Annotated in this window: 38 protein-coding genes (2 of these 38 cut by a window edge); 15 read left to right on the top strand and 23 right to left on the bottom strand. The window is 69.6% G+C overall.

Annotated features, from left to right (window positions below; all coding sequences use genetic code 11):
- The 3 genes in view from ACGFIQ_RS27250 to ACGFIQ_RS27240 are tightly spaced (at most 5 nt apart) and all read left to right on the top strand, a layout consistent with a single transcriptional unit that may run on beyond the window.
- A protein-coding gene (locus tag ACGFIQ_RS27250; protein ID WP_393248305.1) for an amino acid adenylation domain-containing protein crosses the window boundary here: on the top strand, positions 1-5873 show its 3' portion. Its footprint begins 592 nt before the window's first position; 5873 of the gene's 6465 nt are visible here — the last part of the coding sequence; its start codon lies off the left edge, out of view; the stop codon is at positions 5871-5873.
- A complete protein-coding gene (locus ACGFIQ_RS27245) occupies positions 5870-13030 on the top strand; it encodes an amino acid adenylation domain-containing protein (protein ID WP_393248303.1) in 7161 nt (2386 codons plus the stop codon). The genes ACGFIQ_RS27250 and ACGFIQ_RS27245 overlap by 4 nt, the downstream gene beginning before the upstream one ends.
- Before the next feature lie 5 nt (positions 13031-13035).
- Entirely contained in the window at positions 13036-14322 is a 1287-nt protein-coding gene (locus tag ACGFIQ_RS27240) for an MFS transporter (RefSeq protein WP_393248301.1), read from the top strand.
- Between the two features lie 276 nt (positions 14323-14598).
- Here ACGFIQ_RS27240 and ACGFIQ_RS27235 read toward each other — a convergent pair whose 3' ends face one another.
- Genes ACGFIQ_RS27235 through ACGFIQ_RS27205 form a run of 7 tightly spaced genes read right to left on the bottom strand, consistent with a single transcriptional unit; the run spans position 14599 to position 20697 of the window.
- On the bottom strand, positions 14599-15528 hold the full coding sequence (locus tag ACGFIQ_RS27235; protein WP_393248299.1) for an LnmK family bifunctional acyltransferase/decarboxylase: 930 nt from the start codon (positions 15526-15528) through the stop codon (positions 14599-14601).
- Positions 15528-16589, bottom strand: coding sequence for a histidinol-phosphate transaminase (locus ACGFIQ_RS27230; protein ID WP_393248297.1), 1062 nt, complete (start codon positions 16587-16589; stop codon positions 15528-15530). Before ACGFIQ_RS27230 ends, ACGFIQ_RS27235 begins: the two co-directional genes overlap by 1 nt.
- On the bottom strand, positions 16582-16809 hold the full coding sequence (locus ACGFIQ_RS27225; RefSeq protein ID WP_393248295.1) for an acyl carrier protein: 228 nt from the start codon (positions 16807-16809) through the stop codon (positions 16582-16584). The genes ACGFIQ_RS27230 and ACGFIQ_RS27225 overlap by 8 nt, the downstream gene beginning before the upstream one ends.
- Positions 16802-17866 (bottom strand): 4-hydroxy-2-oxovalerate aldolase, encoded by a 1065-nt coding sequence (gene dmpG, locus ACGFIQ_RS27220; RefSeq protein WP_393248293.1) that lies wholly within the window; start codon positions 17864-17866, stop codon positions 16802-16804. Before dmpG ends, ACGFIQ_RS27225 begins: the two co-directional genes overlap by 8 nt.
- Positions 17863-18759 carry an acetaldehyde dehydrogenase (acetylating) gene (locus ACGFIQ_RS27215; protein ID WP_393248291.1) on the bottom strand — a complete coding sequence of 299 codons (897 nt, stop codon included), beginning with the start codon at positions 18757-18759 and terminating at the stop codon, positions 17863-17865. Before ACGFIQ_RS27215 ends, dmpG begins: the two co-directional genes overlap by 4 nt.
- Positions 18760-18790: 31 nt before the next feature.
- Positions 18791-19579, bottom strand: a complete 789-nt coding sequence (locus tag ACGFIQ_RS27210; protein ID WP_393248289.1) for a 2-keto-4-pentenoate hydratase — start codon at positions 19577-19579, stop codon at positions 18791-18793.
- A gap of 23 nt (positions 19580-19602) precedes the next feature.
- Positions 19603-20697 carry a class I SAM-dependent methyltransferase gene (locus tag ACGFIQ_RS27205; RefSeq protein WP_393248287.1) on the bottom strand — a complete coding sequence of 365 codons (1095 nt, stop codon included), beginning with the start codon at positions 20695-20697 and terminating at the stop codon, positions 19603-19605.
- 343 nt (positions 20698-21040) lie between these two features.
- Between ACGFIQ_RS27205 and ACGFIQ_RS27200 the strand changes: the two genes are divergently transcribed.
- Positions 21041-21643 (top strand): response regulator transcription factor, encoded by a 603-nt coding sequence (locus ACGFIQ_RS27200; RefSeq protein WP_393248285.1) that lies wholly within the window; start codon positions 21041-21043, stop codon positions 21641-21643.
- Between the two features lie 20 nt (positions 21644-21663).
- On the top strand, positions 21664-22278 hold the full coding sequence (locus ACGFIQ_RS27195; protein WP_393248283.1) for a LuxR C-terminal-related transcriptional regulator: 615 nt from the start codon (positions 21664-21666) through the stop codon (positions 22276-22278).
- A gap of 126 nt (positions 22279-22404) precedes the next feature.
- Here ACGFIQ_RS27195 and ACGFIQ_RS27190 read toward each other — a convergent pair whose 3' ends face one another.
- The 3 genes from ACGFIQ_RS27190 to ACGFIQ_RS27180 form a co-directional block, all read right to left on the bottom strand.
- Entirely contained in the window at positions 22405-23175 is a 771-nt protein-coding gene (locus ACGFIQ_RS27190; protein WP_393248281.1) for a thioesterase II family protein, read from the bottom strand.
- Positions 23176-23539: 364 nt separating this feature from the next.
- Positions 23540-24493 (bottom strand): TauD/TfdA family dioxygenase, encoded by a 954-nt coding sequence (locus ACGFIQ_RS27185; protein WP_393248431.1) that lies wholly within the window; start codon positions 24491-24493, stop codon positions 23540-23542.
- A 71-nt stretch (positions 24494-24564) separates the two neighbouring features.
- Positions 24565-26343 carry a condensation domain-containing protein gene (locus tag ACGFIQ_RS27180; protein ID WP_393248279.1) on the bottom strand — a complete coding sequence of 593 codons (1779 nt, stop codon included), beginning with the start codon at positions 26341-26343 and terminating at the stop codon, positions 24565-24567.
- A gap of 359 nt (positions 26344-26702) precedes the next feature.
- Here ACGFIQ_RS27180 and ACGFIQ_RS27175 point away from each other — a divergent pair, with 359 nt between their 5' ends.
- A complete protein-coding gene (locus tag ACGFIQ_RS27175) occupies positions 26703-28160 on the top strand; it encodes a class I adenylate-forming enzyme family protein (RefSeq protein ID WP_393248277.1) in 1458 nt (485 codons plus the stop codon).
- On the opposite strand, the gene ACGFIQ_RS27170 is transcribed toward ACGFIQ_RS27175, so the two are convergent.
- Together ACGFIQ_RS27170 and ACGFIQ_RS27165 are read right to left on the bottom strand one after the other, a co-directional pair.
- Positions 28097-31135 (bottom strand): BTAD domain-containing putative transcriptional regulator, encoded by a 3039-nt coding sequence (locus ACGFIQ_RS27170; RefSeq protein WP_393248275.1) that lies wholly within the window; start codon positions 31133-31135, stop codon positions 28097-28099. The two genes, ACGFIQ_RS27175 and ACGFIQ_RS27170, sit on opposite strands and share 64 nt — an antisense overlap.
- A gap of 324 nt (positions 31136-31459) precedes the next feature.
- On the bottom strand, positions 31460-31768 hold the full coding sequence (locus ACGFIQ_RS27165; RefSeq protein ID WP_393248273.1) for a phosphopantetheine-binding protein: 309 nt from the start codon (positions 31766-31768) through the stop codon (positions 31460-31462).
- A gap of 253 nt (positions 31769-32021) precedes the next feature.
- On the opposite strand from ACGFIQ_RS27165, the gene ACGFIQ_RS27160 reads away from it, so the two are divergent.
- The 3 genes from ACGFIQ_RS27160 to ACGFIQ_RS27150 all read left to right on the top strand — a co-directional run bounded on the left by ACGFIQ_RS27160 (position 32022) and on the right by ACGFIQ_RS27150 (position 33852).
- On the top strand, positions 32022-32555 hold the full coding sequence (locus ACGFIQ_RS27160; protein ID WP_393248271.1) for a phosphopantetheine-binding protein: 534 nt from the start codon (positions 32022-32024) through the stop codon (positions 32553-32555).
- 458 nt (positions 32556-33013) lie between these two features.
- Entirely contained in the window at positions 33014-33526 is a 513-nt protein-coding gene (locus ACGFIQ_RS27155; protein WP_393248269.1) for an ATP-binding cassette domain-containing protein, read from the top strand.
- Positions 33523-33852 carry a hypothetical protein gene (locus ACGFIQ_RS27150; protein WP_393248267.1) on the top strand — a complete coding sequence of 110 codons (330 nt, stop codon included), beginning with the start codon at positions 33523-33525 and terminating at the stop codon, positions 33850-33852. Before ACGFIQ_RS27155 ends, ACGFIQ_RS27150 begins: the two co-directional genes overlap by 4 nt.
- Before the next feature lie 143 nt (positions 33853-33995).
- On the opposite strand, the gene ACGFIQ_RS27145 is transcribed toward ACGFIQ_RS27150, so the two are convergent.
- Both ACGFIQ_RS27145 and ACGFIQ_RS27140 read right to left on the bottom strand, forming a co-directional pair.
- Positions 33996-34703, bottom strand: a complete 708-nt coding sequence (locus ACGFIQ_RS27145; RefSeq protein ID WP_393248265.1) for an SDR family oxidoreductase — start codon at positions 34701-34703, stop codon at positions 33996-33998.
- Between the two features lie 203 nt (positions 34704-34906).
- Positions 34907-36013 carry a hypothetical protein gene (locus ACGFIQ_RS27140; protein ID WP_393248263.1) on the bottom strand — a complete coding sequence of 369 codons (1107 nt, stop codon included), beginning with the start codon at positions 36011-36013 and terminating at the stop codon, positions 34907-34909.
- Between the two features lie 233 nt (positions 36014-36246).
- Between ACGFIQ_RS27140 and ACGFIQ_RS27135 the strand changes: the two genes are divergently transcribed.
- From ACGFIQ_RS27135 to ACGFIQ_RS27125, 3 genes are all read left to right on the top strand, one after another.
- Positions 36247-37422 carry a metallophosphoesterase gene (locus tag ACGFIQ_RS27135; RefSeq protein WP_393248261.1) on the top strand — a complete coding sequence of 392 codons (1176 nt, stop codon included), beginning with the start codon at positions 36247-36249 and terminating at the stop codon, positions 37420-37422.
- An 876-nt stretch (positions 37423-38298) separates the two neighbouring features.
- Entirely contained in the window at positions 38299-41070 is a 2772-nt protein-coding gene (locus ACGFIQ_RS27130) for a DNA/RNA helicase domain-containing protein (RefSeq protein ID WP_393248259.1), read from the top strand.
- Between the two features lie 576 nt (positions 41071-41646).
- The gene (locus ACGFIQ_RS27125) at positions 41647-42267 is read left to right on the top strand and encodes a DUF4241 domain-containing protein (protein WP_393248257.1); all 621 of its coding nucleotides are present in this window, start codon (positions 41647-41649) and stop codon (positions 42265-42267) included.
- A 368-nt stretch (positions 42268-42635) separates the two neighbouring features.
- Here the strand turns inward: ACGFIQ_RS27125 and ACGFIQ_RS27120 are convergent, their stop codons facing one another.
- The 3 genes from ACGFIQ_RS27120 to ACGFIQ_RS27110 all read right to left on the bottom strand — a co-directional run bounded on the left by ACGFIQ_RS27120 (position 42636) and on the right by ACGFIQ_RS27110 (position 44876).
- On the bottom strand, positions 42636-43241 hold the full coding sequence (locus tag ACGFIQ_RS27120) for an ATP-binding protein (protein ID WP_393248255.1): 606 nt from the start codon (positions 43239-43241) through the stop codon (positions 42636-42638).
- A gap of 149 nt (positions 43242-43390) precedes the next feature.
- Positions 43391-43834 carry a hypothetical protein gene (locus ACGFIQ_RS27115; protein ID WP_393248253.1) on the bottom strand — a complete coding sequence of 148 codons (444 nt, stop codon included), beginning with the start codon at positions 43832-43834 and terminating at the stop codon, positions 43391-43393.
- 241 nt (positions 43835-44075) lie between these two features.
- Positions 44076-44876 carry a helix-turn-helix transcriptional regulator gene (locus tag ACGFIQ_RS27110; RefSeq protein WP_393248251.1) on the bottom strand — a complete coding sequence of 267 codons (801 nt, stop codon included), beginning with the start codon at positions 44874-44876 and terminating at the stop codon, positions 44076-44078.
- 98 nt (positions 44877-44974) lie between these two features.
- Here ACGFIQ_RS27110 and ACGFIQ_RS27105 point away from each other — a divergent pair, with 98 nt between their 5' ends.
- Together ACGFIQ_RS27105 and ACGFIQ_RS27100 are read left to right on the top strand one after the other, a co-directional pair.
- Complete coding sequence (locus ACGFIQ_RS27105) at positions 44975-45451, top strand: VOC family protein (protein WP_393248430.1); 477 nt, start codon at positions 44975-44977, stop codon at positions 45449-45451.
- Positions 45452-45562: 111 nt separating this feature from the next.
- Positions 45563-48259 carry an AAA family ATPase gene (locus ACGFIQ_RS27100; RefSeq protein WP_393248249.1) on the top strand — a complete coding sequence of 899 codons (2697 nt, stop codon included), beginning with the start codon at positions 45563-45565 and terminating at the stop codon, positions 48257-48259.
- Between the two features lie 68 nt (positions 48260-48327).
- On the opposite strand, the gene ACGFIQ_RS27095 is transcribed toward ACGFIQ_RS27100, so the two are convergent.
- From ACGFIQ_RS27095 to ACGFIQ_RS27075, 5 genes are all read right to left on the bottom strand, one after another.
- A complete protein-coding gene (locus ACGFIQ_RS27095) occupies positions 48328-48963 on the bottom strand; it encodes an SRPBCC family protein (protein WP_393248247.1) in 636 nt (211 codons plus the stop codon).
- The gene (locus ACGFIQ_RS27090; protein WP_393248245.1) at positions 48960-49445 is read right to left on the bottom strand and encodes an SRPBCC family protein; all 486 of its coding nucleotides are present in this window, start codon (positions 49443-49445) and stop codon (positions 48960-48962) included. Before ACGFIQ_RS27090 ends, ACGFIQ_RS27095 begins: the two co-directional genes overlap by 4 nt.
- Positions 49446-50010: 565 nt before the next feature.
- Positions 50011-50739: a TIGR03943 family putative permease subunit gene (locus ACGFIQ_RS27085; protein WP_393248243.1), complete on the bottom strand. Its 729-nt coding sequence runs from the start codon at positions 50737-50739 to the stop codon at positions 50011-50013.
- The gene (locus tag ACGFIQ_RS27080; RefSeq protein WP_393248429.1) at positions 50736-51704 is read right to left on the bottom strand and encodes a permease; all 969 of its coding nucleotides are present in this window, start codon (positions 51702-51704) and stop codon (positions 50736-50738) included. The genes ACGFIQ_RS27085 and ACGFIQ_RS27080 overlap by 4 nt, the downstream gene beginning before the upstream one ends.
- 275 nt (positions 51705-51979) lie before the next feature.
- The gene (locus ACGFIQ_RS27075) at positions 51980-55291 is read right to left on the bottom strand and encodes a S8 family serine peptidase (protein ID WP_393248241.1); all 3312 of its coding nucleotides are present in this window, start codon (positions 55289-55291) and stop codon (positions 51980-51982) included.
- Between the two features lie 606 nt (positions 55292-55897).
- On the opposite strand from ACGFIQ_RS27075, the gene ACGFIQ_RS27070 reads away from it, so the two are divergent.
- Complete coding sequence (locus ACGFIQ_RS27070) at positions 55898-56314, top strand: Fur family transcriptional regulator (protein ID WP_203118058.1); 417 nt, start codon at positions 55898-55900, stop codon at positions 56312-56314.
- Between the two features lie 83 nt (positions 56315-56397).
- Here ACGFIQ_RS27070 and ACGFIQ_RS27065 read toward each other — a convergent pair whose 3' ends face one another.
- Positions 56398-57671, bottom strand: partial view of a SulP family inorganic anion transporter gene (locus ACGFIQ_RS27065; RefSeq protein WP_393248238.1) — the 3' portion only. Its footprint extends 835 nt past the window's final position; only the last 1274 of its 2109 coding nucleotides appear in the window; the start codon falls outside the window, past its right edge; the stop codon is at positions 56398-56400.

Genomic DNA, 57671 nt, shown 5'->3' with positions numbered 1-57671 from the left:
CGTTCGTCCGGCAACTGGACTACTGGCGTGAGCGACTGACCGGACTGCCGTCACTGGAACTGCCCACGGACCGGCAGCGCCCCGCCGCCTGGGAACCGGCCGGCGACGTGGTGGCGTTCGCGGTGCCGGCCCCGTTGGCGGCCCGGATCAGCGCCGTGGGACGCGCCGCCCGAGCGACTCCGTTCATGGTGTTCCTGGCCGCCTACCAGCTTCTGATCAGCCGTTACGCGGACCAGTTCGACTTCGGTGTCGGGGTGTCGACAAGCGGGCGGAACCGGGTCGAGCTGGAACCGGTGATCGGCTCGCTCGCGCAGACGGTGGTGCTGCGGACCGACCTGTCCGGCGATCCCACCTTCGTCGAGTTGCTCGGCCGGGTCCGCGAGACGGCCCTGGACGCCTTCGAACACAAGGACGTACCCCTGCAACGCCTGGCCGCCGAACTGTCGCCGGACCGCGGCCTGTCCCGCAACCCGCTCTTCCAGGTCGGGTTCGCGGTCCTGAACGGCCAGGGGGAGCCGCTGAGTCTGCCCGGCATCGAGGTCGACTGGGTACCGACCCCCGTACGCAGTGCCACCTTCGACATGTCGCTTCAGATGACCGAGGAGCCGGACGGATCCTGGGTCGCCCGGATCACCTATCCGACCGCGCTCTTCGACCGGGCCCGGATCCAGCGGATGGCCGACAACTACGTGGCGCTGCTGGAGAACCTGGCGGCGGCGCCGGAGACGCCGCTGCGCGACGTGCCGACGGTGACCGGCGCGGAACAGCGGCAGTTGCTCGGCTGGCACCCAGCACCGCGCGGAGCGACCGACGCGCTGCTGCCGGACCTGTTCCGGGCGCAGGCCGAGGCCACGCCGGACGCGGTGGCCGTGGTCTGTGGTGACACCGAGCTGACCTACGCCGAGCTGAGGTCCAGGACGGACAACCTGGCCAGCTTCCTGCGCATTCGCGGAGTCGGCGCGGAAACCGCCGTCGGCGTTGCCCTGCACCGCGGTACCGATCTCGTGGTCGCGCTGCTCGGCTCGCTCACCGCCGGCGCGGTCTACGTCCCGCTCACACCCGACCTGCCCGACGAGCGACTCGAGTTCATGATCGAGAATGCGGGCGTCGAACTGGTGCTCACCGACACGGCGCTGCGACAGCGGATCCCGCAGCAGACCCCGGTGGTGGTGCTCGACGAGCAGTGGGACGACATCGCACGCGCCACGCCACCGCCGCCGGTGGCGTGCGACGCCGCGAACGCCGCCTACGTCATGTACACGTCCGGCTCCACCGGTCGCCCCAAGGGCGTCGTGATCAGTCACGGCGGGATCCGGAACCGGGTGCTGTGGGCCGTGGACCGGTTCGGGCTCACCAGTACCGACCGGGTACTCCAGAAGACGACCATCGGGTTCGACGCGTCGATGTGGGAGTTCCTGGCGCCGCTGGTGTCCGGCGGTTCTGTGGTGATGGCGCCGCAGGACGCGCACCGCGACACCGCAGTGATGGTCGGTGCCCTCGCCGCGTACCGGATCACCGTGGTGCAACTCGTCCCGTCCGTGCTGCGCACCGTGGTCGAGGAGCCGGAACTGGCCGCCTGCGACGCGCTGAGGCTGGTCTGCTCGGCCGGCGAGCCGCTGCCGACCGAACTGTGCGAGCGACTGCTCGGCGTGCGGGAGGTGGAGCTGTACAACACCTACGGCCCGACCGAGTCCTCGATCGACGTGACCGCGTGGCGCTACGCGCGTGGCGAGAGCGACGGTACGGTACCGATCGGTGCCGCGCTGCCCGGCGTCGACCTGTACGTGGTGGACTCCGCCGGCCGGCTCGCGCCCATCGGCGTACCGGGTGAGTTGTGTATCGGCGGTGTCGGCCTCGCCCGCGGTTACGCCGGGCGCGGCGACCTCACCGCCGAACGCTTCACCCCGAACCCCTTCGCCACCCGGCCCGGCCAGCGGTGGTACCGCACCGGAGACCTCGCCAGGTGGCGTGACGACGGGGTCCTGGAGTTCGTCGGCCGCCTCGACGCGCAGGTCAAGGTGCGGGGGGTGCGTGTCGAACCCGGTGAGGTGGAAGCCGCGCTGCGGGCGCATCCGTCGGTCGCGGCGGCCGTGGTCACCTCGTACCGGTCCGTCACCGGTGACCTGGAACTCGCGGGCTACGTGGTGCCGACCGCCGGGGCGACGGTGGAGACCGACGAGTTGTCTGGATTCCTCGGCACGCGGCTGCCCGCCGCGATGGTTCCCGCCAGCATCGTCCCGCTGGCCGCGCTGCCGTCGCTGCCCAACGGAAAGGTCGACAGGTCGGCGCTGCCGCCCCCCGGCAGCCGCCCACCCGGCGACGACCCGGATCACGTCGAGCCCGATGACGTGGCCGCCGGTCACGTCGCCCCACGGACGGAGACCGAGCGGGCCGTCGCCACCCTCATGGGTGAGCTGACCGGGGTCGAGCGGGTCGGCGTCGCCGACGACTTCTTCGCGCTGGGTGGGCATTCGCTGCTGGCGATCCGGCTCGCGCACCGGTTGCGCCGCAGGTTCGGGCTGGAGCTGACGGTGGCCACCCTGTTCGAAGGACGGACCGTGGAGCGGGTCGCCGCGGCGATCGACGCGGGCACGACACCCGACGGCGAGCCGCAGATCGTGCCCGTACCCCGCGACGGCACCCTGGCGACCTCGTTCGGCCAGCAACGACTGTGGTTCCTGGACCAGCTCGAACCGGGCAGCGCGGAATACCTGATCCCGATGGTGTACCACCTCACCGGAACGCTGGACACCGCGACGCTGCGCCGCGCGGTGGAGCAGGTCAGCGCCCGGCACGAGGTGCTGCGCACCCGCTACGTCGGGGACAGCGGTGTTCCGCTGCAACTCGTGGATCCCCCCGGCCCGGTGCCCTTCGACGTGGTGGACCTGACCGGCACCGCGGAGGCCGCGAAGCACGCCAGGACGATCATCGAAGCGGTGAGCGCCCGGCCGTTCGACCTCACCCACGAGCGTCCGCTGCGGGTCACGGTCGTGCACACGGCGGCCGACGAACACCTGGTCGCGATCACCCTGCACCACATCGCCTTCGACAACTGGTCGCTGGGCATCTTCCTGCGCGAGCTGAACGATGCGTACCTGGCCGGGCTCACCGGTACCCCCTGGTCGACGCAGCCGCTTCCGGTGCAGTACGCCGACTTCGCCGCCTGGCAACGCGACCGGCAGGCCGACGGCACCATCGGCAACCAGATCGAGCACTGGCGAAACCGGCTCGCCGGGCTCGTTCCGGTCGAGCTGACCCCCGACCGGCCCCGCCAGCCTGGGCGTGACCTGCGCGGCGAACTGTTCATCGTCGACATACCGCAGGACACCGGAGCAGCAGTACGCGGGCTGGGCAACCAGACCGGCGCAACCCTGTTCATGGTGCTGCTGGCCGCGTTCGACGTGCTGCTGAGCCGCCACACCGGCCGCACCGACATCGCGATCGGCACCCCGGTCGCCGGTCGGACGCGGCCGGAGACCGAGGACCTGGTCGGCTTCTTCGTCAACAACCTCGTGGTCCGGGCCGACCTGGGCGGGAACCCGACCTTCCTCGACCTGGTCGACCGGGTCCGCCGGAGCGCCCTGGAGGCGTTCGCCAACCAGGAGGTGCCGTTCGAACACCTCGTCGACGCCCTGCAACCGGACCGCGACCTGTCCCGCAACCCGCTGTTCCAGATCATGTTCGAGGTACAGCACACCGGTGCCGGTAACGCGACGTCCACCCTCGCCGGGTGCGCCGCGACCGGCCTGGACAGCGGCCTGTCGGTGGCCAAGTTCGACCTCACCCTGTCCGTGATGGAGCAGCCGGACGGCCGGCTGGAGTGCTGGTTCGAGTACGCCACGGCGCTGTTCGACCGCTCGACGATCGAACGCCTCGCAGGCCAGTACCTGCGCCTGCTGGGCGGCGTGACCGCCGCCCCGCAGACCCGGATCAGCGAACTGGATCTGCTGTCGGCCGACGAACGCCACACGATCGTGCACCAATGGGCGGACCCCGACGCGGACCGGCTGGACCTGCTCGACCCGCCCGGCGAACGGCACCTCTCGGTACCGCAACTGTTCGAACAGTGGGCGGCCCGGACTCCGGAGGCGACCGCCGTGGTGTTCGGTGCCGAGCGGCTCGGCTACGCCGAGCTGAACGCCCGGGTCAACGAGCTGGCGCACCAGCTCCGTGCGATGGGGGTTGGTCCGGAGGTCATCGTCGGCTCGTGCCTGCAGCGCGGGATCGCACCGGTCGTGGTGCTGCTGGCGGTGCTCAAGGCCGGCGGGGTGTACGTGCCGTTCGACCCGGAACATCCGCCGGAGCGGCTGCGCTACATGCTCGCCGACGCCGGAGCGCACCTGGTGGTGACCACCGGCGCGTTCGCCGACCGGTTCGCCGGGCACGACCGGCCGGTGCTGGTCGTCGACGACGGGGACCGGGCGAGCGGCCGGCCAACGGCCGACCCGGCATCGGTCACCGTTCCGGGCAACCTCGCGTACATCATCTACACGTCCGGGTCGACCGGCCGCCCCAAGGGCGTGGAGATCTCGCACCGGGCGTACGCGCACCACTGCCGGGTGGTCGCCGACCAGTACGGCATCCGCCCGGGCGAACGGGTCGTGCTGCTCTCGGCACTCACCTTCGACGTCGCGATGGATCAGGTCGGCGCCACCCTGGCCGCCGGTGCCACGATCGTGGTGAGCGACCCGGTCTTCTGGGCGCCGAGCGAGCTGCCGGCCAAGCTGGCGCAGTACGGCGTGACGATCATGGAGATCACCCCGGCGTACTACCGGGAGATGATGGAGTCCGGCGTGGACCGGCTCACCGGGCTGAAGCTCGTCAACGTCAGCTCGGACGTGGTGACCGTCGCCGACGCCCAACGCTGGGCGGCGACCGGCCTACCCGGCCGGTTTCTCTGCACCTACGGGCCGACCGAGGCGACCGTCACCTGCATGTTCAACCCCGTGTCGGGCGATCTCGCCGACGAGCGCAGCACGGCCACCCTGCACATCGGCCGTGCGGCCGCCGGTACCCGGGTGTACGTGCTCGACGCGGAGCTGCGTCCGCTCCCGGTGGGGGTACCCGGCGAGCTGTACCTCGGCGGCGTGCGCCTGGCCCGTGGCTACCACGACCGGCCGGAGCTGACCGCGGAGCGTTTCGTGCCCGATCCGTTCGCCACCGAACCGGGAACGCGCCTCTACCGCACCGGCGACCTGGTGCGGCTCCGGCCGGACGGCGCTGTCGACTTCCTCGGCCGCCTCGACACCCAGGTGAAGATTCGGGGTTTCCGGATCGAACTCGCCGAGATCGAAGCCGTGTTGGCCAGGCACCCCGCGGTGGCCGCGGCCGCCGTCGTCGCGAAGAACGTCGGGCCCGGCGACAAGCGGCTCGTCGCCTACCTGGAGTGGCCCCACGACACCGGACCCGACCTCGACGAGCTGCGGGCGTACCTACGAGAGTCGCTGCCCTCGTACATGATCCCGTCGGCCTGGGTCACCGTCGCGGCCCTGCCGCTGTCACCGAGCAAGAAGGTCGACCGGGCGGCGCTGCCAGATCCACAACCTTCCGAACTCGACGGCGCCCGCGGGTACGTGGCACCGCGGGACCCGGCGGAGGAGACCATCACCGGGATCTGGTCGGACATTCTCGGCGTCGACCGGGTCGGCGTCGATGACGACTTCTTCGGGCTCGGTGGCCACTCGTTGCTGGCCACCCGGGTCCTGGCCCGGCTGCGGGCGGCCTTCGCCGTGGAGGTCCCGCTGCGCTGCCTGTTCGAGGCGACCACCGTGGCCGAGCTGGCGGTGGTGGTGACCGACCTGATCACGGCGGAACTCGACGAGTTGACCGACGCCCAGATGAGCGAACTGCTTTCCCAGGATGGTGCCCTGTGACTGAGACAATCGATCGAGCCGGTCTACGCGCGGAGTTGCTTCGGCGCAGGCTCGTAGGTGCCGCGAACGCCGCGCCGGACGAGGGGATCACCCGGGTCTCGCGTGAGACGCCGCCCGCGCTGTCGTTCGCGCAGCGCCGGCTGTGGATTCTCGACCAGGTCCGGCCGGGCGGTACGGAGTATCTGGCCAGCGCCGGCCTGCGCCTGTTCGGGCCGTTGGAACCCGGCGCACTGCGGGCGGCGCTGGACGCGATCGTGGCCAGGCACGAGGTGCTGCGCACCCGCTACGTGGTGGTCGACGGTGAACCGGGCCAGGTGATCGACCCTCCGCAGCCGGCCACGCTGCACGAGGTGGACCTGCGTGGCCTCGACCCCGCCGCCCAGGACGAACGGATCGCCGGCTGGATGACCCACGACCGGGCACCCGTCGACCTGGCGACCGGCCCGGTGCTGACCGGAACCCTCGCGCGGCTGGCCGACGAGGAGCACGCGCTGGTGGTGACCCTGCACCACATCGCCTTCGACGGCTGGTCCGAGCAGGTGCTGTGGCGTGAGCTCGACCGGTTGTACACCGCCGCGCTGACCGGCGGGCCGTCCCCGCTGGCGCCCCTACCGGTGCAGTACGCGGACTTCGCCGCGTGGCAGCGCGATGCGATGTCCGGTGCCAAGCTGGACCGTCAGCTCGACTACTGGCGGCAGGCGCTGGCCGGCGCCACCGCGGTGGAACTGCCGCTCGACCGGCCCCGCCCACAGGTCCGGGACAGCGCCTGCGACCTGGTCCCGATCGCGGTGTCCGCGCCGGACGCCCGAGCCCTGCACGAACTCGCCCGCCAGTCCGGCGCGACGCCGTTCATGGCGCTGATGGCCGTGTACGCGATCACGCTGGGGCGGTTCGGCCGGAGCAACACCATCACGATCGGCACCCCGGTGGCCTGTCGCGACCGGGCCGAGGTGCAGGACCTGATCGGCTTGTTCCTCAACACGCTGGTGCTGCGCACCGACCTGTCCGGCGACCCGTCCTTCCGCGAGGTGCTCCGGCGGGTCAAGGAGATGGCGCTCGGCGCCTACGCCCATCAGGAACTCCCGTTCGAACGGCTGGTGGACGAGCTGGCCCCGGTGCGCGACGCGTCCCGGACCCCGCTGTTCTCGACCATGTTCCTGTGGGCCAACGGGGACTCCACGGCCCGCCGCGTCGGCGAACTACGCGCCGAGGAACTGCCGGTCGGCGAGAGCGACGCCAAGTTCGACCTGACGCTGGTGGTCGTCGACCAGCCCGACGGCACCCTCACCGGCTTCCTGAACTACGCCACCGCGCTGTTCGACCGGGACACCGTCGAGCGGTTCGCGAGCCACTTCACCACTTTCGTCGGCAGCATCGCGGCCACGCCGGACGCACCGATCAGCCAGCTGGTCGAGTCCCCACCGGCGGAGCGGGAGCTGGTGGTGCGGACGTGGAACGAGACCGAGGTGGCGTACCCGACCGGCACCCTGCCGGAGCTGTTCGCGCGACAGGTGGCCCGGACCCCGGACGCCGTCGCCCTGCGCTTCGAGGGCGAGGACGTCTCCTACGCCGAGCTGGACCGGCGGACCGACCGACTGGCGCGGTACCTGGTCGACGCAGGCGTCGGGCCGGAGTCGATCGTCGGCGTGTGCCGCCGACGCGGTGTCGAGCTGGTGGTGGCCCTGCTGGCGATCCAGAAGGCCGGCGGCGCCTACCTGCCGCTGGACCCGGACCACCCGGCCGAGCGCCGGGACTACATGTGTGCCGACGCCGGTGTCACCATCGTGCTCACCGACGGCGAACCGGTCATCACCGGCAGCGGATCGGCATCGGCGAGCACGACCCCGGCGGGGCCGGACCACCCGGCGTACGTGATCTACACGTCCGGCTCGACCGGCCGGCCCAAGGGCGTCGTGGTCACCCACCGCGCGATCGTCAACCGGCTGCGCTGGATGCAGGACGCCTACCGGCTGGACGACTCCGACCGGGTGCTGCAGAAGACCCCGTACAGCTTCGACGTCTCGGTGTGGGAGTTCTTCTGGCCGCTGATCACCGGGGCCACGCTGGTGATCGCCCGGCCCGACGGCCACCGCGACCCGCACTACCTGGCCGACCTGATCGCCACCGAGCAGGTCACCACCCTGCATTTCGTACCGTCGATGCTGCGGGTGTTCCTGGCCGAGTCGTTCGGGCCGCTGCCGTCGGTGCGCCGAATGATCTGTAGCGGCGAGGCGCTCCCTGCCGACCTGGTCGCCGCCGTCCACGAGCGGATCGGCTGCGAGCTGCACAACCTCTACGGGCCAACCGAGGCGGCCGTCGACGTCACAGCGGTGCGGTGCGTGCCCGGGACGCCTGTCACCATCGGACGGCCGATCGCCAACACGCGCACCTACATCGTCGACGAGAACCTGCGACCGGTCCCGATCGGAGTGCCGGGTGAGCTGCTGCTGGGCGGCGTGCAGTTGGCCCGCGGATACCTCAGCCGCCCGGGGCTCACGGCACAGCGGTTCGTTCCCGACCCGTTCGAGGAGTCCGGCGGTGGAGGGCGGCTGTACCGCACCGGTGACCTCGCGAGGTACCTGCCGGACGGCCGGATCGACTACCTCGGCCGGCTCGACGACCAGGTGAAGATCCGTGGGCACCGCGTCGAACTCGGCGAGATCGAGGCGGTGGCGGCGGAGCACCCGGGAGTGTCCGCGGTCGCCGTCGCGGTGCACGACGGCCAGCTCGTCGGCTACCTCGTCGCCCGGGACACGGACGCCGGCGTCGAGGTGAGCGACGTGGCGTCGTTCCTGCGCGGTCGACTGCCCGAGGCGATGATCCCGAGCCACTGGCAGCTGCTGCCCGCGCTGCCCCTGACCACCAGCGGAAAGACCGACCGGCGCGCGCTGCCGGCCCCGACACCTGGCCGCGCCTGGGCGGCCGGAGCGTACGTCGCCCCCCGCACCGAGGCCGAAGGCGTCGTCGCCGAGGCGCTCGCGGCGGCGCTGGGCATCGAACGGATCGGTGTGCACGACCGGTTCTTCGACGTCGGGGGTGACTCGATCCGTGCCATCCGCGCGATCGGAACCCTGCGCCGGGGCGGGCTGAACCTGTCGGTGCAGGACATCTTCACGCACCAGACCGCGGCGCAGCTGGCGACGCTCGCCGACCGGCCGGCGACCGGTGCGGACGAGCTGCCGGTCGGCCCGTTCGAGCAACTCGACCCGGCCGACCGTGACCGGCTCCCCGACGGCCTGGTCGACGCCTACCCGATGGGTCAGGTGCAGGCCGGCATGGTGTACGAGATGCTGGTCAACAGCTCGCACCCGGCATACCAGAACGTCACCAGCTTCGACATCGTCGACGACGGCCCGTTCTCGCTGGCGGCGTTGCAGCAGGCCGCGCAATGGCTGGTCGACCGGCACGAGATCCTGCGCACCACGTTCGACGTGTCCGGCTACACCGAGCCGATGCAACTCGTCCACGCCGAGGCGCGGGTCGAGGTGGGCTTCGACGATCTGCGCGAGCTCCCGGAAGCTGAGCAGCAGGACATCCTGGAGCGGTACCGGGAGACGATGAAGCTGGCGATGCTGCCCATCGATCACGCGCCGCAACTGCGCTGGCACGTGCACCGCACCGGGGAGCGGACGTGGGTGCTGACCCACACCGAGTGCCACGCCATCCTGGACGGCTGGAGCCACCACTCCCTCATCGCCGAGCTGCGGGACACCTACCGGGCGATCCGGGACGCGGACCCCGATGCGCTGAAGCCCCCGCCCCCGGGGCGGTACGCCGACTTCGTCAGGTTGGAACGGCGATCGCTGTCGGCCGGGCCGGACGAACGGTTCTGGCGGAGCCGGGTCGGCGAGTACGATCGGATCGCGTTGCCAGCGGACACCGCCCCGGCCGGCCACGGCGCGGTGCCGGAGCTGCGGATGTCCTGGCGGCATCTCGAACCGGGGCTGCGTGAGCTGGCCGCGCGGACGCAGACCTCGCTCAAGGCCGTGCTGCACACCGCGCACCTCGCGATGATCGGCGTCGTCACCGGCCAGCGGCGGTTCTTCAGTGGTCTGGTCGTCAACGGCCGGCCCGAACTGCTGCGCGGCGACGAGGTGATGGGGATGTACCTCAACACGGTGCCGTTCGCGGTGGACCTGCGTACGCCCCGGTGGCGCGACCTCGTGCGCGCCGTGTTCGCCGAGGAGCTTGCCGTCTGGCCGCACCGGCGCTACCCGATCCCCGCGATGCAGCGCGCCTGGGGCACCGGTACGCCGCTGATCAGCAGCATCTTCTCCTACCTCGACTTCCACGTGCTCGACGCGCAGGAGGACGTTTTCGGCGCGGTCGTCGACGACAGCCCCAACGAGTTCACCCTGGTCACGTTGACCTTCCCGGGCGAGCTGCGACTGGAGTGCCGGGCCGGCTGGGCGACCCAGGAGCGGCTGACCGCCCTGGGCGAGACCTTCCTCGAACTGCTCACCGCGATGATCGCCGACGACGGCGCGAACCCGGTCGACCTCAGCTCGACCCCGGCGCACCGGTTCACCGAGCCGCAGCAGGACTGGCCCGCCCTGCCCGAGGCGTGCGTCACCGACCTGTTCACGACCCGGGCGCAGGCCCGGCCGGACGCCGTCGCACTCGAGTGCGGCGATTCGCGCCTGACCTACGGCGAACTCGACGCCCGGGCCAACCAGTTGGCGTGGGCGCTTCGTGAGCACGGCGTCGGCCTGGAAACGCCCGTCGCGGTCTGCATGGACCGGGGGATCGACGCGGTGGTCGCGCTGCTCGGCATCCTCAAGGCCGGCGGCTGCTACCTGCCGCTCGACCCCAAGTATCCGGACGGCCACATCGAGTACCTCCTCGACGATTCCGGCGCCCAGGTCCTGGTGAGCGGGCCGACCCACGCCCACCGTTTCGCGGCGCGTGCCGGGCTGACCACGCTGAACCTGGACTCCGGGTGGTGGTCGGACGGCAGCCGGCCGACCACCGCGCCACAGGTGACGCTGTCACCGGAGAACCTCGCCTACATCACGTACACGTCGGGGTCCACCGGACGTCCGAAGGGCGTGCTGGTCCCGCACCGCGGCGTCGTCCGGCTGGTGCACGGCCAGGACTACGCGCAGCTGGACGCCGACCAGGTCATGCTGCAAGCCGGCACGCTCGCCTTCGACGCGTCGACGTTCGAGGTCTGGGGCGCGCTGTGCAACGGGGCGCGGCTGGTCGTCTCCCCGGAAACGCCGACCGCCGACGAGCTCGACGAGCTCCTGCGCCGGCACGGGGTGACCGTGCTGTGCCTGCCCACCGGCCTCTTCACCACCATGATGGACGTGCGGCCGCAGGCGTTGGCCGGGATACGGGAAGTGGTGGTCGGTGGCGAGGTGCTGCCGCCGCTGCAGGTGCGCAAGGCGATGGAACACGGCGTGTTGGTCAGCAACGGGTACGGCCCGACCGAAAGCACCACGTTCGCCACCGTCCATCCACGGATCCCACTGCCGGCGCTCACCGACGTCATTCCGATCGGGAAGCCGATCCATCACACCTACGTGCACGTCGTCGACGAGAACCTCGACCCTGTCCCGTTCGGCGTGCCGGGGGAGCTGCTGCTGGGGGGCCCGGGCGTCGCGCGCGGATACCAGAGCCGTCCGGACCTGACCGCCGAACGCTTCGTACCGGACCCGTCCGGACACGCGCCGGGAAACCGGCTCTACCGCACCGGGGACATGGTCCGCCAGGATCCGGACGGCACGATCCACTTCATCGGGCGGCGCGACCACCAGGTGAAGATTCGTGGACACCGCGTCGAGTTGGGCGAGGTGGAGGCCGCGATCGCCGAGCTGCCCACGGTGCGGGCTGCCGCGGCGGCGGCGTACCTGGGCGTGGACGGCAGCAAGCAGCTCGTCGGGTACGTCGTGCTCGACGAGGGCGGCCCGGCCGACCCCGCCCGGCTCGGTGACGTGATGCGCAGCAGGGTGCCCGGCTTCCTGGTCCCGACGGCCTGGGTCCGCCTGGACCGGCTCCCGTTGAACAACAACGGCAAGCTCGACCGGGCCGCGCTGCCCCGGCCGGCGGCGGGAACGTCGGTACGGGAATACAGCGCGCCGCGTACGCCCACGGAAGTGGCCGTCGCCGAGGTCTGGACCGAGGTCTTCCACCTGCCCCGGGTCGGCCGTGACGACGACTTCTTCGACCTCGGCGGGCACTCGCTGCTGACGTTGCGGGCGATCGCGATGCTGCGGGACCGGCACGGCATCGAGACGACCGTGCGAACCTTCGTCGAGCACCGCACGCTCGCGGCGCTCGCCGCGTCGATCGACGGCGAGCGGCAGCCGGTCACGGCGTTGCTCTGGCTGCGCCGGACCGGCGACCAGCCGCCACTGGTGTGCGTGCACCCCGGCGGCGGCAGCGCGCACTGGTACCGGCGGCTGGCCGAGCACCTCGATCCCAGTCTGCCGGTGGTTGCCTTCGAATGGCCGGGCCGCGACCCGTCGACCGGTTCGGTGCCGTCCACTGAGGACATGGCGACCCGCTACCTCGCGGAGTTGCGGGAGGCGGTCCCGCAGGGGCCGTACCGGATCTTCAGCTGGTGTGGTGGCAGCGGGGTGAGCACCGAGATGGCCAGCCAACTGATGGCCGAAGGCGAGGAGGTCACCTTCATCCTGCTCGACCCGGGGCAGGACGCCTGGCAGAAGGAGCACCTCTGGTCGGAGTACGGGCTGATCAAGCAGTGTGTGACGAACCTGGAGCGGCTCGACGCGGCGCCGCCGGACGAGGACACCTCGGTGCTCCGGCAGGAGACGCTGGCGCTGCTCGAACACATCGTGGACGACGTCGTCGGCAACGACGGGATCACGCTTCCCGAGCGCGGCGCGGGAACGATGTGGCTGCCCGGCGCGCGGATGTGGGAGGAGGTGATGGAGATGGTGCTGTCCTACCGGGACCGCCCGTACGCGGGTCACCTGGATCTGATCGTCAGCGACGAGCTGGCGCTGGGCGAGCACGAGGTCGTCAGCTCCGGCCAGAGCTACCACGACTACCTCCAACGGTGGCGCGAGCGGACCGCCGGGCTGGGGGTACACCGGGCGAAGGGTGAGCACTTCTCGGTCATGAAGGAATACGTGGCGGACCTCGCCGGCATTCTGACGGGGCTGATCGACAAGCCGGCCGGTCGACGGTGAGCGGCATGTCGACCGCGCCGTCTCCCGCACCGGGCACCACCAGACGGGCCCTTGCGGCGGTGTATGCCGCCGGCGCCGGGTCCGCCGTCGGGACCCAGATGACGACGCTCGCGCTGCCGTGGCTGGTGCTGGAGAGCACCGGCTCGGCACCGCGGGCGGGTCTGGTCTTCGCCGTGTCGGTGCTCCCCATGGCGGTGCTCGGATTCGCGGGCGGTGAGGTCATCCAACGGTACGGCGCACGCCGAACCATGGTGGTCATCGACTTCGCGCAGTTCGTGGCCATCGGTTCGATACCTGCGCTGGCCGCGGTGGGCCTGCTCAGCTTTCCCCTGCTCCTGACGATCGTCGCGGTGATCGGCGTACTCGGAGTGCCCTACTTCGCCGCGCAACGTGACCTGGCCACCGAACTCGCCGGTCCGGACCCGAAGGCGCTGATGCGGGCGAACAGCGTGCTGGAAGGGTGCTTCAACATCGCCGCGTTGGCCGGCCCGGCCATAGCGGGCGTGCTGATCGCGACACTCGGCGCGGAGAAGGTGTTGTTGTTCGACGCCGTGACCTCGGCGGTGTCGGGTCTGTTGTTGTGGTGGTCTGTCCCGCGTTCGCGGCGGACGGAGCCGGCGACGTCGGCACCGCAGGAGCGGCAGACCCCGGACCACTCGGGAATCCTGGCCGGGGTACGCGCATTGCTCCGGGACGACTTCCTGCGACGGGTGATGGTCACGACCGTCAGCTTCGGCTTCCTCATGCGGGTCCTGATGCTCGCGCTGCCGCTGCTGGCGTTCGCCCGCTTCGCCGGCGATGCCAGGGTTGGTGGGCTGCTGCTCTCCGGCTTCGGTGCCGGCGCGGTCGCCGGGGCGGCCGTCAGCTATCTGATCGGCAGCCGGTTGTCCCCGACGATGGTCTTCGGGCTGGCCGCCTTCCAGCTTGTCCTGCCCTGGTGGGTGCTGCTGTTCGACGTGCCGGTGCCGGTCCTGGTCGCCGCGCTCGCGGTGTCCGGTGCGGCGCTTCCGTTGTCCAACGCTCCGTTCTTCAGCATCCTGGCCACCCGGTTCGCGGCGGACATCCGAGCGAAGGTGATCCAGGCGGTCATGACCATCAGCAACATCGCCGGCCCGCTGGGCTTTCTGGCCGGCGGGATGGCGATCGGCCGCTTCGGCGTGACGACGACCCTGCTCGTCCTCGCGGCCCTGTCCACCCTCGCTGCGGTCAACCTGGTGGTGGCACTGCGGCACTTCGATCCGGTGACGCTGACCAGCCCGCAGCCCGAGCCTGTGGCGGCAGCTGCTCGGTAGCCCGCTCGGGCCCAGTGCCCGCGAACCAAGGTTGTTTCCTTGCGGAACGGTTCACCCGACATACGTGAAGGATGTGATGTCCGGGCCGACGTCGGCCCGGACATCACCGGGTGATGACGCGGAGGAAGCGCCCTGGTGCCTGGTCCTCCGACGACGATCGCGCGGGCGTAGCTTCAGCCATGCGCTGATGGGCGCGGTTGCAGGTTCGCAACCGCGCCCATCAGGGTGGCCGGTGGGGTGCCGGCCGGGCTCGCAGTCTGTCGGGTCGAGCACTCCTCAGGCCAGCGTCGACGGGGTTTCCGTCTCGATCGCCGCGACGGCCAGCAGCCGACCGCTGGCGGAGTCCCGCAGTTCCAGGTCGGCGATCTCGGAGAGCGGGTCGGTGACGTTCTGCCACCTCCGGGCGGTGACGGTGAAGAGCGAGCCCAGGTCGGCGTTGCCGAAGAAGCCCACCTTCTGATCGATCACCCGCCGCTGGAGGAACTGCCGCTCGGTGCGGCCGAGCCCACGCCACAGACGCATCAGCGCCGTGTCGAAGATCGAGAAGTAGGAGGCGAAGTAGACCAGACCGGCGCCGTTGATGTCCCGCACGGCGTCCAGTGCGTACTCGAAGGACAGCTCGCCCCCGGCGACCGCGAATCCCGGCGGGGCCGGGGTGAGGAAGCTGCCCGCACCGCGGGCGCGGCCGACGAGCGTACGCGGTGAGAACTGATTGGGCAGTCGCGGCAGGTCGGCGTTGTCGAAACCAGCGGGGATGGTTTCGGAGAGAACCCGGTTGCTGCCCGGATTGCCGCGCGCGATCCACCGGTTGAGCGTCTCCGCGTACATGCACTCCGGGTCCGGCGTCTCGTAGACCTCCGCCGGATCGAGGAACGCGGTGCCGAGGCCGGAGCCGGCAGGCGCGAGCCGGTGCAACGTCAGAACCGAGCCGCCGCCGAACTGGAAGACCCTCGACGTCACCTCAAGCTCGTCACCGAAGGCCAGGCCGTGCGGATGAACGACCTTCCCGCCCCGGACCCGGTAGTAGTAGAACGAAAGGTAGGTCGGTTGGCCTTCGGCGGTACGGGCGGCGTGCACGTTGGTGCGGCAGGTCTCGGCCACCGATTCCCACGTCCAGTCGCCGATCCGCCCGAAGATCAGAGAGCCGCCGCTGCACATTCCCGGCGCGACGATCACCTTCCGGTGAAGGGCTGTGTTGTCGGGCATCATCTCAGCGCTCCAGTCGTGAGTGGTTCCGGTGCGTTGCGGACGCGCCACTGGTGTACCGCCGCGAGGAACGCGTCGTTGTCCGAGGGCGAACCGAGCGACACCCGGACGCCCTCCCCGTCGAAGACCCGCAGCTCGATTCCGACCCGGGCACACCAACTGCCGAACGGGCCCGCGTTCTCGCCGAGCCGGAGCCACAGGAAGTTGGCCTGGCTGGCCGGGACCGCGAAGCCGTCGGCCAGCAGGGCAGCCCGCACCCGGGTCCGCTCGGCGATCGTCTGCCGGACCCGCGTCAGGAGCACGTCCTCAAGGGCGAGGGCGGCGACCGCCGCATGCTGGGCCGGCGCGCTCACCGCAAAGGGCAGCGTCATCTCGCGCAGCGACGCCACGATGCGCGCGGCGCCGATGAGATAGCCGACCCGGAGCCCGGCCAGGCCGTACGCCTTCGAGAACGTGCGCAGGACCACCAGGTTGGGATACCTGTCGTACAACGCGAGACCGCCGGTTCCCATCGGCTCGTCGACGTACTCGAAGTACGCCTCGTCGAGGGCGACCAGGCAGGTCGGCGGGACGCGATCGAGGAACGCGCGCAGCCGGTCCAGGCCGAGCAGCGTACCCGTGGGGTTGTTGGGGTTGCAGATGACGACCAGCCGGGTCGTGGCGGTGATGCGATCGGCCATGGCGGCGAGGTCGTGCACGTCGTCGGCGAGTGGCACCCGCTCCGAGTGGACCCCCAGATGGCCGGCGAGGATCGGGTAGTACTCGAAGGAACGCCAGGCGTAGACGGCCGTCGTACCCGGCCCGGCGAGCTGGAACACCGCCTGGAGCAACGCACAGGATCCGGCGCCGACGGCCACCCGATCCGGTTCGACACCGTGCCGCCGGGCGAGCGCCACGGTCAGGTCGGTACACGCCGGGTCGGGATAGCGGTTGACGTCCCGGCTGCTCGCCGCGACCGCGGCGACGATGTCCGGCAACGGGCCGTGCGGTGACTCGTTGCGCGACAGGGCCCGGGTGACGGCATGGGACGTTCCGGCGGTCGGCCCCGCGGCCTCACGCACGACAGCGCTCCGCGACCAGCTCGGCGATATCGCCAACCGTCGCGAGTTCCAGCAGTTCGTAGTCGGAGACGTGGATGTCCAGCCGCTTGCTGAGCAGGTCCGACAGCTCGACCACGGCGAGGGAGTCGAGGCCAACCTCGACGCGATCGGCCGTGGCCACGACGTCCTCGGTCCGCATCTGCAGATCCTCGACCAGGATGGTCTTGAGTTGGTCAAACATGGCTCGCCGTCCGTTCAAGCTGACCCGTGGACCCGGCACGCAACGCGAGCGCCACGTCCTCGATGAGGTCCTCCTGCCCGGCCACTGCCTGTAGGCGGCCCAGTTCGAAGAAGACGTCGCGCGGGTCGACGCCCTCGCGGGCGGCGACGTCCAGCACCCGGTTCTTGAAGCCGGAGAACACTCCGGCGAGACCACTCACCACGCCGATCGAGTCGATGGTGGGCGGCGCGGGCATCAGCTCCCGCTCGGCGATGTCCGCCGCGTCCAACAGCCGATAGAGATCGATGCCGGTGTCATAGCCCAGCCGTTCGAGCACGGGCACGAGAACTTCCAGCTGCGTGTTGCCGGCCCCCGCGCCGAACCCCCGGGCGCAGGCATCCAGGATGGTGGCGCCCGCCTCGGCGGCGGCGATGGAGTTCGCCACCGCCATACCGAGATTGTTGTGCCCGTGGAACATCACCGGCACGCTGACGGCGGACCGGATGGCCGCGATCCGCGTGCTCACGTCCTGCGGCAGATAGTGGCCGGAGGAATCGAGGATGCCGACGCCTGTCGCACCGAACTCGACGAGCCGCGCGCACTCCTCGGCCAGGCGCTCCGGACTGGCCATATGGCTCATCAGCAGCACGCCGTGTGCGTCGACGCCCGCGTCGCGCAGCAGCCCGAGGTGCCGTTCGGCCAGGTCGCCCTCGGTGCAGTGGGTGCCGATACGGACGAGGTCGACGTCGTACGAGACGGCCAGCCGGATGCTCTCGGTCGTGCCCCAGCCCGGCAGCATGAAGACGCCGAGCTTGGTGGTGGTCAACGCATCCCGGACCACCGACAGCATCGCCTCGTCGCTGAGCAGGGCTCGGCCGGCTTGCAGGGACGAGGCGCCCAGGCCGTTGCCGTGTCCCACCTCGACGACGGGTACCCGGGCAGCGTCGGCGGCGGCAGCGTACGCCCGAAGTTGCTCCCGCCCGAGCTGGTGGCGGACGGCGTGGTGCCCGTCGCGCAGCGTCGGGTCGTGGATCAGGATGGGTTGTCTCGGCGAACTTTCGGCAGCTTGCTGGCTCATGACACGACCTCCATGGCCTCGATCGGTCGGCGTTGCGCCGCCCAACGCTCGGCGACCCGGATCGCAGCCGAGTTGATGATGTCGAGGTTGCCCGCGTAGGCGGGTATCTGGTCGCCTGCGGAGGTCACCTCCACGGCGATGAACGCCTTGTTGTCGTTCACGATGCAACTCGTCACCCGGTAGCCGGTGGCGAACGCACGGACGTCGGCGGCGGCGGACGCCACGAGCGGGTGCACCGACTCGTGGGTCAGGCCCTCGCCGACCAGCGACATGGCCACCCTGAAGGTCGCCGGAGGACGAGCCGGGCTGACGTTGAGGATGGCCTTCACGTCCCCGACGCCGGTGAACTCGCGGAGCGCGTCCTGAGTGGTCTCCACGTACTCATCGAGGTTCAGCCTGGTCCCGCGGCCGACGCTGAGCGTCGCGGCGGTCGCGACCACCTCCACGTAGTCGATGCGGTGCGCTCGGGTGATCGCTCGTACGATCGGCACCGATGCCTGCCCACCGCAACTCACCATGTTCAGGTCGCGGTGAGCGGCGGCCTCCGCGCCGTTGACTGTGGGGACGACCATGCGCCCGATCCGGCTGGGTGTGAGGTCGATCAGCAGCGTGCCGAGCGGTGCCAGCGCCTCGGCGTGCTCGGCGTGCGAGCCGGCGTTGGTGGCGTCGAAGACCACGTCGAGCGGTTCGTCGAGGTCGGCAAGTGACGACAGACCCCGGCTGGCGGCCGGCAGCCCCAGCCGAGCGGCCCGCTTGAGGCCCGGGCTGTCGGCCGTCCGGCCAGCGACGAGGCGAAGGTCCAGTGCAGCGGACCGCTCGACCTTCACCGCCAGGTCGACGCCGATGAGCCCGGCGCCGAGCACTCCAGCTGACAGCCGTCGTTCTGAATTCATCGAGGAGATCGCCTTCCTATCCGCGTCGGGACTATGTGTTGGTGACGTGCAGAGTGACCGATCCCAGATGATCGAATTCGGCGGTGTAGGTGTCACCGGGGCTCAACGGGACCGCGGCGTGCAGGGCGCCGGTCATGATCAACTGGCCGGCCTCCAACGTGACGCCACTGTCGCCCAGCAGGTTCGCCAGCAGCGCCACCACCGCCACCGGGTTGCCCAGGGCGTCGGCGCCCTGACCGGACGCGACCAACTCCCCGTTGCGACGGAAGGCCATTCGCACGAGCCGGTAGTCCAGCTCCGCGCTGACCGGGATCGAGCGTCCCAGCACGGCCGCGCCGTTCGAGGCGAGGTCGGCGATCGTGTCGCCCAGCCGGATGCGCCAATCCGTGATCCGGGAGTCGACGATCTCGAGACCGGCGATGACCTCTCCGATCGCCGCGTGGGCCTGCTCCACGGTGACGCCAGGACCGGTCAACGGCCTCGCCAGCCGAAAGACGATCTCGGCTTCCACCTTCGGCGAGATGAACTCGCCGCGAGCGAAGCACGCACCGTCCGCGCGGACGGTCGAGGCGAACACCGGGCCGTAGTCCGGGGCGTGGACCCCGAACATCTCCTGCATCGAGGCGGAGGTGAGCCCGGCCTTGTAGCCGATCACCCGTTCGCCGTCGGCGATCAGCAGTTCGGTCAGCCGACGCTGCACGGCGTATCCGCCGGCCGCGTCGAGCGTGGGGCAGGCGTCGGTGAACGGAGCGATCGGCACGCGGTTGCTCCGCGCCTCGTACAGGGCCATGGCCATGCGCTCGGCGTCGTGCTCCGCCATCGTCGCTGCTCCGCCGCTCCGGCTCATCGCGTGGCCACGAAGAGGCGGCTGCCGGGCATTCCCAGGGCGGTGCTGGCCACCTCGGAGAAACCGGCCTGCCGGAAGAGTTCGCACCACCGGTCCTCGGTCGGCAGCCGTACGCCCATCGAGCTCTCGTGCAGGTAACTGAAGAGGGCGCTGAAGGCGCGTTCGCCCGGCGTGTCCACGTACGGCACCGCGTCGGTGACCACCAGGCAGCCGCCGTCGGCGAGGTGCTCGCGGCAGGCCCGCAGGACGCCTGCGAAGACCTCGGGATGCTGAGCGACATCGTGCATGACGAAGCCGGCATGGATGATGTCCGCGCCGTCGAGTGGAGCGGGGTCGTCGACGAGCGTCTCGACGGACCGGTTGACCACCGTGAGCCGATCGTCCACCTGGGCGTGGCGGCCGGCGCGTTCGGCCTCCTCGCACGCTCCCGGGCTGAGGTCCAGGGCCACGCCGGTGCTGGTGGGCAGCTCGGTCAGCAGCCGGATCAGCAGCGCGCCCGCGCCGGAGCCGAGATCGACGATGTGTCGGGGCTTGCGGCTGATGATCTCGGACAGCACTCCGGGATAGAAACCGCGCGAGCCGATCCAGCGGGACGACACCGCCACTCGTCTGCCGTCGCGCTGGTACTGGCGGCCGGCCGCGTCCGGCTCACGCAGAAACCGCTCCGCGTGATCGATGTACGGCCGGTTCGCGCTGAGCGACCAGGAGAGGTAGCCCGCCTCGTACCGCCGGTCCGCGAGCTCCGCGCAGGGCGTGAACGGCCCGGTCTCGGCGTCGCGCTCCAGCAGCCCGGCGGCGGACATGGCGCGCAGGAAGAGGAGAGCGCGAGCTTCGGGAACGCCGGTCGCGGTCGTTGCCTCGGCCAGCGTGAACGGCGTCCCGCGATCGAGTAGCGGCGAAAGTCCCAGATTCTCGGCGATCTCCAGAAGAGTGGCGTTCGCCGCAAGGTCTGCGGCGATGTCACTGACGTCAGAACTAATCACTGGTTCACCCACGTCCTGCTGATTCGGCGATTTGTCGGTACCGACCCTTGCTTTTCCGATTCGTGTCCGTCCAGGTGGGAGGGCCGGCGATGAGGTGACGGCCTCCATCAACCGCTCCTTCCGTAACGGCGGCAATCGACGTTCTCGGCACGGATCCACAACGGTTGTCAATGTGCCACGGAAACACGGATCGCCTGCAGAGAAGAGTCGGCAGACATACGGGAAGGCTGCCGCCACCGGCCGGCCGCCGGAGCAGCCGGCCGTCGCCCGACGGGCAGGACGACCGGCGCTGACGCGACGATGCACGTCGATGCTCCGCTATCAGGCTGCGCCGACGGCCGACAGCGAGTCGACAGCGAGTCGACAGCGACCTGTTAGTTCGTCGCGGAACCATCCGGCCAGGACATTCCGACGCCACGCCACGCCTCGGCGTGACGACGAAGGAGGCGTGATGGGCGAACCGATGTGGGTCAACGTCATGGCGACCGACCCCGTGCTGGAGGCGGGCGTGACGAGCGCGATGCTCGGGTGCCCGGACATCGTGGTGGTGACAACGCGGGAGAGGGCGGCGGTCACGGTCCTGGTGGTCGACCATCTGGGCCAGGACGCGCTGGATTCGGTGCGGGCCGTCCGCACTGGCGCGGACCGGCCCGAGGTGGTGCTCGTCGTGCCCGAGGTGGAGCCGGCTGACGCGCTGCGAGCCATCGCGGCGGGTGCGCGCGGCCTGCTTCGGCGCCGGGAGGCGACCGCCGAGCGGCTCACCCGCACCGTGCTGGCCGCCGGTGAGGGGGACTGCACGGTCTCGCCGGACATGCTCGACCGGTTGCTCGCCGCGCCGGCGGTTCCGGCCGGCACCCTGGCGTCGAACATCACCGACCGCGAGCGCGCGGTGCTGCGGCTGATCGCCGAGGGCCGGGAGACCGGTGAGATCGCCAAGGAGCTGTGCTACTCGACGCGAACGGTGACCAGTGTCGTGCATGACATCACGCGACGATTCCGGCTGCGCAACCGGGCCCACGCGGTGGCCTTCGCCCTGCGGGCCGGGATGTTGTGAACGGCGAACAGGAGAAGATAATGATGGCATCGACTGCACACGTGGTGGCCCCGAACGCGACCATCCGGGCCGAGGTGCTGGCTGCGCTGCGGCGTGCCGGCGTCACACCCGTGCCCGACCCGTACGAATCACCGGACACCGTCATCCTCACGGCGGTCGACACGGTGCATGAGGCGCTGACGGCCTGCCCGGCGCGGCCGCGGTCCACGGCGCAGCGGACGCTGCTGGTCGCCGACCGCTTCTCACCGACGGACGTGGTACGCGTACTGCGTTCGGGGACTCTGGTGATGCTCCGCTTCGCCGACGTCACACCGAGCCGACTGGCCGCTGCGGTGCAGGCCGCCCGGGACGGGGAGGTCCGGCTGCCGCACGAGGTGCTGGTCGGGGTGCTCGGTGGCACCGGTACGCCGAACCAGGCCGAAACGTCCTGGACGGCCGGCCGGTCACCGCTGACGCCCCGTCAGACGAGGGTGCTCGCGTTGATGGCCGAGGGCCAGGACAACGCGATGATCGCCCGGTCGCTGCTGTGTTCCAACCACACGGTGAAGAACGTCATCTACGACATGATGGCGCGGTTGCAGGTTCGCAACCGCGCCCACGCCGTGGCCTGTGGGGTAGCGGCCGGGTTGATCTGAGCCCGTCGTGCGTGGGTGCACACCGGCGTGCAGCCACGGACGACGTGTCACTCGGGTGCGGTTGGTCGTTTCGACGGCCGGCAGCCGACCAGCGGAGGCTGCGCGGGCGAGGCGACCGTGCCGTCGTCACCACTCGGCTGGCCGACGGCGGTCAGCGGCCGGCATCCGGTCACCGATGACCCGCAACAGATCGGCCGGCTCGGTCGCATAGCTCAATCCGGATCCGGGCAGCTGCACCAGATCGGTGTCGCCGTACGCCGACCAGCCGGCCACCACCTCCGCCTCGATGCCCTGGTCCAGCCACCGAATCGCGGTCAGCGGACAGCGCAGCGGCGCCGGGTGGGGCACTTGATAGGCCCGCAACGCGGCCAGTTCGGCCCGGAGCGCCCGTGCGCCGGCCGCGACGATCGACGGCAGCGGGATGGTGCCCATGGCCACTGCGGTCGCCAGCACCCGCTCGGTCAGTTCGTCGTCGGTCGGTTCGGTGTGCGCCTCGCCGGCATAGCGGCTGAAGAACTGGGGTGCGGGACAGCCCGAGATGAACAGGCGCAGCGGTGCCGGCGCGCCCTGCCGGTCCAGCTCGACCGCGACCTGGTAGCCGAGCAGCGCGGCACCCTCGTGGCCGAACAACGCGAACTTCTCGACCCCTCGGCGCCTGAGGTCCGCCACGAGCTCCGCGGCCCGCTCCGGCAACCCTGGAGGGGGCTGGGCCGCAGACCGCGTTCCCGGTGCTTCGCCGCCCAGGTCGCCCACGACCGGCGGGCGGACAACGCACCACGGGCCGACGGTGTCGGGCCATCGGTCGAACTGGAAGTCACCGTTACCGGCGCTGGGTATGCAGATCAGCGTTGCGGTGCCGACATGCGGAGCGGTCCGCTGGTCCAACCATGAGGCCATGAGGAGGGTCGCCTTCGTTGACGGAGAGTAGGCAATTCTTGCCCAACCGTCGTCCCGGGCACCTCCACACCGCTATCACCGATCGGGTAGGCAGCCGCCGGCGAGGAAAGCGTCGTGATGGGGAGCCGAAAACGGCCGGCCATAGCTTCGTTCCTGTCGGCGGCAGCCGGCACAAGAACCGAAGCAGACAAGGGGTACTGAGTTGCTGGTTTCAACGGTTTCCGGTCCGCGCCTGATCGTCTCGTCGGCCACGTCGGTGGTCGCTGTTGCCGGCGACACGCCGTGGGGCTGATCAGTCTCTCCCGGGCAGGCCGACGGAGGGCCGCCGCAGCGGTGTCCCTCCGTCGGTCAGGTGCCACCTTCCTCACGAAGTCGGAAATGGTTCGGCCATCGCCACGGCTATCTTGCGTGGCCCGGTGAACGGCTCACGGGCGTGAGCCGCAAGCATGTTGTCGACGATCAGTACGTCGTCGCGCTCCCAGTCGAAGCGGCGCTGGGCGGCTCGGTAACAGTCGCGCAGGTGCGCCACGACCTCGTCGGGGATTCGCCCGCCGTCGCCGTAGTACGTGTTGGTGGGCAGGTCCGCCTCGTCGAACATCTCCCGCAGCCCCTCGCAGTCCTCCTCGGGCAGCGTGGTCACGTGGAAGAACGTGAGGTGGTTGAACCAGACGGTCTCGCCGGTCACCGGGTGCTGGTGCACCGCCCGGCGGCGGGCTGTCGTACGCAGGCCGTTGCGCCCGACCCACCGGACCTCCGCACCGCTACTCGCGCAGTAGCGCTCGACCTCCGCCCGGTCGGTGGTGTTGAACGCCTGCTGCCACGGCACCCCGAAGCCCTCGGTGAAGTTGCGTACCACCGTCCAGCCGCGCCGGGTGAATTCCTCCAGCACGCTCGGATCGATCGACTGTAGGATCCGGCGGGTGTCGGCCAGCGGCGTGGCACCCTGCGTGTCGGGCGGGGTGATGCAGTAGAAGAACAGCGTCAGCGGCCAGGTCGCCTGGTACGAGTTCTCGTTGTGCAGGAAGATCTCCTCGGTCGGTGGGTAGTCCGTCGAGGTGTAGACCTGGCCCTCGATGGTGCTACGCGGTGACGACCGCTCGGCGTAGGACAGCGGCGCACCGGACACCGCCCGGACGACCCGTTCGAACCCGCTGACGCTGCCGATGTCGAAGCCGCGCAGCAGGACCGCGCCGTGGGTGTGCAGCTGCCGACGGACCGAGTCCCGGATCCCGTCGATCTGACTCTCGGCCGGTACGCCACTGCTGGGCGCGGTCAGCACAGCGGGCAGTATCGACTCATCGCTTGATACCACGGGTATGTGGCGTACGGGCGTGACGTTGCTCGTGGTCACCGTCGGCTCCCTTCATTGCATCTGGTGGTCGGGTCGGATCAACAGGGCTCCGGGTCGCCGGCTCCGACGTGTCGGCCGGATCCCTGGCGGCACACGTCGAGCCAGGCGGCCGGGTCGTCGGGGTTGTCCGGGACGCGTTCGCAGATGACGTAGCGCCGTGGTGTCATCGCCGTCGGATACGCCTTCACCGCTGCCAGGCAAGCGGCGTGCGCCTGTTCGGGGGTGCGGATGGCCTCGGTCCGCGCCAGATGAGCGACCAACGGCAGGCCGTCCACCTCCGCGAAGATCCTGGCACCGGTCGACGGCAGGCTGTCGTCGAGCAACCGTTGCACCTCGGCCACCTCGATCCAGCAGCCGTCCACGAGCAGCCAGCCGGGGCCCCGCTGTACCGGGCTGAGCGGGATCGAGTCGCGGATCCCTCGGGCGCCGAGGTCAGCGGACCCGGCGGCGATCAACAGGTTCTCGACCGCCAGGAGCAGCGATTCGACCTCGTCGTCGGGGATACGGCCGGTGTCGCTGCTCCAACAGCCGAGACGCAACTGTCCGTCGGTGCCGTAGAGATCGAAGCGGATCAGCGTGGTCCCGGCGGGCATCGGCTGCCGCCGCAGCTGCGTCGCGCGTCGCGCGGCGACCAGTTCATCCGGCGTGGGTACCGGTGCCGTGAACCGTCCCGCCGCCCGACCGGACTCGATGACAAGGTTGTTGAACAGCGGTTCGCAATCGAATACGACGCCGCGCTCGTGCTCGATGCGGCGTGCGATGGCACTCTGCCGGTCCACGTCGTAACGGCCGTGCCGGCTCGCGTCGACCACAGCAGCCCACGCCTGCCGGACCAGCCGGTCGAAGGTGGTGTCACTGATCGTGAGCGTGATCGACGCGAGCTGCGCGAGGCTGCCGACGTGCTGCCGAAGGTGCGGCTCGAAACGATTGGCCGACAGGGTGGGGAGCACGAGTTCCCGTACGCCGGTCCGGTGCGAGAGCACCGCGCCGATCGCCGCCAGCACGACGCTGGCGCGACTCGTCCTGGTGCGCGCCGTCACCGCTCGCAACGCCATCCCGGCTGCGGTGGAGGTCATCTCGACGGAGACCGACCCGGTGCCGGCGGCGACCCGCGGGACCGGGTACAGGCACTGCGGGATGCGGGCGAACCGGTCCTTCCAGTAGCTCAGCACCGATTCCTCGTGCCGCAGGGCCTTGGGCGAACGTTCCAGGGCGGCCAGGTCCAACGGCTGGATTGGTGGTCCGCCGGCCGGTCGTGCATCGCGGTCACGGATCAGGTCCGCGAACTCCCGCTTGATGATCTCCATGGCCTGATAGTCGACCGCGAGATGCGAGCAGCCGATCACCGCGGCCTGCACCACCCCGGCGGAGCTGGTGGACGCGTCACCGGACGACACCGCGAGGGCGACCCGGACCGGCAGTTCGCCGATGCGGTACGCCCCCGCGGCGCGCAACCGCCGGGTAAGGTCTCTGGCCAGGCTGGCCCGGTCGACGAGTTGTGGGTCAGCGGCCTCGATTGCGTAAACCTCGACGACAAGCTCGCCGGTGGCGTGCACGAACTGCTGCGGTTCGAAGCCGTCCACGTAGGTCGTACGTAGTCCTTCGTGCCGCTCGATCAGGACCGCGAGTACTCGGGCGACGTCATCGACCACGGTCGCGGCCGGAATGTCGAGTTCCCCCGCGACGGCCGCGAAGAACTGCTCCGACTCACGACGCAGCCACTGCAGAATGTTGTACTGGCCGATGTTGAGGGGCCCCTCGGCCGATCGCGTTCCGTGGAACCGCACGGTCACCGGTGGCCGTGGGACCAGGTTCACCGATCGCCCCCGACGCCGGGGCGCGCGGGTTCCGGCTGCCTGGTGGGTCCGCGTCGTCCGGGTGCTCGGCGCGGCACTGTCGATGTGCCCTGGTGAGACCATGTGCGCCAGGCTATTGAGCGCTGCACGCCGCGCAGTAGAGAAGGACCGGCAGCGACTCGGGGCTGGGTCCTGTGCGTTGTTCTGCCGGTTGTTCTCTGCGTGTGCCGGCCCTGGCGGGCCATCATCGACCTGCGTCCATCATGTGTGCGCCGGCCAGGTCTGCCGGGTGGGTCTGCGTTTCGTCCACTCGGCCGGCTCATCCGGCAGGTCGCCGACCGCTGGGTGGATGACGACGCACTCGATTGTGGGAGGCTCGAATGAGCGTATCGATCCGTCAGCGGATCACCGCTATCGCGGAGATGTCAGCCGATCGGCCTGCGGTCGTCGGCTTCGACGAGAACTTCGTCGAGCAGGTGCTGACGTGGCGGGAGTTGGCCGAGCGGAGCGGCCGGCGGGCGGACGCACTGGTGGACGCCGCCGCCCGGGAGACCGGTCCGGGCGTGGTCGCGATCGAGGCGAACAACACGATCCAGTCGGTGGTCGACATCGTGGCCGTCCTCTCCGCGGAACTGCCACTGCTGCCGCTGAACCCGGCCTCACCCGTACCCGAGCGGGAAAAGCTCCTCAACTTCATCGGTCAGACGTACGGACGGGCCCAACTCATCGACGCCGAGGCCGACGCCGACGCCGACGCGGGACGACCGGCGCGGTCGCCGGCGGCGATGGCCAGCCGGATCGCCTACCTGCTGCCCACCGGCGGCAGCTCCGGCCGGCCGAAGATCGCGATTCGGCCCGGACCACTCGGCTACGATCCGCACCAGGTGCCGTTGCCCCTGCGCCGTCGCGCCGGCTGGCGGGCCGGTCAGCGGCAACTGATTCTCGGCCCGCTGCACCACGCGGCCCCGTTCACCACGCTGCTGGACGGGCTCCTCGACGGCAACACCACAATTCTGCCGCCGTACTTCCTGCCGGGGTGGACGGTGGAGCTGGTCGAGCGTTACGCCGTGGAATGGATCCAGCTGACCCCGGCACACATGCGCACGATCCTGATGCTCCGCCAGCCCGACCCGGCGTCCTTCGCCAGCGTGCGTACGGTGATGCACACGGCTGCGTCGTGCGACTCGTTCACCAAGAAGCGGTGGATCGAGATGGTCGGGCCGCAACACCTGTACGAGGTGTACAGCTCGACCGAGAACATCGGCGGCACCCTGGTGCGGGGGGACGAATGGCAACAGCGGCCGGGCACGGTGGGCCGGGGATTCTTCACGAAGATCAGCATCAGGGACGACGCCGGGAACCGGCTCGGCCCGGGACAGACCGGCAAGGTGTTCATGCGCGCCGGTCGGGTCTCCAGAGGAGACGCCTACCTCGGCAGTCAGGTGCTCGAAACGACGGCCGACGGTTTCGCCAGCGTCGGCGACTTCGGATGGCTCGACGCGGATGGCTATCTGTTCCTCGCCCCCCGTCGGCACGACGTGATCAACGTGGGCGGTGAGAAGGTCTACCCCAACGAGGTCGAGGCGCAGTTGCTGGAACACCCCGCGGTGCTGGACGCCGTGGTGGTGGCGGCCGAGGACCAGGTGCTGGGCTCTACGGTCGGCGCCTACGTCGTGTGCAGACCGGGAGCCTCGGTCAGTACCGGTGAGCTGATGGCGCACTGCCGGGCTGGTCTGGTCAACTACAAGGTGCCGACGCGGATCACGTTCGTCGATCAGGTGCCGCGCTCGGCCGCCGGGAAGCTCGAACGGTGGCGGCTGGCCGGCCAGCGGGGCTGAGTCTCCACCTCGCCGGCCGGCTCGTTCTTGTTGCTCTGTGTCGTCAGCCGGCCGGCGGCCCGGCGCAGCGCGCCCAGCTCGTCGATGGAACGTGAGTGCCAAGGGTTGTTCTCCTGCATCGCGAACGCGTTCGCGGCCTGCACGAAGAAGTGTTCCGCGGTATCGAACTCACCCCGGCCCCGGTACACCCGGCCGAGGCCGAACAGGGCGTGTGCATGAACATTCCGCTCCTGCGTCATCCGGCAGATTTCGACCGCCTCGCTGAAGTGAATCTCGGCATCGGTGAACCCGTTCTGCTCCAACACGGCCCCGCCGAGGCCGATCAGGGCGTAGGACTGGCCGATACGGTCGTCCTGTGCCCGAGCCAGATCCAGCGCCGACTGGAAGACAGCCTTCGCAGCCAGCGACTGCTTTGAGTCGGCAAACACCTCACCGAGCCGGTACAACGCCTGGGCCTGAAGGCGCCGGTTACCCAGCTGTTCACCCAGTGCGAGCGACTCTTTCGCCAGGATCTCGGCCCGCTCGGGGGCCCCGAGATCAAGGTGGCTACGCGCGAGTCCACTCAGTACGTGGGCCTGTGCGCCCAGGTCGTCGACTGCCCGGAACTTCTCCAACGCCTGCCCGTAACGCAGCACCGCCATGTCGGGTCGACCCTGGATCCGGTCCAGGTGCGCCAGGTTGCGCAGCGTCAACGCCACCCCGGCCTGATCGCCGACCGCATCGAACAAGCTCATCGCGTGCAGCAGGTTCTCGCAATCGTCCTCGGCGTGTTGGGCTACGCCCAGCGAGCCGAGTGACGCCAACACGGCGGCCTTGCCCCGGCGATTGCCGGCCCTGCTGGTGGCCTCCAGCGCGATGTTGTGAGTCGTACGCCATTCGGCGAACAGGCCGCGCCTTTCATACATGGCAACCGATACGGTGGCCAACTCCCAGCACAGTTCGTCCAGCCCCAGCTCTGCCGCCTGGCGGATCGCCACCTCCAGCGTGATGCGCTCCTCGTCGAACCATGCGGTGGGATCGCCGAGGAAGCGGTCGAATTCGGCACGTGCGCCGGCCCATCGGGGTGCCGAGCCGTGCAGAACCGCGAATCGCCCCCCGTAGATTCGATGATGAGCCTCCTCGGCGAAGGCGAGCAGGGCACCGAGCGATCGGGTGACGGCCGCTATACAGGTCTCCCGGTCGTCCTGCGTCAGCCGGTGCTCGCTCGCAAAAACCCGCACCAGCTCGTGGAATCGGTATCGGGGTTGCTTGGTGAGCGCGGAAAGGTGGGCCTCCAGCAGCCGGACGTCCACGAGCTCGTCGAGGAGCGCCGTGGCCCGCCTCGAATCGCAGTCCAGCAGAGCCGCCGCGGTCCAGGCGCTGAACTCGTGTAGCTCCAATGCACTGAGCAGCCAGAACAAGGTCTGCGCCGGTACGGTGAGGGACTCGTACACGTCAGCGAGCAGCGAGCGGACCGCGACGTCACCGTGGGACAGTTCGTCCAGCCGAGACCGTTCGTCGCGCAGTCGGTCCAGCAGGGTGCCAACGGCCCAGTGCGGGTGCGCAGCCAGTCGGACCCCGGCGATCCGCACGGCCAGGGGCAGGCCACCGCACATCTCGGTCAGCGCCGCTGCGGCCTCGGGCGCCGCGGCGACCCGCTGCTCTCCGCAGATCTGGCCGAGCAGGGTAAGGCTCTCGTCGGCCGACATCATGTCGACGTCGACGGCTCGGGCGCCCGGGATACCGGCGAGCCGGCGGCGACTGGTAATCAGCACCGCCGGGCCTGGCACGCCGGGGAGCAGGTCGGCGATCTGGTCCTCGTTGCCCACATCGTCCAGCACGATCAACAGCCGCCGCGTCGCGAGCTGGCTCCGTAGTAGGTTGATCCGCTGGCCGGGTGCGACCGGGATCGCCGCCGGGGCGACGCCGAGTCCGTGCAGGAGGTCGCTCAGTACGGCTTCGGTCGAGCGTGGCTGCGTGGTGCTCCCGTAGAGGCAGGCGTACAGGCTGCCGTTGACGAACTTGGCGCGCAACAGGTGCGCGACGTGCAGGGCCAGCGAGGTCTTTCCACAGCCCGGCGCGCCGGTGATGACCGCGATCGGCACCTGTTTGGTGTCCTCGCTGGTCAGCGTGGCGGTCAGGGTTCCGATCAGCGCCGCATGGCCGACGAAGTCCGGCAGATCTGCGGGCAACTCCTGCGGACGGTGCACGCTCGTGGCGGTCTCGGTTCGCCTGTCGTCCACTTCGCCGCTGATGCTGCTGTCCTGGCTGAGGATCGCGCGTTCCAGCTTGCGCAGGTACTGGCTTGGCTCGATGCCGAGCTCGCCCACCAGGTTGGTGCGGGCCGTACGGTACGTCGCCAGCGCTTCTGCCTGCCGTCCTGACCGATACAGCGCGAGCATCCGGAACCCCCACAGGCGTTCCCGCAGGGGGTGGTCTGTGGTCAACTCGACCAGTTCCTCGACCAGTTCCCGATGACCGCCCAGGCCCAGACGGATCTCGGCGCGGTCCTCCAGCGCCATGATCCGCCGCTCCTCCAGACGGTGGGAGACGACTTCGGCGGCTCGGCCGGGCACTCCGCCCAACGCCGGTCCGGACCAGATGTCGATCGCGCGGTCCAGGTGCGTCAGCGCCTCGTCCAGCCGGCCTTTGGCTGCGGCGGACCGGCCCCGGGCGAGAGCGTCGTCGAACATGAGGTAGTCGAGCTGCTGACGGTCGACCCGGATGGAGTACCCGAGTGGGCTGGTGTCGATGATCTCCGGACTGCCGAGAGCCCGGCGCAACGCGGAGATGCAGATCTGGATCTGACCACGCGCGCTGGTCGGCGGGGAATCGTCCCAAACTGCGCCGATCAGCCTTTCCACGGTCACGACATGGTTGGCGGCCATCAGCAAATTGGCCAGCACTATACGTTGCCGCGGGGAGGTTATCGGCACGGGGGAACCATCGACCACGGCTTCCAATGTTCCGAGAACCCGGAACTCGACTCGCACCATGTCGGCCAGCATACGGTATCACGTAACGACGATCATCGATCACGCTTGTTCCGGAAGTTCGGGCGGCAACCGGGCGTACTCGAGCGGGGCCGCGGAGCAGGGATGCCGCGAGTAACCTCAATTCGTCGGGAGGCGGCTTGACCGGTTACAGATCGTCTTACTGATGACCTGTGACGGACGAAACCCCGGTAAATTATGAACGACAGTTTGGTCGCTCGATGTCGTGAGGATCCGGCATGTCGTGTGGTTCCGGCTTGATCGGTTTGTCCGACCCGCGGGATGAGGCAGCGCTGCTTCGGTCCCGGAGCCCACCGGACCTGTCGCTCACCGCCGCCTGATGGGCGCAGTCTGTTCGGCGACGGGGTAGCCGGGCAGGGCCGAGGCCAGAGTCGCGACGGTCGGCCAGTCGAACAAGGCCCGCTCCGGCAGCTGCCGGTCCAGGGCGACGCACAACCTGACCACGGCCTGCGTCGCGAGCACCGAGTGGCCGCCGAGATCGAAGAAGTTGTCGTGTCGCCCGACCTCGTCGAGATTCAGTACCTCGGCCCACACCTCGGCGATGACCCGCTCCGTAGTAGTGCTTGGCCTGTCCTCTTCGACGAGCGACGACTGTGCATAGTTGATCTCGTTCATCGTCCATTACCCCCTGGCCGGCGACAATATGGCGTCGAATAGCGAACAGTCGCAGGTTCGCCACCCTCGGGAGAATTGTGGTTCGCTCGGCCGGCGCGGGCAAGGATAGGCGGCAAGAAGCAACGGCAGGCAACCACTTCCGGAACTTCTGCCGATTCTTCTCTGGGGCCACTCAAGCTTCCGTGGCACATTGGCGACTGTTGTCAATCCGCGCCGACGGCTCGGATTGCCGCCGTTACCAAAGGAGCGGTTGATGGTTGGCTTGGCAGAGCTCGCATCCACCCTGCTGGGACATTCGGCCGTGCGTGATGCCCGGGCGACGACGATCCGCCACGACGATCGGGACGTCACGATCGGCGTGGTCGAGTTTTCCCAGTACGTAAGCGGGCCGGAGCTTCGTGGCTACGTGTGGGACCGGCTCGGTGCGGGCTGTGGATTGGACGGTGTGCTGCTCGTCGACGCCATGCCGCTCGCCGGCAACACACTCGACACCGAATACGTCCGGTCCGCCGTCATCGCCGGCACGTGCACCCTGTTCGAAGGTCCGGTCGACGGCGTCGAAGAGCGGCTCCTGTCGATCTGGGCCAGCACCATGAACCTCAAGTGGATCGGCGTGCACGACGACTTTCTGGACCTCGGCGGCGACTCGATTGTTGCGGTCGAGGTCCTTGCGAAGATCGAGGATGAGTTCGGCAGGGCGCTGGACGTCTACGACTTCATGAGCACCTACCACATCCGCGGCGTCGCCGGCCTTCTGAGCGAACCTCGGGTACTGCAGCAGCAGTAGTTGAGTAGGCGAGCCGCAGCAAGTCCCCGCGTGTGCGGGTATGGGTTGGCCTGCGGGTTGGCGGGAGGCGCTATTCGGTGAAAGCGGTATGCCACTGAGACATATTCATGTCTCAGTGGCATGCCGAGTGGTGATGGTCCGCGTCGGTCGAATGAGGTGATCTCAGCAAGGTCCGGCGGCTGAGTGGGGATGATGCGGGCGTAACGTCCATACCGGGCGGTGTTGGATTTGGGCGTGGAGCCATCGATAGACAGGCTTTTGCGACAGAATCCAGTCTTCGAGAGGGCTCCGCGTGATCGCCTACTCTGCCAGGCTCGACGTCCCGAGGGCACTCGCGCAGCATGTGGCGCGGCTACTGGGTGCCGAGCGTCGGGTGGTGGGCACCCGGCCGGGAACACGGGCGTTGACCTCATGACGTTCTCGCCGCCGGCCCTGTTGGCACCGGCCAGGCCGAGCCTTTGACAGCCCGCGCCAGCTTCAACCCCTACCGCCCGGTCCTCGACCAAACCGCCCGCCCCGCACAACGGCTGCGTGAGGCGACCCCCGACCAGGCACGCAGAACGGCCCTCCAGCTCCTCGAACGGGTCGGCCTGGCAGAGCACACCGTTACCCAGCGTCCCGACCGGCTCTCCGGCGGCGAACTGCACCGCGCAGCCCTGGCCCGCGCTCTCGCCAGCGAGCCCCGTGTGCTCATCTGCGACGAAATGACCGCCGGGCTCGACAGCCTCACCCAGCACCACATCCTCACCCTGCTCGACGACCTGCGGCGCAGCCTGCAACTGACTCTCATCGTCATCAGCCACGACCGCGACGTCGTGGCGTGCCTCGCCGATCACATCATCGTTCTCGACCACGGAACCGTCGTCGACCGTGGCCCCGCCGCCGCACTGCTCACCGACGCACAACATCCACTGACCCGCGCGCTTCTCCACCCCGACGCGGCGACCGTCACGGCACCATCGAACTCATGACCGGAGGAATCATGCATCAGCACCGCAGCGTCGGGCCGTACGAGCTCCAAACGGCCGAGCACCGGCACGTCGACGGGGCGCGCAGCGTCATGCTCGACACCTTCTACCGCGACTTCGGCTACGGCTACCGGTCCGACTGGCACCACGACGTCATCGACCTCGCCGGCACCTACCTCGGTCCCGACCACCATGCCCTGTTCGTCGCGACCAAGGGCGACGAAGTCGTCGGCACCACCGCTGTGCGCGCCGCCGGGCCAAAGAGCCCACCCCACCCGCGCTTCCTCGTTCAGCGCTATCCCGAGGAAACCACCGCGCTCACCTCGTAGGTGTGGAGCGGTGGGGCTTCGCTCGACGTCCGCATCCCTGCGGCGGTCAGGCGGAGGCCCGGCTTCAGGAGAATCCGGGCCGTCCGCCTGGCGTACGCCTGTTGACCAAGCCGCTTACTCCGGCAGGCGGATTACCGGTGAAGTCAGGCGAAGAGGTTGCTGGTGATGTCGGCGTAGAAGTCGGCGGGATCGCGGGAGAGTGAGGCCTTGACGTTGGCGGTGGGCTTGTCAGCGATGACTTCGATCTTGCCTGCTTCCAGTCCGTCGAGGGCCTGGGCGACCACCTCGTGGGGCGGGAGCTTGGGGATGTCGAAGCCAGCCATCATGTCCGTGTCGGCGATCGCCAGCGCCAGGGCGGTGACCAGAGTCTTCTGGTCGGCCAACTCGAGTCGGATGCCATTTGTCAGGGACCACTCCGCGGCCTTGGAGGCGGCGTAGCCGTTGGTGCCGGGGCTGAAGGTGTACCAGCTCAGCGCCGAGATGACGTTGAGGATGGCGCCACCGGCCAGCCTGGGCGCGAAGGCGCGGGTGACGTTGAGAGTGCCCCAGAAGTTGGTGTCGAGGTCGCGGCGGATGTTCTCCGTGGAGGGGCCGAGCAGCGGGGCTTCAGTGGAGGTGCCGGCGTTGTTGATGAGGATGTCGAGGTCGCCCACCTTGCCTGCGGCGGCCTCGATGGACGCGGGATCCGTGATGTCCAGCTGGAGCGCGATGGCACCGGGGATGTCGATGCTTTCCAGGCGACGGGCGGTCGCGTAGACGGTGGCGCCCCGGGCGAGGAGGGCCTCGGCGAAGGCCTTGCCGAGGCCGCGGTTAGCTCCGGTCACGAGAGCTGTTGATCCGTTGATTTGCATATCGCCAGGCTAAAACCTCACGTTGACGTCAGGGGCAAACTTGTGCGAGGTGAATCACGCTCGCCCGTGTCGGCGGCGCTCGGCTCACGGCGACCCGGGTGCGGCCGGTAACGCCCAGTCGGGCGGATCGGGCGTCACGCGAGTTGGATGGTGGCTTCGTATCGGGCGGCCAGCTTGTCGGCACGCCATGGCGGGAGGTCGCGTCACTGCATAGCGGTGGCCGGGGGATGATCGATTGATTCGGGACAGCGGAAGGTGTACAGCGAGTAGCCGCGCCCGATCTGCACGCCGACGGTGTCTGGGGACGCGGTCGGGTCTTCCTCGGACGGGCGCCAGCTGCAATGCATGCCGTTCCAGTCGCTTGAGTCGACCGTGAGAATCAGGGTCATCGTGGTGCCGCAGGCAGCACAGTCCATCACGTACGGATCGGTCAGTGACCAGTTCGCGTACCCGCCGACCTTCCATCCCGGCGCGAGCGACAAGTCGCTCTGGTAGTGGGGCCGGCTCTCGTCTTCGTCGTCATCCCACTCGTCGAGCCGCTCGCGTAGGGCGTCGGGGAGCAGGGCGGCGTATTGGTACTCGCGGACCTGCTCGGGGTGCACCACGCACGGAAGCGGCAGGTACGTGTCGCTGATCACCGGCGGTTCGGGAGGTGCTTCGAGCAGCGGGCCAACGGCGGAACTGTCGCGCCAGTAGAGGAAGACGCGAGGGCTGTAGTGCCGGTCCGAGTGGTCCACCGGGCACCACAGCACCTGGAGTAGGTCGGTGCCGTCCGGACCGGCGTAGTCCGGGATATCTCGTCGGTACAACTGCGCGACCGGGACCAACGGGATGGGATCCTTGGTCAGGTCGTCCAGGTCCAGAGCGTCGGCCGCATCGAGCTCGGCCCGCTCCTCCGCAGTCAAGAAGTCTCCGCCCGGCAGCGGCTCCCGAGCTTCGGCGCTCGCGAGAATCTCCCGCCTGCGGTGCAGGGCGGCCGGGGTCGTCAGGTTCCATGGCTCGTGCGCCCCGGCGTCGTCGCAGACCGGCCATACCTCGTCGGCCGGCCAGAGCAGCGGTCCGCCGACCGAACTGTCGGTAATGGTCGGAGCGCCGGGTCGGGGATGCAGGCGGGTAGCGGTGATGGAATGTTCCCGCAGTTCAGGGAAGAGTGCCGCGATGTCCAGAGGACGCGGAGGTGTGGTGCGGACCATAGACGTGGATCTTATGGCCCACGTACAGGTCCTGAGCTCCGGGATGGCTGGCACCGGCCGGCGTCCCGAGTCGCCCAACGTCACCCTGCCGAAGTGCTGTCGATCGATGTAGGGCATTGCAGTTGAGGGGGCGGAAGTGTGCTGCGGGTCCGCCATCTGAGACGCCGATCCCACGAGCGATGTCATGAGGGCCTTTCAGGCTGGTCCACTCTTCGGCTCCGTCGAAGAGTGGACCAGCACAGCTAGACGTGCGCGAGCTTCAGAGTGGCGCTGAGTGTCATCGGCGGTGGGGCAATGGTCGATCCGGCCCGGACCGTGTCATGCTGCACAGACCCGAACGGAGGACGACGATGGCTGCTGGCGATGCCGTACAGGTGCGGCCGGCGCGAGGGTCGCTGCGACCGCTGGTGTCCGGGGCGACGCTGGTCGCGCTCCTGGCGTTGCTGTTCGGGCTGCCGTGGTGGACGTTGACGGTGGCGGCGCGGTGGCCGGCGCCGGTGGTGGCCGCCGGCACGAGTGTGTTCGTCGTCGCGCTTGTCGCGTTCCCCGTTCTGATGTATCTCGGGCACGGCCGCCGGCGGCTGGACGCGGCGGCCCGCGCGGGGGACACACTCCTTGGCCTGGTCTGGATCCTGTTCGTCTGGGCGCTGCTCGGTAATGTGGCCCGGCTCCCGCTGGCCGCCGCGGGGGTCGCCGATCCGGTGCGGTCGCGGGCTGTGGCGGTCGGTGCGGCGGTCGTCTCGGTCGTCCTGGCCGTCTGGGGGTACGCCGAGGCGATGCGAGTGCCCCGGGTCCGGCGGGTGGACGTCACCGTGGATCGGCTGGGTGCGGGTCTCGACGGGGTCCGGGTGGTGCTGCTGACGGATACCCACTACGGACCGATCGACCGTGCCCGCTGGTCCGCGCGGACCACCGAGGTGGTCAACGGGTTGGCTGCCGACATCGTCTGCCACACCGGCGACATCGCCGACGGTACGGTCGACCAGCGCCGGGCGCAGGCCGCGCCGTTGGGCGCCGTCCGGGCCCGGCTGGCCCGGGTGTACGTGACGGGCAACCACGAGTACTACGGCGAGGCGGAGGGCTGGGTCGAGCACATGCGGACCCTCGGCTGGGAACCGCTGCACAACCGGCACCTTGTGGTCGAGCGGGGCGGCGCCCGGCTCGTCGTCGCCGGGGTGGACGACGTGACCGCCGCCTCGTCCGGCGTCGCCGGTCACCGCGCCGACCACGCCGCGGCGCTCGCCGGCACCGACCCGCGGCTGCCCGTGCTGCTGCTGGCGCACCAGCCCAAGCAGATCGGCGACGCGGTCGCGGCCGGCGTGGATCTGCAACTGTCCGGGCACACCCACGGCGGCCAGATGTGGCCGTTCCACTACCTGGTCCGGCTCGACCAGCCGGTCGTGCAGGGCCTCAGCCGGCATGGCCAGACCCAGCTCTACACGAGCCGGGGGACCGGCTTCTGGGGTCCGCCATTCCGGATCTTCGCGCCGAGCGAGATCACCCTGCTCACCCTCCGAGCGAGGTAGCCCCGACCGGGCCAACACCTACCGCCTCACCTGAACGTGACCGGGATTCCCCGGTCAACTCCGCTGGCAACCCCGGGCCCAGGGATCCACCCGCATGCACCCGATGAGGTCGACGAACAGTTCCAGCCGGGTGACTTGCCCGAGACGATGGGGTGGATCCATCGCGAGCGGCGCAGCGGCGGGATGGCACTCACCGACAGAGTCACCGTCGTGAGGCGCTGGTTACGAGGGCGACACACGGTCAGCTCCTTGGAACCCAGCTGATCGGCGGCCTGTTGCATCCGTAGCCGGGTCTCCGGCCGTAGCGCGCCGCGGCCGTTGAGCGCCTTGGAGGCCGTGCCGGTGGAGGCCCTGCGAGCGCCGCAACCTGGCTGATGGTGACGGCGCGTTCGACGGTGCTCAGCGTTTCCTCCACAGTTTCCTATCGGTCCCTGCTGGCCAGTTGCTGGGACCATGGGCATGTCGAAGTTCGACTTGACGTGACCGCTACTCTGTTGTTGGTCAATCACGGTGACCAAGTCGTCATGGACCTCCCGGCTGGGGTCCAGTGAGGGCGACTGAAGGGTGTGCCACCCTCCGCGCGTCACACACTTGTCGTTGTAGGTGCGTTATCTCGATTGCCGTTGGCCGGGCAGCGGAACGGGAGACGAGCGTGCCCTCATTCGACCTTGCGGCTGTGCCGGCCACGGTGGTGCGACCGCTGATTGTCGCGATCGCCCACATTCCGATCATGCTGCTAGCGCTGTGTATCGCGCCGATCCTGCTCCTCGTGGCGGTAAGGCCCCAGTCGCACGGTGACCTGGCGGTCCGACTGCTGTGCGAGTTGCGGACCTGGAGCCGAGACGCGGTGGGTGCCGCTAGCGGTCGGCGTACGCGGTGACCCGCGTCCAGGTCAAGGATCTCGCACGCGCCCGTAGCCGCTACACCGGTGAGAGCTACCAGCAGGCTCATAACCTCGTCGCGGCTGTGCCTGCCGGCGAGGCGCTGCTGCCCGACGCGCTCAGCGAGCCGCAAGCGGCCGTCGAGTCCGCTGTCATGAACCAGCTTCTCCTTGCGTCGCGGGAGTTGTCGGTGGACCTCCCCGATCGCTGTGTTCCGCTGCCGGTGCAGGCTGTTCGTCCGCTGGCGGCGTCGCTTCGCGTTACGGTGCCGATCAACGAGGTCGAGCAGTTCGCCGCCATGCTCAGCGCCGGGGGCACCACCTCGGGCGGGCGGGCGGGTGAGGCATTCATGGTCACCTCGGCCAAAGATGTCGTGACCCTGGCCTTGCCGGATCAGGCGGATGGGCAGGTGCAATTGCGGTGTTCGTGGGATCGGCTTCGTGCGGCGCTGCGCACCGCGCCCAGCGTCGAGGTCCTGTCCGGTGGCCGGCTGCGGGTGTTTTCTGGCTCGCTGCGGGCGGCACCCCGCCCGGAGCATCGTGCGGCGCTCAGTGCCTGCCTCCGGCGCGTCATGCTGTTCTCGAGCCCTCATGCCCTCTCCTGGTTGGTGGACTGGAATGAGTGGGTGCTCTCGGACCGCCGCCAGGATCCTCCGGTGCCGCCACAGGATGTGCAGTCGGCATTAGCCAAGTCACGCTTTGGTCCGACGAACGCCGAGGTTTCCGTGCTCCTCGGGGGCGGGGCACAGGCGGGGACGGCTGGCGCCCCGCGGCCCCGACCTTCTACTGACCGCGTCGATCCGCGCACCGCCACCACGGGCGTTTCCCCGGACCCGGAGATCGATCGGGTGTCCCTCGACGGCGTCACATTCGTTCTCTCTGCCGCCGAGTTGACGCGACTCGTCGCCAAGCGCGCTCTGCCTGGGGCAGTCATCGGGCACGCCCATCCCGACTCCGATCCCATCGTGGCGGCCGCAGTTCGCGCGGCGATGCGCCGGGTGGCCACGTTGGCTGAGGAGCTTGTGAAGGCTGGGCTCGGCGCGGTCTCCATGATCATCGGGTTCCAACTCCCGCAGAGCACCAGGCAGGTCGACGTGGTGCTCGCCGGTGTGCATCCGGAGACTGGGCGTCCTGCGTACGTGGTTGTTGAGCTGAAGCCGTGGACGCATGCGCAGTTCGTAGCGAGTTCTGATTCGCTGGTGGTGGTCGGGCGTGCAGGAGTACCGAGCCTGCATCCGGGTGTGCAAGTTGGCGCCTACTGCGAATACCTGAGTGATGTTCTCGGTGTGCTGGCCGCTGACGGGGGCGGTTCGATCCGAGGGGCCGCCTATCTGTACCAGGCCGTGGATCGCGACGTCAGCGACCTACTCACCGGCCGTGCTGACGACCATGGCCGGGTCTTCACCAAGCAACGACGGGGACAGTTCCTCGACTACTTGAGCGCTCACCTTGGGTCCTCCTCCGGAGCGGGCGCCGCTGACCGCCTGCTGGCGAGTGCCGTACGCCCCAGCAGGCACCTGCTGGCATACGCCGGCCAGGAGCTGCGGGAGCGCTCGCACTTCAGGCTGCTCGACGAGCAGCGCATGGCGTACGAGATGGTGTTGCGTGCGGTGAAGCGCGCCCGCATCGCGAAACGTAAGACGGTCGTGGTGGTGTCCGGTGGGCCAGGTAGCGGCAAGAGCGTCATCGGCCTGTCAGTGCTCGGCGAGCTGGCCCGGCAGGGCCATTCGGTCATGCACGCCACCGGGTCGCGATCGTTTACGCAGACCTTGCGCCAGTACGCCGCTAAGGGAAATCAGCGGCTCCGGAGCCTGTTCCACTACTTCAACAGCTTCATGGAAGCTGAGCCGAACGGCCTCGACGTGCTGATCTGTGACGAGGCCCATCGCATACGGGCAACCTCGGTTAACCGATTCACCCGCGGAAGTCGGCGGGACCGGCATCGACCGCAGATCGAGGAGTTGATGGAAGCCGCCCGGGTGCCGGTCTTCCTCCTCGACGAGGATCAGGTGGTCCGGCCTGGCGAGCTGGGTAGCCTGACGCTCATCGCCCGGTATGCCAGAAAGCACGACCTGGAGATCGAGGTTGTCTCCCTGCACGACCAATTCCGCTCGGGCGGCAGTCGCACCTACGTCCAGTGGACCGAAGCCCTGCTCAGCGCCGATGATGATGAGCCGATGACGTGGAGCGGGGACGGTCGTTTCGACCTGCGGATGGCCGACTCGCCGGAAGAGATGGAGGCGTTCCTCGCCGGCAGGCATGCGGCTGGCGAGACGGCGAGATTGTCGGCCGGCTACTGCTGGCCCTGGAGCGATCCTCGCCCGGACGGTTCGCTCGTGCCGGACGTGCAGATCGACGGGTGGGCCCGGCCCTGGAACGCCAGGAGTGAGCGCAGCGTCGGCGGTGCCCCCGGTTCCGCCTTCTGGGCAACCGACCTCAACGGCTTCGGTCAGATCGGCACCGTCTACACCGCTCAGGGTTTCGACTACGACTGGGCAGGCGTCATCATCGGTCCGGACCTTGTCGCCCGTGACGGCCGACTGGTCACCCGCCCCTCAGCGTCGAAGGATCCGGTGTTCCGCACCAGTGCGGCCATGAGTGACGAAGTCGCCGACCGCCTCATTCGCAACACCTACCGGGTGCTGATGACCCGGGGCATGCGTGGTGTGCTGCTCTATTCCACGGATCCAGAGACTCAGGCGTTCCTGGCTGCCCGGGTGCATGCCGGGGCACGGTCTGCTACCGACTCCGTGGGTTCCGGGGGCTGACGACCGGTGGGCCGCTTTCTTCGCGGCACCTCGGCCGTCCGGGCTGCCCCCTTCGGCCACTCGCAGAGCATGACGGCCACGCGCCGCGGGACGGGACCCGGGCGGCGCGTTTCCGGCGGGAACCGGATGCCGAGCCAGGCGCGTGTGCTCGTATTCGGTCAGGGTCCATGGTGGTTGGTGCCGCCATAGCAGGTCCTCTCGGACGTAGAGGGTCTTCTGTCGTCTCGATGAGGTGGGTCGGGTGCTGGTGTTGCCGTGTCGACATCGGTAGCCGGCACGGTCGTGGACCCAGTGGGAGTCCATGATCCGGCCGCACACGCCGCAGCAGATCACTCCGGCCAACACACAGCAGCGGGGGAGGCCGTTGGCCGAGGTCGATGCGCTCTGGATTGCCTGGACGGCGACGCTGACCATGCCGGGGGAGGGCATCGCGGTCGGTGCGTTGACGGTTCCAGACCTGCCGCCCGGTGTAGCGGGGGGTTGGCCAGAAACAACAATGAGTCGCGGGCGGCTGTACGGGTTGCTGTGCAAGTCGGGCATGGCGCACGTTGGCGATCGAGCGGAGAGGGTGGGTGCATGCAGGACGATCCAATCGAGTACGACGAGAGGTTCGCGCTTGGCCCGGGAGTCGACGGTGCGGGGTGCGTGATCGAACGTACGTGGCTTCTGTTGCCGACCGGTCGAGTTGTCGCCACGGATCCGCTCGGGGGACGGTACGACGACCTGCCGGCCCCCTTCGTCCAGGTGGTGCCGGCCGGCCGCTACCGGGTGGACCTTCTGGTGATGGACGGACTCGTCGCTGCGGCACGGCTGTGTGTCCGGGACGAGCTGGCGGCGAGCTGGGAGAAGGCGTTGCCGGCGAGCCTCCGTGACGGCAGCGATGCGGAGGTCGCCGGGTACGACGTCAATGCCGGTACAGGGTGTTTCACTGACGAACAGACTTTCCGCCAGCTGTCCGAGTTGTCCGGCGGCGGCTGGCAGTTGACTCTCCTGGAGGATCTGGCCTGGATGCGCGAGGGACCTACGGTCATACCGCGCTCGGAGGTGGATGGTTGTCCCGGCGACGAGGGTGACGAGAACGTCCTGGTCGCGTTTCCCGCTGGAGAGGGCGACGGGACCTATCAGACCTGGGTCGGCCGCACGCGGCGCGGAGAGATCACCTGTTTCGTGACCGACTTCCTCTTACACGACGCATAGGCCCCGCGGGACCCTCGTCGTCATCAGCGTAGATCGTCGTCATCTGATCGCACGCGCGATCACGCCTGCCGGAGGTCTGCCATGCCGACGACACACTCAGCATCCGCCCCACCGGGTCCGGCGAAGAAGCCGATTCTCCGGTGGCCACGGCGCTCCCGACAGCCGAGGCCAGCGATCGCCCTGCTCGTCATGACCCTGGTCGCGACGACCGCGACAGCTGTCGCCGGTCCGGCCACGCCGGCCTTCGCCAACGACCACTACGGCAGCATCGGATCCGCCGCCGAGGCGAACCGGGACTGGATGGCACGGGTGTCGGACGACGCGCGCGGTGCGATGCAGGCCGGGCGGATCAACATCGGCATCCCGTACTACACCCGGGGTTGGCGCAACGTCACAGGTGGCAGCAACGGAATGTGGGGCATATCCGTCGGCAGAAGTCGGTCGGCCTCACGCCGGACAGCGACCCGAACGACAGGCGCACCGGCACGGCGGCACACATCGATGGACGCGTCGTCGGCCCACTGCACGTCGTCGACGAGGAGCATCATCGGGCCGGCGGTGCACAATTCGTCGACCAGGGCGACGACCATCTCCACGGCCGCCGCGGCGTGACCGGCGTCGGCCAGATCGAGGACGGATCGCCTGTCGGTCAGGAACTCCGCGATCCGCGCCCGATGGGGATCGGTCGAGCGCGGCCTGATTTCCAGGCAGTCGAGTAGCACGCCCAGGAGTGGCGGATGAGCCAGCTGGTCGGCGACACCCTCTGACACCTGGCAGCCCAGCTCTCTGCCAACGTGGGCAGCGGCCGCCACGAGGGACGACTTGCCGATCCCCGGCTCGCCCTCGATCCAGACCACGCCGCCGGTGCCGAGACGCAGCCGTTGTACGGCGTCCCACAGCTCCGCGAGTTCGGGCCCACGCCCGGTCAGAAACCCTGGAGATTGACGGAAGTCAGCATCGTGCCTCAGATCCATCGGCTGCCCCGCGCCGTGAGCCCGGTCATCGACGGCCAGCCACGTCGGCCGTCGTCACCGCGATGACCGCGGCCAGCCGCCTGCGCGTAGCGTTCACGTCAGATCCTCCATCGATCGACATGGTCAATGGGCTGCCCGTCCGGGCCGGGTCATCGGTTGTCGCTCGGCCCCAGCGCTCCGCGCCGCCAGGTGTGCCACCCCCGGCAGAGCAGGTAGGCGCCGATGGTGGTCAGCGACACGAGCCCGTCGGCGAACAGGGTCCGCGTCGCGTGCGGGATGTCGAGGACGAACGCGGCCTGCACGGTGACCACGATCTTGTGGAAAAGGAGGAGTTCCCACATGCCGCGCTGTTTCCGCGGCGCGATCGCCAGCATGGCCCACATACCGGCGAACACGATGTACGCGCACGTCCGCCAGAACTCCGTCAGCACCAGGTCGTCGGGGAGGCTGCCGAGGCGGAAGACGCCCTCGACGAACGGGACCAGAGTGGCTGCGGCGGTGATCGCCATCAGCACCCGCCCGGTGCGATCCTGCCAGCGGGTCGGGTTGGTGGCGGTCGTGGCGTCGACGGGCAGGTCAACGTGGACAGTCATGGATGTATCCCCGTTCGATGTCGTGACCAGGTGTCAGACACTGAGATCATCCGCTGGCAGGGCTCGGCATCGCATCGGTAGGAATTGCCTAGTCGGCTGTCGTTGTCCGGTCCGTCGTGGCCTCTGTGCGATCGGCCGGACCCCGGGCAGACTCCCGCTGCGGGTAGCCCGTGGAGCGGGTGAGACGCCGCTGGCTCCCTGGTTGGTCAAGAGACCGTGGTCCAGACCGGAGTCGGTGTCGTCAGCCCAGTTGATTCAACTTCTCGCGAGCGTTGGTGTCGGGCCGAGGCGTGAGGACCACGAGGCGCAGGTCGGTGTTCTGGGTGGTCAGGACGTTGGCGTCGAGCGGGATGGCGCCCACGTCCGGGTGTACGGCGGTCTTGTGCGCGCTCTCGTGATGGGCCACCGCGCGAAGAGCCCAGAGGCGGCGGAACCTGTCGTTCCCGGCCATCCGCGAGATCAGTGCCGTCACGTCGGGATCGTTCGGATAGCGGGCGCTGGTGGCGCGCAGGTCGGCCACCAACGACTGCTCGAAGTAGGCGCGCTCGGCGTCGGTCTGGCGGACTCGGGGGTTTCGGGATTCGAACTGGACGATCAGGGCGTTGCGGTCGTCGGCGGTGGCGCCCGTGGGGTCGCCGAAGACGGCCGCGAACAGCCGGTTCCAGTGCAGCAGCCGCCACACGGCGTCGTAGACGGCCACCGGGGTGTCGCCGAGGTGGTCGATGACGCGGTGCAGGCTGCCGGGGAGCAGGTGGGGTATCCGGTCCGGGGCCGCGGCGAAGCCGGCAAGGCGCATCAGGTGCGCCTCCTCGTCGTCGGAGAGTCGTAGCGCGCGGGCCAGGGAGGTGCACACCTGTGCCGACGGTGTGGCGGCCCGGCCCTGTTCGAGGCGTGCCACGTATTCGGGGGAGATGCCGGCCAGTGCTGCCAGCTCGCCGCGTCGTAGCCCGGCGACGCGGCGAGGTGATGCGTTCGTGAGACCGACCGCGGCCGGGTCCGTGCGATCCCGCCAGGTCCGCAACGCGGCTCCGAGGTCATTCATGAGCCCCATGATCCGCCATCGGACCTCCGGGGAGCTGGGTGGTACCAGCGGTACGCGGAAGACCTGTGCCTTCCACAGCGCTGGCTCGGCCCTTCAGGATGGGGATCATGAGCAAAGTGACCAGAATGCATCACATCGGAGTGCCAGTCAGTGATTTGGCGCGGTCGGTGAGGTGGTACGAGGACGTCCTCGGTATCGCGCCGAACGGCGTGACGATCTCGGCGACGAACCCGGCGATCGGTGCGGTTGTCGAGGTCGAGAACGCGTCGATGCGGGCATCCTTCGCGTTGGCCGGTGACAACGTCCTGCTGGAACTCATCCAGTACGACAGCCCGCAGCCGAGGCCCTTCACCGGGCGCAACTCTGACGTTGGAGTGATGCACCTGTGTTTTGAGGTCGACGACCTCGACTCGGCGCACCGCGACCTGGTGGAGCGGGGCGTGCACGTCAACGCCGACCCGGTCGTGCTCCAGGACGGCGATGGCGTCGAAGCGGGGGCGCTGGCCGGGACGAAGATCCTCTATCTCCGTGACCCCGACGGCATCCAGCTGGAACTGTTCGAGTTGCCCTCGTAGGAGCGCCGACTCCGGACCCGGCGCCCGTCCCGGTCGGTGCGCTGCTCCGGATACCATAGGTGGGGCCGAACAACCGGAGGGCACCATTCGTCCGGCGACACGCAGAAGCTGATGACAGATATCAGGTCGGGATTGTTCGTCGCTCGCGAGGCGGAGCTGGGCGAGATCGCCTCGCTGACGGCAGCCGCGGCGCGGGGCCGTGGCGGGGCGATGCTCGTTCTCGGTGACGCGGGGATCGGCAAGTCGACGCTCATCGGTGAGGTCGCTTCGCGGTTCGACGGATGGCAGGTGCTGCGGGCCGGTGGTGTCGAGTTCGAGAGCGAACTGCCCTACTCGGCCCTGCACCAGTTGTGCGCGCCCGTGCTCGACCACCGCGCTGGGCTCCCCGTACCGCAGCGGAGCGCGCTCGACGCGGTGTTCGGGCTGCACGCCGGGGTCAGGCCGACCCCGATGCTCGTCGGCCTGGCCGTCCTGGGCCTGCTGAGTGCCGCAGGCCGGCGCAGGCCGGTGTTCTGCGCGGTCGACGACGTGCAGTGGATCGACGCGGGCTCGCGGCAGGTACTGGCATTCGTCGCGGCACGCGTGGCGGTGGAGCGGGTCGCCATGGTGTTCGCTGCCCGCGACGTCGCCTCGGTGTCGGAGCTCGGTCGCCTACCCGCCCTCACTCTCACCGGGCTCTCCGATTCGGAAGCCCTCACCCTGCTGCGGTATCGGGCACCCTTCGGCCACGAGGCAGCGATCGTGCAACGGATCCTCGCCGAAGCGGCCGGCAATCCTCTCGCCCTGGTGGAGTTCGCCCGCGACGCCGGACCATTCGGGCTACCCGGGGACGCCGGGCACCGCGCCGTGGAGCACCGGTTCGTGAGTCGGTTCCTGCGGCTGCCGGCACCCACGCGCTCGGTTCTGGCGCTGGCCGCGGCGGAGCCGACAGGTGACCTCGTTCTGCTGCGGCGTGCGATGGCGATCCAGGGGCTGGACGCCGTGGACCTGACCGCGGCCGAGGACAGCGGCCTGCTGGTGACCGGGCCCCGGGTGCACTTCCGGCATCCGTTGGCGCGTTCCGCGGTGTACCTGTCGACCGGCGCCGAAGCGCGACGGCAGGCCCATGCGGCGCTCGCCGCCGGTACGGACGTCGACGTCGATCCCGACCGTCGCGCCTGGCACCAGGCGAACGCGATCACCGGCCCGGATGAGGAGACCGCGGCCGAGCTGGAGCGTTCGGCCGGGCGGGCACAGCGCCGCGGCGGACTCGCGGCCGTGGCCGCGTTCCTCGAGCGCGCGGCCCGACTGACACCCGGCCGGTCGCGGCAGGCCCGCCGGTTGTTGGCCGCGGCCCGGGCGCGGTTGGGTTCGGGGGCGCCCTCTGCCGCCCGGGAGTTGGTGGACGAGGCCGAGCGTCTCCAGCCGGACGCCGTCGACCGCCGCGCCGCGCGACTGCTACGCGCGACGATCGACTATCACGTGGCGCGCAGTATCCCGGCGACGATCGCGCTCATCGAGGCGGCCGACGGCATGGGGCCCGACGAGGTCCGCGAGACCTACCTGGAGGCGTTCGCATCGCTCATGTTCAGCGTCGACGAGCCGGGGAGGTTGCGGCGGCTCGCCCTGCACATCCGGGAACGGGTGCCCCAGCGTCAGCCGCCACGCCCGGTCGACCTGCTGCTGCAGGCGTTGGTCGAGCAGCACCTCCGCCCGGTGGACGAGGCGATGCCCCTGATGCGCCGCACGGTCGACGCCTTCCGGGACCACGCCCGCACGTCCGACGCGGATCCGTGGTGGATGGAACGCGCCTGCGTGCTGAGCGTCGACCTCGGTGACAGCGACGCCATGGAGGAGATCGCCGACCGTCAGGTGGAACTCGCCCGGGCACAGGGTGCCTACGCGATCCTTCCCCATGCGTTGCGCTTCCAGGCGGCAGCCCGGACGATCGTGGGCCGCTTCGCCGACGCGCAGGTCTGCATCATCGAGGCGCGTGCGGTCGACGAGGCCGCCGGGACGTCCAACCTCGTCGGGTCCGACCTGATGCTTGCCGCCTGGAGCGGGGACGTCGACCGGTTCCGGGAGATCCGGGAGAAGCTGCGCGGCTGGGTGGGGGTGAATTTCACCGCGCTGCACTACGCGGAGGGCGTGCTGTGCAACGGCAGCGGCGACCATGACTCCGCGCTCGACGCGTTGCTGCTCGTGCGGGACCAGCACCGGCGCGGCGCGTACGCGGTCACCGCCTTCCACCACGAGCTGGTCGAGGCCGCCGCGTTCGTCGGACGTCCCGAAGAAGCCAAGGAATCGGCTGACTGGATCGGGGATGTCGCACGGGTCAACCCGAACGCGTGGACGACTGGCGCGCATCTGCTGGCGTGTGCGCTGCTCGACCCGGGGCTCGGCGCGCAGGACCACTACCGTGCCGCGATCAGCCGGTTCGCCGGGAGCAGGATGCGAGTCCACTACGCGCGTGCCCGACTGCTCTACGGGCAGTGGCTGCGACGGGTCGGCCGTCGCGCCGAGGCGCGGGTGGAGCTGCGCGCCGCGCACGAACTGCTCTCCACCATCGGCGCGCGCGGGTTCGCCGGCCGCGCCGCCCGCGAACTGGATGCCATCGGCGAGCCGACCCTGGCCGACGACGCCGATCCGTTCGCGGGGCTGAGCGCCCGCGAACTACTCGTCGCCCGCAAGGTCGCCTCCGGCGCAGGCACCAAGGAAGTCGCCGCGCTGCTGTTCGTCAGCCCGCGAACGATCGACGCCCACCTGCGCAACCTCTACCGCAAACTGGGCATCACCTCACGCCGGCAGCTACGCGAACTACTCCGCTGACGGAGCCGGGCCGACCGAGCGACGAAAGGGCCCCGCCGGTACCAGACCGGCGGGGCCCTTGGGTCACGTCAGCGCCGGGCGTGATCACACTCCCGTTCGGCACGCGTCTTCAGCTCGGTCAGCCACGTCTTGAGGCCCTCGCCGAGAGCCACGGTGGAGAAATCGACGTCCTGCTCGACCTGGTCACCGCGCCACGTCTCCTCGGTACGCACGAGAACCCGACCGTCGATCTCGGTGAACGTCCACACGTGCACCCCCTCGTCGATGCGCAGCCCCGCTCCGATCGCCGGACCGTCCCACCGAAGACACCGCTGGTGCTGGAGCTGCCGGACGGTGGACGTGACGACGAGGGTGGTGGCGGGATTCAGCGCGGTCTCGGGGACCGGTGTCGTCCACCGAAACGACGAACCGGGACGCAGTGGCCCACGATCGAGCCGCTTGCTGGAGGAAACCGGCTTCTGCCACGACGGCCAGCGCTCCACGTCGGTCTGCAACCTCCAGACGGTCCGTAGCGGAGCGTCGATCGTCGTCTCCGTCCGATAGCGAATCTTCGCCGCGGTGTCGACAGTCCTTCCCGCACATTGCACCGTCGCGTGGTCGGCACCGACATCGCGCCTGACCTCGGCCCGAGCCGGCGCACCTGCGGTGCCCACGAGGCCGGCCACGACCACCGCCGTCGCGACGGCAAACACACGATTCTTCATGAGGCGGCCACCGCCTCGGCGGTGCCCTTGAGTCGTTCCAGCCACATGGCGAGGGTCGTGTCGAGGCCCTCCTGGAACGGCCCAGGGTCGGCATCGACAGGCGGACCCGCGAAGGACTCCTCGGTCGACACCTCCACACCGTCGCCGGCCGGAGTGAGCGCCCAGACGTGGACACCGAGGACCCCGTCCGGTCCGTCACCGTATCCCCGCCACACGAGGCGTTCCCGCGGCCGTACCTGAACGATCGTCGACTCGATCTCCATGCCCGCGGCCGACCAGCGGAACACGGAGCCCGGGGCGAGCGGACCGGGTGTTTCCACGCGTACGTACGGGATTTCTGGCAGCCAGGTCGTCCATGCGTCGATGTCGGTGAGGATCCGCCACACGGCTTCCGCCGACGCGGTCACCGTGACGCTGTGGCGGCTGACCACCGGGGCCGACACGTCGATGCCGGCCTCGTCGGTGTCCGTAATGTTCTCCATCGTGAAGCCCTTCTGCGGTCACTGGTGATCGGAACGCCGGGCACGAGCGAGCCGCTAGATCCACACCCGGCAGAAGCGATCGTGCCAAGACGCAAACTGCTGCACATCGGCAAGAACTACCTAGTTCGCGGTGCGCGGGCCCGCCACGGCGAAGATCGTTACCTCCGTGCCTGCTGCCGACCTCAGCCCGACAGGTTTCGTCGAGTCGCAGCGGTGCTGCTGGGGATCATCTCGGGACTCCTTGCCGTGCTGATGCTCGGCTTCGGCATGAGTGGCACGTGGGTCGCTTTCGCGGTGCCTCGGCTGCACCACCACGTTCGCGTATCTGACCGCTGCGCTGACCTCGCCGACACGGAGGTCCACCCGATACCCGCTCCAACGGATCACCCCGCTCGGCCCGTCCTGTCTGGCGACGCGGAGGCGGGGCGGAGGAGCTCCCACATTCCGCGCTGCTTTCGCGCTGCGATCGCCTGCAGGGCCCACATGCCGGCGAAGACGGTATAGGCGAACGTCGCGCAGTCTTCGCGGCGCTCTGGCGGCCCTCACTCGTCCGGGGCGCGATCGACTACTCGTACGGGTCTTTGGGGGCGGTCACCTGTCGCCAGGATTCGACGTCGATATAGGGGATCTCTTCGTCGTTGACGGGGTCGTGGGTGACGCGGTCGGTGTAGCGGCCGGTGACCCGGATCCAGGTGTCGTTGGCCAGACCGGTGGGGGCGTTGCCGGCCATGCCGAGTTTGACGGGTCGGCCGTCGGCCGCGCAGCAGGACAGGATCATGCGGGCGAGGATCGGTTGACCGTCGGGTCCCGGCGTGGTGAAGCCGGTGAGCTGGACCCGGCGGTTGCCGATCGACTGGCCCTTGTCGAACAGGGCGCGGGAGGCGTAGTCGAACACGGTGGTCGTCGCCGGATCGCCGGGGGGCAGGGGAGGGTAGTCGTAGTCGTAGTCCTGCTCAGCGGTGAGCGCGGTGCCCGCTTGGCCGGCGGCGTACGAGCCGAGGGCGGGTGGACTGACGAGCAGCAGGCCGAGGGCTGGGAGGAGGAGCAGCCAGGCGACTCGTGGTTCGTGGTGGGCGTGTTCGTTCGGGTTGCGCCGGTCCTCGGGCCCGTCGATGTAGGGACGTAGTTCGTACCAGAGGGTCATCACCGCGACGGCGATCAGCAGCAGGCTGGCGGCGATGAGGAACGGTCGCAGCCCTTCCTTGACGTAGCGCAGGTAGAGGTCGGTGACGCTGGCCCGCAGGACCGCGGCTCCGAGGAAGGTCATGACGCAGGCCTGGGCCATCCGGTTCACAGCAGCACCATCCCGGTGGTGACGGCGACCGCGACGGCGACTGTGAAGGTGGCCGGCGCGAATCGGGCGGCGAAGCGGCGGCCGAAGATGCCGGCCTGCATGGAGATGAGTTTCAGGTCGACCATCGGGCCGACCACCAGGAAGGCCAGCCGGGCGGTGAGGGAGAACTGCGACAGCGAGGCGGCGACGAACGCGTCCGCCTCGGAGCAGATCGACAGCAGCACCGCGAGCCCGGCCAGGGCGAGCACGGACAGCACCGGCTGCTCGGCGAGGGTCTGCAGCCACCGCTCGGGGACGACGACGTTGATGGTGGCCGCGGCCATCGCGCCGATGACGAGGAAACCGCCGGCGTGGGCCACGTCGTGCCGTACGGCGGACCAGAACGCTTCTGCGCGTTGGAGCCCGTCCAGGTCGGGTCGGCGCGGGAGTCGGATCCAGTCGGCGCGGCCCAGTCGCAGCCAGAGCCAGCCCATGATCATGGCGACGATGAGGCTGGCGACCGCGCGGGCGAGGACCATCTCGGGGTTGTTGGGAAAGGCCACGGCGGTGGCGATGAGGACGATCGGGTTGATCGCCGGCGCGGCGAGCAGGAATGCCAGTGCCGCCGCTGGTGTGACGCCGCGGCGGATCAGGGAGCCCGCGATCGGCACCGCCCCGCACTCGCAGCCGGGCAGGATCACCCCGGCGGCGCTGGCGACCGGGACGGCGAGGGCCGGATGCTTGGGCAGGGCCCGGGCCCAGAACGAGCGGGGTACGAAGACCGCGATCACGGCGGAGAGCAGCACCCCGAAGACGAGGAATGGCACGGCCTGCACCATCACCGAGACGAACACCGTCGTCCAGGTCGCCAGCGACGGCGCGGACAGCAGCCTCGCCAGGGGGTCGCGCAGGAAGACGAGCAGCACCAGCACGGCGGCGAGGATCTCGACCGAACCGATCCGGCCGGTGAAGGGAAGCCGGGGCAGGTGACCGTGGTCGTGCTGAGCGGGGTCGAGTCCAGGCGGCGTGCCACGTGCGTCGACGGCCGCGTCGGGGGCCTCGCTCGTGCTCGACGAGGTGGTGGGCTCGGATGCGGCCACGCCGCCCCCTCTCTGCTCTGGGCCGGTGGATACGGCGGTCGCCTACCCGTACTGGCGTTGATGTGAGTGCCCGACCTCTGGCGTTGAGGTGGTCCCCGTGTGGCACCGCGGGAGAGCCCATTCCAGGAGATCGGAGATGGGCTCCCCGCGGTGCGGATGGATCAGTTGACGGAGCCGATGGAGACGGCGCCGCGTCCGACGACCGCGCCGTCGTTGGTGACGATGGCCAGTTCGCCGTACAACTCGCGTCCGGTGCCCGGGGCGGAGAGAGCGGTCACCGTCCCGGTGAGGGTGGCGGTGGCGCCGTTGGGCAGGGCGAGCGGGGTCGGCGGGGTGTCCAGTGTGCCCAGCGACGACGCCGAGAACGAGTCCCGGTAGTCGTAGGCGGTGCTGGTGTTCGGTCCGTCGACCGCGTACCCGTCGACGACGACCCGGTAGGTGCCCGCCGGCGGGTTGGCGATGGTGACCGCTTCCTCGGAGTCACCGTCGGCGGACAGGCCGACCTGCGCGTCGCCGCGGAACACCGCCAGGTCCAGGTCGGCGCCCAGGTTGGCGGTGTTGCCGATCCGGACCGTGAACCTGCTGGAACCGGCCGGAACGTCCACCAGGTACTCCTGCTGGGCGCCCTCGGCGATGGTCGGCCGCTCGGCGTGCACGCTGGACAGCGGACCGCCCTGACCGGTCACCGCGACCGGGCCGAAGGTGTTGGTCAGCGTCCAGATCGCCGGGGTCGGCTGACCGGCGGTGACCGCCGGCAGTTCGATCACGGCCGGCTCGACCCGCACGCCCTGCACCCGGGCCTGCAACTGGAACGGATTGTGCAACGCCGGGGAGGTCCGCCGCGCCTCCACCTCGATCTCCCAGACCCCGGCGATCGGGTTCTGGTAGTCGCGCTCCTGCGGCTTGCAGGCCGCGGCGTCGGAGTAGTTGGTGTAGCAGGCGGTGCTCGCCGTGCTCTCCACCGGCACGCCGTAGGGGTTGATGGCGATGAACCGGGTCTGCGACCCGGTGGCGATGCCGGACAGGTTCACCTGTAGCGCCCCCGCGCCGGCCGGCACGGTGACGAAGTACGAGGTGAAGCTGTTGCGTGCCACCGAGCCCTCAGCCGAGAACGAGTAGCCGGGCTTGGTGACGGTGGTGGCGGCCACCACGACGGCGGAGACCTCGAAGTCGAGTACCGAGGTCTTCGGGTCGTCCACGGTCAGGATCGTGCCGTGCGCGCCGGTGGTCGACGGCTTGGCGGTGACCGGGATCGTGACGGTCTTGTTCAACGGGAGCGCGACAGTCTTGGGCGCGGTGAAGGTGCCGTCGTTGCCGCGCAGGGCCAGCTTGTGGCTGATGGTTCCGGCCGGGCCGCTGGTCCGGGTGACCTTGACCGGGTAGGTGCGGCTCTGGCCGACCTTGTGCCCGCCCTCGGCCGGGGTGCAGCGGTTGTAGACGCCGGCGCCGCGGTGGGGGTTGGGGACGAACCGGCTCAGGTCGCGGTCGTAGCGGGTGAGGTTCTCCGACAGCTCCGTGCAGACCGGGGCGTCGGAGACGTACGAGCGGGTCTCGACGGTCTTGGCGAGCAGCTTCCACGCGCCGGGAACGTTGAACATGCCGTAGCCCTGCGCGTACGTCGCCACGTCCGCGATGGGCTTGGCGGAGGTGTAGATGGCCCGGCGCAGCGCGGCCGGGGTGACACCCTTGTCGGTGGCCTTGGCGGCGGAGAGCAGCAGGGCGGCGGCGCCGGCGGCCTGGGGGGAGGCCATCGACGTGCCGTTGAGCATCTGGTAGCCCGGCGGCAGCGCGTAACCGGCCTCGGCAACGGGGATGCCCGGCTGCCAGGTCGGCGCGGTGGAGATCGCCGACCCGGGGGCGGTGATGTTCGGCTTGAAGCCACCATCCTCGCGCGGGCCGCGGGAGGAGAAGTTGAACAGCGCGTTCTTCTTCGTGACCACCGACCCGTAGTTGGCCAGCCAGGTGTCCTTGCTGATGTTCGCGGCGACGCTGACGACGTTCTCGGCGACCGAGGGGTCGCCGACGGTGTTCAGGCCCGGTCCGGAGTTGCCGGCGGAGATGAACAACTGCACGCCGTAGGTGGTGATCAGGTCGTTGTAGAGCTGCGCGCGGGCGTTCGCGCCGTCGTTGAGCGTCGGCAGGCCGCCGATGGACATGTTGACCACGTCCACGTGCCGGTTGATGACCAGGTCGGCCATGCCGGTGGTCAGCGCCGCGGCGGTGCAGCCGCCACCCCAGGAGCAGGCCCGGGCGGAGACGAGCTTGGCGCCGGGGGCGGCGCCGTCGAAGGCGGTGTTGCCGAGCATGTCGTTGGCGGCGGTGATGCCGGCGACATGGGTGCCGTGGGTGGCCTCGATGATGCCGATGTTGACGTAGTCGGCGTACGGGCCGGGCTTTCCGTCGCCCGGGGCGATGTCGACGTCCTCGCGGTACTCGACCACGAAGGGCATCTGGTCCCGTACGGCGGTGGCCGGGTTGTCGGTGCCGAAGTGCCCGACGTCGAAGCGTTCCCGGTACGGGCGCATCAGCGTCTCGTCGGTGAAGCTGTTGTCCTGGTCGACGTCGACCCAGATGTCGTGGGTCTGGGGGTTGTACAGCACGCCCCACGCGTCGGTGGTGTCCCCGTCGCGGTTGACGTCACCCGCCGGGTCGCTGGGGGCGGTGATCGACTCGCGGAACAGGTTGAACGTGTAGGTTCCCGCCGGCGCGGTCCACGTCGCGCCGCCCGCGCCGAACGAGGGCCCGGTCACCTCGGTGACCATGCGCCGCCAGGTGCCGTCGTTCTCGGTCACGGGGTCGGTGGCGGTGACCCAGTCGACGATCTTCCGCTCACCGGTCGTGGTCTTCTGCAGTGCCGGCTGATCCAGGTCGATGCCGGAGTCCATGATGCCGATGGTCACCCCGCGGCCGTCCCACTGCGGATGAGCCGCTTTGAAGGACTCCGCGCCGGTCTCGTTGGTCGGCATGTACGGGTTCACCGCGCCGGTGTCCGCGCCGGGACCGCTGAGTGTCGCGCCCTGCGTGGCGGCCTTCGCACCGGAGGCCGCGGCACCGGCGGTGGGGTCCGGCAGTTGGATGACCTCGTCCAGGTCGATGGCGGCGACGCCCGGTAGTTTGGCGGCCTTGAGTACCTTGCTGGTGGGCACGGTGGCCAGGACGTAGCCGATCTGGTCGAAGCGCCGGTTGACCGCGCCGCCGAGGGCCTCGACGCCGTCGACGACAGCCTTGCTCTGGCCCTTCTCGGCGGCGACGATCAGGGTGACCGTCGGCGCGTGCTTCGCCTCGGCCTGCGCGAGCAGCTTGGCGTCGTGCGAACCCAGCGCCTCGGCGGGGGTGGCCGCCGGAGTGTCGGGGGTGGAGGGAGCGGCGCTTGCGGTGGTGGCACCACTCGTCACGGTCATGGCACCGGCCGCCAGGACCGATGCGAAGAGCGCGGCCGAGGTACGCCTGCTCAGGTTGCGGGGTCTACTCACGTTCTCTTTCCTCCAGAGAACAGGGCCCTGAGATGACAGGGCACGCGTGAGCGATCCTTCGTGGTGTTGGTAGTCGATGTCGATAGATGGTTCGACGTTGTGATCTCTCCGTGACATCGTCCGCGTGCCTCCCTTCCCGACGAGGATGAGATCGACCGCCATGACCTCGAAGGACGGTCCCCTGACCAGAATCGGTCAGCACCGCGCCGCAGCAGTTGGGCGGCGGTTCGTCGCTCGGCATGTGGCAGCTCAGCAGCAGACGGGCGTCGTGCCGAGCGAACGGCGCGGATGACGTCGACCGGACCGGATCGCCGGCCAGGCCTCCGCAGGCAAGCTCCGCCAGCAGGTCGACGGTAGAGACCATGGCCCGTCGGTGCTGCGGCACTGTCGCCCTCGCCACCCTATCGGCACTCGTTTTGGTTTCCGTTAGCGTGCGCCCGCCGCTCGACCTGCGGAGGGTCCATCTGCACTGCCCCGCGATGGCACAGAAGGCGGGGTCGAGAGACGGCTGGGCGACGCTCATGCGCAACGACGCATAATGGTCCGACGGGCAGCGAGGCGACGTGTCGGAAGCGGCAGGCCGGCGGCGCCCGAAATCACGGGAGGATGGCGGCCACGGTGAACCAGGCGATGCCGAATGTGACCCGGAACACCCGACAGCGGGCAGAGGTGCTGGCGCTGCTGCGCGAGGTGGAGGGCTTCCACTCGGCGCAGCAACTGCACCAGATGCTGCTGGCGCGTAAGGCGGGGGTCGGCCTGACCACCGTCTATCGAACGTTGCAGCTGTTGGTGGATGCCGGCGAGATCGACTCGACTCGGCTGCCGGGCGGCGAACAACTCTTCCGCCGGTGCAGCCAGAGCAAACACCACCACCACCTGGTCTGCCGAGACTGTGGGCGCACCGTCGAGGTGGCCGGTCCGGCCGTGGAGCGGTGGGCCGACCAGGTTGCCGCCCAGCACGGGTTCGTGGACGTCGGCCACACCCTGGAGATCTTCGGCACCTGCGCCGAGTGCGTCCGCTGAGCGATCGACGGATCGAAGAACGCGGCTCTGGTTCTCGTCAGCGCCACGCTTCAACTGTGTGGGCCGGTCGGGTAGTACCTGGCTCAGGTGGAGATGGGGTGGTGGCGGCGGTTGGAGTCGACGGCGTACATACGGGCTTGGGCGATGTCGAAGTACATGCCGGTCAGGGTGAGGCGGCCGGCGGCGACGGCGGCGTTGACGGTGGGGTGGGTGCGCAGGTTCGCTAGTTGCTGGGTGATGTTGGCGGTGCAGCAGGCTTGTTCGTCGGTCGGGTCGTCGAAGTGCGCACCGGACTGGGCGAGCCAGCGTCCCAGTGCCGAGTCGGTGTCAGTCGTGCCGCTCATCAGGGCTCGTACCGCGCTGCATCCGGAGTGTCCGCAGACGGTGATGGTGGTGACGCCGAGGACGGTGACCGCGTAGTCGATCGCGGCGGCGACCGAGGTGTCGGGGGCGTCGTTGGCGGGCACGATGTTGCCGACGTTGCGCACGCAGAACAGGTCGCCCGGGCCGCTGGCGGTGATGAGGTTGGGTACCAGGCGTGAGTCGGCGCAGGTGATGAACAGTTGGTCGGGTGCGTGGCCGTTGTGGGTGAGTTCGGCGAGTTCGGGTCGGACAAGCGGCGCGACGCTGCGTTCGAATTCGCGGATGCCGGCTGCCATGGCGTCATGGCGGTCGCGGTCGGCACCCTGCCACCGCGACCAGGAGCCGAGGAAGCGCGGGGTGCTCTTGCCGGCGCCGAGTCGGTCGGAGGCGGCGCGGTGGAACCAGGAGTCGTGCACCTCGCTGATGTGGACGTCGCCGCCGGATCGAACGTAGGACTGCTGCCAGTCGCGGAGGGTTTCGTAGGCGCCGTGGTCGAGATAGTCCAGATGCAGTTCGACTTCCACGTGCTGGGCGGCGGGTAGCGCGGCGAGTCGGCGGGTGAGCCGCCCCGAGGCGATGAACGCCAGGCTTCCGGAGATCGACACGAGCCACGTGTCGGGTGCCGGTTGCGTGGTCCGGATCTCGCAGCGGGCGAGGCGCCACAGCATGAACAGCACCGCTGCTGCCATGCCGAGGCCGACGCCGGTGAGCAGGTCGGTGGCGGTGACAGCGGTCGCGGTGATCAGGTACACGGGCAGTTCCCGGTGCCGGGCATAAGTGCGGATCTGCGCGAGGCTCACCAACCGCAGGCCGACGACCACGAGGACCGCGGCGAGCGCGGCTATCGGGATCATCTCCAGCACCGCAGCGCAGAGCAGCACGAACACAGCGATCCAGACGCCGTGCAGGATGGCCGAGGCTCGGGTGCGGGCGCCGGCCGCGACATTTGTCGAACTGCGTACGATGACGCCGGTGACCGGCAGACCGCCCAGCG

It is taken from the genome of Micromonospora sp. NPDC048898, from assembly GCF_043198035.1.
Classification (GTDB): Bacteria; Actinomycetota; Actinomycetes; order Mycobacteriales; family Micromonosporaceae; genus Micromonospora.
The sequence above is the reverse complement of the archived record's forward strand: the minus strand, read 5'-3'. Positions and strand labels throughout refer to the sequence as shown.

Excerpts from the sequence above, each read along its gene's own strand:
- ACGFIQ_RS27240 (WP_393248301.1), top strand. The coding sequence starts at position 13,036 with ATGTCGACCGCGCCGTCTCCCGCACCGGGCACCACCAGACGGGCCCTT.
- ACGFIQ_RS27235 (WP_393248299.1), bottom strand. The coding sequence starts at position 15,528 with ATGCCCGACAACACAGCCCTTCACCGGAAGGTGATCGTCGCGCCGGGA.
- ACGFIQ_RS27225 (WP_393248295.1), bottom strand. The coding sequence starts at position 16,809 with ATGTTTGACCAACTCAAGACCATCCTGGTCGAGGATCTGCAGATGCGG.
- dmpG (WP_393248293.1), bottom strand. The coding sequence starts at position 17,866 with ATGAGCCAGCAAGCTGCCGAAAGTTCGCCGAGACAACCCATCCTGATC.
- ACGFIQ_RS27215 (WP_393248291.1), bottom strand. The coding sequence starts at position 18,759 with ATGAATTCAGAACGACGGCTGTCAGCTGGAGTGCTCGGCGCCGGGCTC.
- ACGFIQ_RS27210 (WP_393248289.1), bottom strand. The coding sequence starts at position 19,579 with ATGGCGGAGCACGACGCCGAGCGCATGGCCATGGCCCTGTACGAGGCG.
- ACGFIQ_RS27205 (WP_393248287.1), bottom strand. The coding sequence starts at position 20,697 with ATGGAGGCCGTCACCTCATCGCCGGCCCTCCCACCTGGACGGACACGA.
- ACGFIQ_RS27200 (WP_393248285.1), top strand. The coding sequence starts at position 21,041 with ATGGGCGAACCGATGTGGGTCAACGTCATGGCGACCGACCCCGTGCTG.
- ACGFIQ_RS27195 (WP_393248283.1), top strand. The coding sequence starts at position 21,664 with ATGATGGCATCGACTGCACACGTGGTGGCCCCGAACGCGACCATCCGG.
- ACGFIQ_RS27190 (WP_393248281.1), bottom strand. The coding sequence starts at position 23,175 with ATGGCCTCATGGTTGGACCAGCGGACCGCTCCGCATGTCGGCACCGCA.
- ACGFIQ_RS27175 (WP_393248277.1), top strand. The coding sequence starts at position 26,703 with ATGAGCGTATCGATCCGTCAGCGGATCACCGCTATCGCGGAGATGTCA.
- ACGFIQ_RS27170 (WP_393248275.1), bottom strand. The coding sequence starts at position 31,135 with ATGGTGCGAGTCGAGTTCCGGGTTCTCGGAACATTGGAAGCCGTGGTC.
- ACGFIQ_RS27165 (WP_393248273.1), bottom strand. The coding sequence starts at position 31,768 with ATGAACGAGATCAACTATGCACAGTCGTCGCTCGTCGAAGAGGACAGG.
- ACGFIQ_RS27160 (WP_393248271.1), top strand. The coding sequence starts at position 32,022 with ATGGTTGGCTTGGCAGAGCTCGCATCCACCCTGCTGGGACATTCGGCC.
- ACGFIQ_RS27150 (WP_393248267.1), top strand. The coding sequence starts at position 33,523 with ATGACCGGAGGAATCATGCATCAGCACCGCAGCGTCGGGCCGTACGAG.
- ACGFIQ_RS27145 (WP_393248265.1), bottom strand. The coding sequence starts at position 34,703 with ATGCAAATCAACGGATCAACAGCTCTCGTGACCGGAGCTAACCGCGGC.
- ACGFIQ_RS27140 (WP_393248263.1), bottom strand. The coding sequence starts at position 36,013 with ATGCCCTACATCGATCGACAGCACTTCGGCAGGGTGACGTTGGGCGAC.
- ACGFIQ_RS27135 (WP_393248261.1), top strand. The coding sequence starts at position 36,247 with ATGGCTGCTGGCGATGCCGTACAGGTGCGGCCGGCGCGAGGGTCGCTG.
- ACGFIQ_RS27125 (WP_393248257.1), top strand. The coding sequence starts at position 41,647 with ATGCAGGACGATCCAATCGAGTACGACGAGAGGTTCGCGCTTGGCCCG.
- ACGFIQ_RS27120 (WP_393248255.1), bottom strand. The coding sequence starts at position 43,241 with ATGGATCTGAGGCACGATGCTGACTTCCGTCAATCTCCAGGGTTTCTG.
- ACGFIQ_RS27115 (WP_393248253.1), bottom strand. The coding sequence starts at position 43,834 with ATGACTGTCCACGTTGACCTGCCCGTCGACGCCACGACCGCCACCAAC.
- ACGFIQ_RS27110 (WP_393248251.1), bottom strand. The coding sequence starts at position 44,876 with ATGAATGACCTCGGAGCCGCGTTGCGGACCTGGCGGGATCGCACGGAC.
- ACGFIQ_RS27105 (WP_393248430.1), top strand. The coding sequence starts at position 44,975 with ATGGGGATCATGAGCAAAGTGACCAGAATGCATCACATCGGAGTGCCA.
- ACGFIQ_RS27100 (WP_393248249.1), top strand. The coding sequence starts at position 45,563 with ATGACAGATATCAGGTCGGGATTGTTCGTCGCTCGCGAGGCGGAGCTG.
- ACGFIQ_RS27095 (WP_393248247.1), bottom strand. The coding sequence starts at position 48,963 with ATGAAGAATCGTGTGTTTGCCGTCGCGACGGCGGTGGTCGTGGCCGGC.
- ACGFIQ_RS27090 (WP_393248245.1), bottom strand. The coding sequence starts at position 49,445 with ATGGAGAACATTACGGACACCGACGAGGCCGGCATCGACGTGTCGGCC.
- ACGFIQ_RS27070 (WP_203118058.1), top strand. The coding sequence starts at position 55,898 with ATGGCGGCCACGGTGAACCAGGCGATGCCGAATGTGACCCGGAACACC.